The 57,671-nt window shown below is 56.6% G+C and carries 48 protein-coding genes and 1 pseudogene (2 of these 49 cut by a window edge); 26 read left to right on the top strand and 23 right to left on the bottom strand.

Annotated features, from left to right (window positions below; all coding sequences use genetic code 11):
• The 4 genes from dcm to AYM40_RS21640 form a co-directional block, all read left to right on the top strand.
• Window positions 1–110, top strand: partial view of a DNA (cytosine-5-)-methyltransferase gene (gene dcm / locus AYM40_RS21655; RefSeq protein ID WP_063498330.1) — the 3' end only. The gene continues 1,237 nt to the left of window position 1, outside the view; the window shows 110 of its 1,347 coding nt (coding positions 1,238–1,347); its start codon lies beyond the left edge, outside the window; its stop codon occupies window positions 108–110.
• A gap of 42 nt (window positions 111–152) precedes the next feature.
• Window positions 153–1,250: a hypothetical protein gene (locus AYM40_RS21650; protein WP_063498329.1), complete on the top strand. Its 1,098-nt coding sequence runs from the start codon at window positions 153–155 to the stop codon at window positions 1,248–1,250.
• A 42-nt stretch (window positions 1,251–1,292) separates the two neighbouring features.
• The gene (locus tag AYM40_RS21645; protein ID WP_063498328.1) at window positions 1,293–2,321 is read left to right on the top strand and encodes a hypothetical protein; all 1,029 of its coding nucleotides are present in this window, start codon (window positions 1,293–1,295) and stop codon (window positions 2,319–2,321) included.
• A gap of 228 nt (window positions 2,322–2,549) precedes the next feature.
• Window positions 2,550–6,344, top strand: a complete 3,795-nt coding sequence (locus AYM40_RS21640) for a hypothetical protein (RefSeq protein WP_063498327.1) — start codon at window positions 2,550–2,552, stop codon at window positions 6,342–6,344.
• A gap of 361 nt (window positions 6,345–6,705) precedes the next feature.
• On the opposite strand, the gene AYM40_RS21635 is transcribed toward AYM40_RS21640, so the two are convergent.
• The 3 genes from AYM40_RS21635 to AYM40_RS21625 form a co-directional block, all read right to left on the bottom strand.
• On the bottom strand, window positions 6,706–7,245 hold the full coding sequence (locus tag AYM40_RS21635; protein ID WP_063498326.1) for a DUF4339 domain-containing protein: 540 nt from the start codon (window positions 7,243–7,245) through the stop codon (window positions 6,706–6,708).
• Window positions 7,246–8,780: 1,535 nt separating this feature from the next.
• Window positions 8,781–9,521: a 3-ketoacyl-ACP reductase gene (locus tag AYM40_RS21630; protein WP_063498325.1), complete on the bottom strand. Its 741-nt coding sequence runs from the start codon at window positions 9,519–9,521 to the stop codon at window positions 8,781–8,783.
• Window positions 9,522–9,829: 308 nt separating this feature from the next.
• A complete protein-coding gene (locus tag AYM40_RS21625) occupies window positions 9,830–10,102 on the bottom strand; it encodes a helix-turn-helix domain-containing protein (protein ID WP_063498324.1) in 273 nt (90 codons plus the stop codon).
• Between the two features lie 492 nt (window positions 10,103–10,594).
• On the opposite strand from AYM40_RS21625, the gene phaP reads away from it, so the two are divergent.
• Window positions 10,595–11,170, top strand: a complete 576-nt coding sequence (gene phaP / locus AYM40_RS21620; RefSeq protein WP_063498323.1) for a TIGR01841 family phasin — start codon at window positions 10,595–10,597, stop codon at window positions 11,168–11,170.
• Between the two features lie 1,258 nt (window positions 11,171–12,428).
• Here phaP and AYM40_RS21610 read toward each other — a convergent pair.
• Window positions 12,429–13,115 carry a TetR/AcrR family transcriptional regulator gene (locus tag AYM40_RS21610; protein ID WP_063498321.1) on the bottom strand — a complete coding sequence of 229 codons (687 nt, stop codon included), beginning with the start codon at window positions 13,113–13,115 and terminating at the stop codon, window positions 12,429–12,431.
• 83 nt (window positions 13,116–13,198) lie between these two features.
• Between AYM40_RS21610 and AYM40_RS21605 the strand changes: the two are divergent.
• A pseudogene (locus AYM40_RS21605) lies at window positions 13,199–13,584 on the top strand (IS6 family transposase); the annotation flags it as partial.
• 83 nt (window positions 13,585–13,667) lie between these two features.
• Here AYM40_RS21605 and AYM40_RS21600 read toward each other — a convergent pair.
• The 7 genes from AYM40_RS21600 to AYM40_RS21570 all read right to left on the bottom strand — a co-directional run bounded on the left by AYM40_RS21600 (window position 13,668) and on the right by AYM40_RS21570 (window position 23,163).
• Complete coding sequence (locus tag AYM40_RS21600; RefSeq protein WP_063498320.1) at window positions 13,668–14,483, bottom strand: SDR family NAD(P)-dependent oxidoreductase; 816 nt, start codon at window positions 14,481–14,483, stop codon at window positions 13,668–13,670.
• Between the two features lie 113 nt (window positions 14,484–14,596).
• Window positions 14,597–15,637, bottom strand: coding sequence for a VOC family protein (locus tag AYM40_RS21595; protein ID WP_063498319.1), 1,041 nt, complete (start codon window positions 15,635–15,637; stop codon window positions 14,597–14,599).
• Window positions 15,638–15,802: 165 nt separating this feature from the next.
• Window positions 15,803–16,765: an alpha/beta fold hydrolase gene (locus AYM40_RS21590; RefSeq protein WP_063498318.1), complete on the bottom strand. Its 963-nt coding sequence runs from the start codon at window positions 16,763–16,765 to the stop codon at window positions 15,803–15,805.
• Window positions 16,766–16,854: 89 nt separating this feature from the next.
• Window positions 16,855–18,111, bottom strand: coding sequence for a DUF1329 domain-containing protein (locus AYM40_RS21585; RefSeq protein WP_063498317.1), 1,257 nt, complete (start codon window positions 18,109–18,111; stop codon window positions 16,855–16,857).
• 19 nt (window positions 18,112–18,130) lie between these two features.
• Window positions 18,131–19,723 (bottom strand): DUF1302 family protein, encoded by a 1,593-nt coding sequence (locus AYM40_RS21580; protein ID WP_236721054.1) that lies wholly within the window; start codon window positions 19,721–19,723, stop codon window positions 18,131–18,133.
• 26 nt (window positions 19,724–19,749) lie between these two features.
• Complete coding sequence (locus AYM40_RS21575; RefSeq protein WP_063498315.1) at window positions 19,750–22,152, bottom strand: efflux RND transporter permease subunit; 2,403 nt, start codon at window positions 22,150–22,152, stop codon at window positions 19,750–19,752.
• A 51-nt stretch (window positions 22,153–22,203) separates the two neighbouring features.
• Window positions 22,204–23,163 carry a WD40/YVTN/BNR-like repeat-containing protein gene (locus AYM40_RS21570; protein ID WP_063498314.1) on the bottom strand — a complete coding sequence of 320 codons (960 nt, stop codon included), beginning with the start codon at window positions 23,161–23,163 and terminating at the stop codon, window positions 22,204–22,206.
• Window positions 23,164–23,798: 635 nt separating this feature from the next.
• Between AYM40_RS21570 and AYM40_RS21565 the strand changes: the two genes are divergently transcribed.
• From AYM40_RS21565 to AYM40_RS21545, 5 genes are all read left to right on the top strand, one after another.
• Window positions 23,799–24,716 carry a LysR substrate-binding domain-containing protein gene (locus AYM40_RS21565; protein ID WP_063498313.1) on the top strand — a complete coding sequence of 306 codons (918 nt, stop codon included), beginning with the start codon at window positions 23,799–23,801 and terminating at the stop codon, window positions 24,714–24,716.
• 200 nt (window positions 24,717–24,916) lie between these two features.
• Complete coding sequence (gene leuC / locus AYM40_RS21560) at window positions 24,917–26,350, top strand: 3-isopropylmalate dehydratase large subunit (protein ID WP_082855232.1); 1,434 nt, start codon at window positions 24,917–24,919, stop codon at window positions 26,348–26,350.
• Window positions 26,350–26,988 carry a 3-isopropylmalate dehydratase small subunit gene (gene leuD / locus AYM40_RS21555; protein WP_063498312.1) on the top strand — a complete coding sequence of 213 codons (639 nt, stop codon included), beginning with the start codon at window positions 26,350–26,352 and terminating at the stop codon, window positions 26,986–26,988. Before leuC ends, leuD begins: the two co-directional genes overlap by 1 nt.
• An 80-nt stretch (window positions 26,989–27,068) precedes the next feature.
• Window positions 27,069–28,286 (top strand): CaiB/BaiF CoA transferase family protein, encoded by a 1,218-nt coding sequence (locus AYM40_RS21550; RefSeq protein ID WP_063498311.1) that lies wholly within the window; start codon window positions 27,069–27,071, stop codon window positions 28,284–28,286.
• The gene (locus AYM40_RS21545; protein WP_063498310.1) at window positions 28,283–29,278 is read left to right on the top strand and encodes a hydroxymethylglutaryl-CoA lyase; all 996 of its coding nucleotides are present in this window, start codon (window positions 28,283–28,285) and stop codon (window positions 29,276–29,278) included. The genes AYM40_RS21550 and AYM40_RS21545 overlap by 4 nt, the downstream gene beginning before the upstream one ends.
• A 120-nt stretch (window positions 29,279–29,398) precedes the next feature.
• Here AYM40_RS21545 and AYM40_RS41455 read toward each other — a convergent pair whose 3' ends face one another.
• The gene (locus tag AYM40_RS41455; RefSeq protein WP_158515302.1) at window positions 29,399–29,605 is read right to left on the bottom strand and encodes a hypothetical protein; all 207 of its coding nucleotides are present in this window, start codon (window positions 29,603–29,605) and stop codon (window positions 29,399–29,401) included.
• Window positions 29,606–29,956: 351 nt separating this feature from the next.
• Between AYM40_RS41455 and AYM40_RS38805 the strand changes: the two genes are divergently transcribed.
• The gene (locus tag AYM40_RS38805) at window positions 29,957–30,313 is read left to right on the top strand and encodes a transposase (RefSeq protein WP_082855231.1); all 357 of its coding nucleotides are present in this window, start codon (window positions 29,957–29,959) and stop codon (window positions 30,311–30,313) included.
• An 81-nt stretch (window positions 30,314–30,394) separates the two neighbouring features.
• On the opposite strand, the gene AYM40_RS21540 is transcribed toward AYM40_RS38805, so the two are convergent.
• Genes AYM40_RS21540 through gtdA (AYM40_RS21530) form a run of 3 tightly spaced genes read right to left on the bottom strand, consistent with a single transcriptional unit; the run spans window position 30,395 to window position 32,829 of the window.
• Window positions 30,395–30,970, bottom strand: coding sequence for a MarR family winged helix-turn-helix transcriptional regulator (locus tag AYM40_RS21540; protein ID WP_148662271.1), 576 nt, complete (start codon window positions 30,968–30,970; stop codon window positions 30,395–30,397).
• Between the two features lie 48 nt (window positions 30,971–31,018).
• Window positions 31,019–31,717 (bottom strand): fumarylacetoacetate hydrolase family protein, encoded by a 699-nt coding sequence (locus tag AYM40_RS21535; protein WP_063500611.1) that lies wholly within the window; start codon window positions 31,715–31,717, stop codon window positions 31,019–31,021.
• A 56-nt stretch (window positions 31,718–31,773) separates the two neighbouring features.
• Window positions 31,774–32,829: a gentisate 1,2-dioxygenase gene (gtdA, locus tag AYM40_RS21530; RefSeq protein WP_063498308.1), complete on the bottom strand. Its 1,056-nt coding sequence runs from the start codon at window positions 32,827–32,829 to the stop codon at window positions 31,774–31,776.
• Between the two features lie 580 nt (window positions 32,830–33,409).
• Between gtdA (AYM40_RS21530) and AYM40_RS21525 the strand changes: the two genes are divergently transcribed.
• Both AYM40_RS21525 and maiA read left to right on the top strand, forming a co-directional pair.
• Window positions 33,410–34,663: a flavin-dependent oxidoreductase gene (locus AYM40_RS21525; protein WP_063498307.1), complete on the top strand. Its 1,254-nt coding sequence runs from the start codon at window positions 33,410–33,412 to the stop codon at window positions 34,661–34,663.
• A gap of 35 nt (window positions 34,664–34,698) precedes the next feature.
• Window positions 34,699–35,343 (top strand): maleylacetoacetate isomerase, encoded by a 645-nt coding sequence (gene maiA / locus AYM40_RS21520; RefSeq protein ID WP_063498306.1) that lies wholly within the window; start codon window positions 34,699–34,701, stop codon window positions 35,341–35,343.
• A 418-nt stretch (window positions 35,344–35,761) separates the two neighbouring features.
• Here the strand turns inward: maiA and AYM40_RS21515 are convergent, their stop codons facing one another.
• The 4 genes from AYM40_RS21515 to AYM40_RS21500 all read right to left on the bottom strand — a co-directional run bounded on the left by AYM40_RS21515 (window position 35,762) and on the right by AYM40_RS21500 (window position 38,507).
• A complete protein-coding gene (locus tag AYM40_RS21515) occupies window positions 35,762–36,406 on the bottom strand; it encodes a hypothetical protein (protein ID WP_063498305.1) in 645 nt (214 codons plus the stop codon).
• A 326-nt stretch (window positions 36,407–36,732) separates the two neighbouring features.
• Window positions 36,733–37,500, bottom strand: coding sequence for an SDR family NAD(P)-dependent oxidoreductase (locus AYM40_RS21510; RefSeq protein ID WP_063498304.1), 768 nt, complete (start codon window positions 37,498–37,500; stop codon window positions 36,733–36,735).
• 11 nt (window positions 37,501–37,511) lie between these two features.
• Window positions 37,512–37,904 (bottom strand): nuclear transport factor 2 family protein, encoded by a 393-nt coding sequence (locus tag AYM40_RS21505; protein ID WP_063498303.1) that lies wholly within the window; start codon window positions 37,902–37,904, stop codon window positions 37,512–37,514.
• Between the two features lie 57 nt (window positions 37,905–37,961).
• Complete coding sequence (locus AYM40_RS21500) at window positions 37,962–38,507, bottom strand: SRPBCC family protein (RefSeq protein WP_236721053.1); 546 nt, start codon at window positions 38,505–38,507, stop codon at window positions 37,962–37,964.
• 391 nt (window positions 38,508–38,898) lie between these two features.
• Between AYM40_RS21500 and AYM40_RS21495 the strand changes: the two genes are divergently transcribed.
• From AYM40_RS21495 to AYM40_RS21480, 4 genes are all read left to right on the top strand, one after another.
• On the top strand, window positions 38,899–39,657 hold the full coding sequence (locus AYM40_RS21495) for a coniferyl-alcohol dehydrogenase (RefSeq protein WP_063498301.1): 759 nt from the start codon (window positions 38,899–38,901) through the stop codon (window positions 39,655–39,657).
• 390 nt (window positions 39,658–40,047) lie between these two features.
• Window positions 40,048–40,641, top strand: coding sequence for a pyridoxamine 5'-phosphate oxidase family protein (locus AYM40_RS21490; RefSeq protein ID WP_063498300.1), 594 nt, complete (start codon window positions 40,048–40,050; stop codon window positions 40,639–40,641).
• A gap of 358 nt (window positions 40,642–40,999) precedes the next feature.
• Window positions 41,000–42,337 carry an MFS transporter gene (locus AYM40_RS21485; protein ID WP_063498299.1) on the top strand — a complete coding sequence of 446 codons (1,338 nt, stop codon included), beginning with the start codon at window positions 41,000–41,002 and terminating at the stop codon, window positions 42,335–42,337.
• 197 nt (window positions 42,338–42,534) lie between these two features.
• Complete coding sequence (locus tag AYM40_RS21480) at window positions 42,535–44,103, top strand: methyl-accepting chemotaxis protein (RefSeq protein WP_082855229.1); 1,569 nt, start codon at window positions 42,535–42,537, stop codon at window positions 44,101–44,103.
• Between the two features lie 175 nt (window positions 44,104–44,278).
• Here the strand turns inward: AYM40_RS21480 and AYM40_RS21475 are convergent, their stop codons facing one another.
• The 3 genes from AYM40_RS21475 to AYM40_RS21465 all read right to left on the bottom strand — a co-directional run bounded on the left by AYM40_RS21475 (window position 44,279) and on the right by AYM40_RS21465 (window position 48,422).
• Window positions 44,279–44,764: a MarR family winged helix-turn-helix transcriptional regulator gene (locus AYM40_RS21475; RefSeq protein WP_148662270.1), complete on the bottom strand. Its 486-nt coding sequence runs from the start codon at window positions 44,762–44,764 to the stop codon at window positions 44,279–44,281.
• Between the two features lie 922 nt (window positions 44,765–45,686).
• Window positions 45,687–46,883 (bottom strand): porin, encoded by a 1,197-nt coding sequence (locus AYM40_RS21470; RefSeq protein WP_082855228.1) that lies wholly within the window; start codon window positions 46,881–46,883, stop codon window positions 45,687–45,689.
• 636 nt (window positions 46,884–47,519) lie between these two features.
• Window positions 47,520–48,422, bottom strand: a complete 903-nt coding sequence (locus tag AYM40_RS21465; RefSeq protein WP_063500607.1) for a LysR family transcriptional regulator — start codon at window positions 48,420–48,422, stop codon at window positions 47,520–47,522.
• Window positions 48,423–48,700: 278 nt separating this feature from the next.
• Between AYM40_RS21465 and AYM40_RS21460 the strand changes: the two genes are divergently transcribed.
• From AYM40_RS21460 to gtdA (AYM40_RS21440), 5 genes are read left to right on the top strand one after another with little or no spacing between them, the layout of a single operon-like run.
• Window positions 48,701–49,960: a cytochrome P450 gene (locus AYM40_RS21460; protein ID WP_063498298.1), complete on the top strand. Its 1,260-nt coding sequence runs from the start codon at window positions 48,701–48,703 to the stop codon at window positions 49,958–49,960.
• Between the two features lie 4 nt (window positions 49,961–49,964).
• On the top strand, window positions 49,965–51,203 hold the full coding sequence (locus AYM40_RS21455; protein ID WP_063498297.1) for an NAD(P)/FAD-dependent oxidoreductase: 1,239 nt from the start codon (window positions 49,965–49,967) through the stop codon (window positions 51,201–51,203).
• 40 nt (window positions 51,204–51,243) lie between these two features.
• Entirely contained in the window at window positions 51,244–51,564 is a 321-nt protein-coding gene (locus tag AYM40_RS21450; protein WP_063498296.1) for a 2Fe-2S iron-sulfur cluster-binding protein, read from the top strand.
• A 42-nt stretch (window positions 51,565–51,606) separates the two neighbouring features.
• Window positions 51,607–52,524 (top strand): fumarylacetoacetate hydrolase family protein, encoded by a 918-nt coding sequence (locus AYM40_RS21445; RefSeq protein ID WP_063498295.1) that lies wholly within the window; start codon window positions 51,607–51,609, stop codon window positions 52,522–52,524.
• Window positions 52,521–53,576, top strand: a complete 1,056-nt coding sequence (gene gtdA, locus AYM40_RS21440; RefSeq protein ID WP_063498294.1) for a gentisate 1,2-dioxygenase — start codon at window positions 52,521–52,523, stop codon at window positions 53,574–53,576. The genes AYM40_RS21445 and gtdA (AYM40_RS21440) overlap by 4 nt, the downstream gene beginning before the upstream one ends.
• Before the next feature lie 210 nt (window positions 53,577–53,786).
• Here the strand turns inward: gtdA (AYM40_RS21440) and AYM40_RS21435 are convergent, their stop codons facing one another.
• Window positions 53,787–54,581 carry a helix-turn-helix domain-containing protein gene (locus AYM40_RS21435; protein ID WP_063498293.1) on the bottom strand — a complete coding sequence of 265 codons (795 nt, stop codon included), beginning with the start codon at window positions 54,579–54,581 and terminating at the stop codon, window positions 53,787–53,789.
• A 128-nt stretch (window positions 54,582–54,709) separates the two neighbouring features.
• Between AYM40_RS21435 and AYM40_RS21430 the strand changes: the two genes are divergently transcribed.
• From AYM40_RS21430 to AYM40_RS21420, 3 genes are all read left to right on the top strand, one after another.
• Window positions 54,710–55,549, top strand: coding sequence for a carbon-nitrogen hydrolase family protein (locus AYM40_RS21430; protein ID WP_063498292.1), 840 nt, complete (start codon window positions 54,710–54,712; stop codon window positions 55,547–55,549).
• 86 nt (window positions 55,550–55,635) lie between these two features.
• Entirely contained in the window at window positions 55,636–56,976 is a 1,341-nt protein-coding gene (locus AYM40_RS21425) for an APC family permease (RefSeq protein ID WP_063498291.1), read from the top strand.
• Between the two features lie 288 nt (window positions 56,977–57,264).
• Window positions 57,265–57,671, top strand: partial view of an ABC transporter permease subunit gene (locus AYM40_RS21420; protein WP_063500606.1) — the 5' portion only. The gene runs 394 nt beyond the window's last position; only the first 407 of its 801 coding nucleotides appear in the window; it begins with the start codon at window positions 57,265–57,267; the stop codon falls past the right edge of the window.

Genomic DNA, 57,671 nt, shown 5'->3' with positions numbered 1-57,671 from the left:
CCGACGCAACGCGTGCAATGTTGATGGGCAATGCATTGGTCGTGCCGCTCGTGACCCGTATTGGCGAGGCGTTACACAAAGCCCATGTCCAGCATACGAGCGAAAGCTAAAACGCGCAGCTACACCACATACGAGACCAACTGAAGAACATAATGATTATCGACCCGCAACGTTTCCGCGAACCCGCCCACGGCGAAGATTACGAGGAATCGCAACGCTACTATACCGACGACGCAATGGGCGACATTGATGACGCGTGCTCAGACTATCCGTCCCGAGATTTGCAACGCCTTCTCAGCGAGGCTGCGCGCCTGATTGACATCCACGACGACGGGACTTCCGCCTACTACGAATCCCTTGACCCAGACGTTGTAGGCACGTGGGTTCTGGGTACCTCGTGGCATAAGCCTGTGTCGTACGACGCCGAAAATGTAGGTCTGATGCGAGATGTGCTCGAACACTATCGCGACGTGATGCGTCGTGCTTCCGTGTACGCCGACAACACATACGATGATACCTGGCGCTTGCTGAACGATGAGAATTGGCTAGATACCCTCTGTTTCTCGGAGCGCCAGTTTGCAATCAACAGCCTCCGACACCCGGGGCTGCGTAGGGCTGCTCAGGCGCTTATCGAGCGCAGGCGATTTCGTTCGCGTCTATGCAAACACGACAGCGCTCGCCAGGCGCAGCATTCGCGTCTGACTCCCGTCGACTGGCCGGAGCTGTTTGAACCGGTCGAGCCGACAAATGATACCGGCACGTACGGTCGCGTCCTCTACGAAGAGCTACCCGAGCGACTCCAGGATTTGATTGACGAGCAATCTGTTCTCGTCATTCGATGTGACTCGCTGAACGAGTCCGAGCACTCGGCACTCACCCACGCGGCGTCAAAGCTCATTTTCGGCATTGACGTCTCTGGAAAACCAGCCACTTTCGAAGTATTTGCAGGCGGTCTGTTGCGGATTCCGGTTATCGCAAACCGCAATCTGCTAAAAGAGATTCGAAGCAACCTCACGGTTGTATACGTGTTCGCCGACTACGCACTCGTCGTCGAGTATCCGTGGCGGGGCATGACAGGAAAAGCGCGAATCGCCTCCGCAGAGTCTTTAGAAATACAGGCCTTCAAGAATCCGGCTCTCGTGCCTTCTACCGTGACGAATGACCTTCTTCCATGCAGGTTCATAGTCAACCGCGTAGAAGGACTGCCGACGGGTCGTCTGGACCTCTGGGCGGACGACATCCCTTTCTGAGTCACCCGCACGCGTATTTCACACATCACACCACTCGATATCATGTTCAACCACACCAACTCTGCCGCGCCGCACGACGACGTCCTGCGACTTTTCGAGTACGCCAAATCATTGCTCGACCTGCATCAGGACACGGGCGTCGAATTCTGGAGAAACATCGATGAAACCGCTCTCGAAGTTTGGGTCCGCGAGGACCACGCTGACAAATCGAAACTTCTAGGCTCGCGCGACACGCTTACAGACCTGAGAGAACTGTTGTCCAGGCATCTCGCGAAGATGCGATGCGCCGCTGAATGGGTTCATCGCATCATTGAGGTGAGTGGCAACTCTCACCTCAAACCTGACGGCAACTATCGTCCTCCATTCTGGTCCCTTTGCCATGACTATCCTGCCCTCATTCGGGACTGTTATCGGCACGAAGACTTGCCGCACGCAATCTTGACGCTGATGAACAGGTGGTATCTCCCGTCGCCATCAGGCGACGCGGCGGGTGTCACGCAATTTCTGCAACACACGCTCATCAAGACGTCCGACAGCGAACCGCTTGCCCGTTTCCTTGCGGAGCCTTGGCTAGCCGGCAACCGATTTTATGTCGACCGCGACTTGCTCCAACCCATCATCGGGAACGCGACCAACGAACGGAAGGTTTTGATAGTACCCCGGTTGAAAGAGTGGCAAGAGAGTTCACACGCGCTGACATCCGCGAACGCTACGCCTGTGATTGAGAAAGGCACGTCAACAGAGCGACTAACCGAAACATTCTCCGATGGCTTGCTCCGCCTTTCGATACTGGGCAGTAGCGAATACCTTGAGTTGGTTCGGAGTCGCATCGCCGTGCTGTATCTGCTCGATACCGGCGCATTGTTCGTGGAATACCCGTGGCATCGTTTCGGTTCTGGTCAACGTAGGTTAGACCAGCCACACGCCATCGCGTCTGGACAACTTCCAGTTGAGGGAGCGCAATACCCAGTCGAGCGACGTGACGATATGGCAGTAGCCGTAAACTGGATTGGAGAACGCATCACCGAGCTACCGAAATGGCACGTCGATACGGGAAGGTCATCAACTTGACTCAATAACACGCCGCTCAGCATGCGCAGTGCATGAGATGTGCCGTTTAAATGTCTAAACGATAGAGCTGCCGAGTGCGCTTCTATGGCTGGATTGCGACAAATAACGACCGCCCCAGCGGATGTACTCTGACAGAATTACAATTACGCAACGAAATGACGCGCTGACCAAATGATTCGACTGCTCGAATACAAGTAAAATATAGCTCCCTGGCTAACCAGAATCGCAATGTTCGATATCACACCCGATGATATTCTTCGACTTAATGACGTCGACCTGAGAGAACTGATTGGCCGTCTATGCGAGGCCGAACTGGTAAGCGACGGCCTGTCGGCTGCGGCAGTGACATGGGGCGGTAACCAGACGGCGGCGGACGGAGGACTGGATGTCCGCGTAGCATTGCCGCCGGGCGAACTTATCGGCGGCTTCATCCCACGCCCTTCCACCGGTTTCCAGGTGAAGAAGCCGGACATGCCGAGAGCAGACATCCTCGCCGAGATGCGGCCAGCAGGAGCAGTCCGACCTGTCATCCAGGAACTCGCGGCTGAGGCAGGCGCCTACATCATCGTCAGTTCCACAGGGTCGACATCCGACAGCGTACTTCGTAATCGCCGGAATGCGATGCGCGATGTTCTGGACGGCACGGATGGTGCCGATCAGCTCTATACCGACTTCTACGATCGCACGCGTCTGGCGGCGTGGGTGCGGCTCCACCCAGGACTGATTGCGTGGGTTAAGGAAAAGGTTGGCAATGCTGTTGTGGGTTGGCGTCCCTACGGCCCCTGGAGCAGTAGCTCAGAGGGCGCAAATGCTGAGTATCTGTTTGACGACCAACTGAGGCTGCATCTCGGCACGCGCCGGGACGCTCCGCCGCAGTCGGTGGCCGATGCTATCGACAGCCTGCGCGACGAATTGGCCCAATCCGGCAAGATAGTGCGTCTGGTCGGCCTGTCTGGCGTCGGCAAGACTCGGCTCGTCGAAGCCTTGTTTGATGCAAGAATCGGAGCGCGCGCACTGCCGCCCCCGCTTGCCATTTACACGAACCTATCCGACAACCCGGATCCGCAGCCAACTGGCCTCGCTTCGGACTTGATAGCAAACCGCACGCGCGCCATTCTCATAGTCGACAATTGTCCTCCGGATCTGCATCGCAGGCTCTCCGACCTGTGCAGCGGCCCGAAGAGCACAGTTAGCGTTCTCACCGTCGAGTATGACGTGCGCGATGACCACCCCGAAGGGACGCAGGTCGTCCGCCTTGATACGTCCTCACCCGCGCTGATTGAGAAACTGGTCCAACGCCGGTATCCATACCTGTCACAGGTGGACGCGCGCACCATCGCCGAGGTGTCGGGCGGCAACGCGCGAATCGCAATTGCTCTCGCCCATACGGTCGAAAGCGGGGATACGATCGCAGGTCTGTCGAATGATGAACTCTTTCAGCGCCTCTTTCGGCAACGGCAAGAGTCGAATGATGCCTTGTTCGTCGCTGCGCAAGCGTGCTCACTCGTGTACTCTTTCCAGGGAGAGGCGCTGTCAGGAGACGATGCTGAGCTTCCACGCCTGGCCGCGTTTTCAGGGCAAACTGCAACGGAAATCTACCGCCACGTCGGCGAGTTGCACCGGCGTGATCTCGTGCAGCAGCGCGGCGACTGGCGTGCGGTGCTCCCGCATGCCATTGCCAACCGGCTGGCGACACTGGCGCTTGAGGACACCCCTTACGATCTCATAGATCAGCAGCTCGTCAGCGGTGGAACCAGACGTCTGGCGCGATCGTTCTCGCGGCGGTTATCCTTTTTGCATGACAGCCCAAGGGCTGCGGCCATCGTCAAAAGATGGCTTTCTCCCAATGGACTTTTGGGAGACGTAACATCGCTTGACGAGGTGGGCCAAGCGATGTTTGAAAACGTCGCACCGATCCTGCCAGACGCTACTTTGGTGGCGCTGGAGCGCGCCTATGAGCTCGATGCCATTCCCTTGGCGATCGAGTTGCAAAGACACCTCCCCTTACTGCGCTCGATTGCATATGACGCGCCTCTTTTCGAGAGAAGTGCCGAACTCCTGGGCCGGATCGCCACGCATTGCTCACGTGAGGTCGACGCCAAGAAAGCCTCCGACATATTCGTCTCGTTGTTTACCATCCATCTATCCGGAACGCATGCCACCATCGAGCAGCGCCTCAATTTGATCAGGTGGCTCCTTACGTCTGGGGTGGCCAAGGATCGGGAGCTTGGTCTGGGGGCCTTGCACAACGCGCTCGAAGGGCTGCATTTTCACTCGTCCTACCCGTTTAACTTCGGAGCGCGGTCGCGAAACTACGGATATCAGCCAGACAGTCGCGCCGACGTAATACGCTGGTACAGTGCCGCCCTTGAGTTGATTGAATCTCTGGCCCTGATTGCCCCCAGCCTCAAGTCCGAACTGCTTACCCTTCTCGCTCGGCAATTCCGTGGCCTGTGGACAGGTGCACACATCTACGACGAATTGGAGAGGCTTCTGCGCATTCTGGCCGCAGATGGCTTCTGGCGAGAAGGCTGGGCAGCGTGCCGACAGACACTGCATTTTGATCGTACCAGACTCACGCCCGAAGTTCTCTCACGATTGACAGCCCTCGAGAGTGAGCTGAGACCCATCAGTCTTCCGGAACGGGTGTGCGCATTTGTTTTAGGCAATAGCTCTGCCGGCCTTGATATAGAAGATGTGGAAATCGATGGCGACGTGATGAGCGCAACTGAGAGGCTTGAAGCAATAGCGTTTGAACTCGGCGTCTCGGTCGCCGCTGATGAACGCGTCTTCACAGAACTCCTGCCCGAACTCCTCCTTGGCGGAAACAAGGTGTGGTCATTCGGCCGTGGGCTCGCTGACGGTTGCCAGGACCACCACGCCACATGGACACTGCTCACCGAAGGGCTCGAACAAACGGCTCCGGGAAAGCGGAACGTCCAAGTACTCGGAGGCTTTCTTGCGAGGCTACGAGAGCAGAACGAGAGCGTGGCGCAACAAATACTCGACCTGGCGCTTGATCAACCAGTTACGCAGATGTTTCTCCCTGTTCTGCAATCGGCCGTGGGGCTTGATGAACGCGGTGCCGAGCGGCTTCGCACTACGCTTGAAATGCGCACGGCGCCGGTCTGGATGTTCCGAAATCTGGCGTTTGGTCGGACTACTGACAACGTGCCCGGTGGCGCTCTCCGGCACCTCCTGCACCACATCGCCGACCAGTCAGAGGGTTTTGAAGTAGCGCTCGAGATTCTGGCGATGCGCCTATTCTCGGATGTCTCAGCCAAGAGAGAGCACGAGCCTGAGCTTCTTGAGGCAGGCCGCGAGTTGCTCAGGCGCGCTACGTTCCGTAAAGGCACTCAACGTATAGATCATGAGCTCGCTCAAGTAGCGAAAGCCTGCATGACCGCGCCCGATGCCGGCCCCACTGCGGCGGAAATTGCGGCCAAGTTAAGTGATGCCATGGCGAAATACGAGACGTATTGGTCGCTCAATGACGATTTGCTCAAGCAGTTATTTAATCTCCAGCCGACGGCCGTCATGGACGGATTGTTCGGGGGTGAAGGCAAGCCTCGGTGGGCAGATGCCGGCGAGTTCGAGCAATTGCGCGGCTATGGCGCGAACCCAGTGGACGCAGTCACCAGTGAGGCACTCATTGCCTGGTGTAACAGCGACCCCGAACATCGTTTCTCACTTGCAGCCTCAATCATTACCTTCTCGTGCGTGTCCGAAGAGACGGGATCCCGACTCTGGTCAGCTCAGGCGAAGGCGCTGCTCGGCGCAGCACCGAACGCAAGGGCCGTGCTCGCGGTGCTCATTGGACGCTTCCGACCGAGAAGCTGGAGCGGCTCCCGAGCGGCCCTGATGGAAGGAAACCTTCGATTACTGGACAGCATCGGCCCATATATCCCATCAGAACTTATGTCGTTTGTGACAGAGGCTCAGCGCCAACTTGCCAGAGATGTTGCAAGGGAGCGAGAGCAGGAAACGATGCAGGATCGAGCCAGAGATGAGCGTTTTGAATGATGCAGAACCATGCGAATTGCTGCCTTTTACGACACGCCCCGTTATCGGTATTCGCGGCAGTTCTCGTGGACGTTAGGCGTATAACGTAAGACGCCTCTGCGTCGTGACACCGGCCGGGGCCTCTCGACCGAGAACTCGCCTTTTGCACAGAATCAGGACCAGTTGTTTCGGCTGTCCGACCAACATGAGTTCACCGGCTCGCGTGAGGCTGGGAATCGGAACTGGGGACTGGTCATGATCAGAAACACTAGCATTAGTAGCGTCAGGTCCGGGGGCGTGCAGAGCGCGAGCCGTGATTTACGGCTCGCGCTCTGCCTGACCGCAGCATTGAAAGACGACCCGCTGTAAAGCGCTTCTGCGCTTAGCTATCGCCGAACAACGAGAGCACAAACATCGCCACCCAGATCCAAAAATATACCGGTGTTTGTTTGAGAGTCTTTGCGCGCTTCCAAAGATAAACAGGAACAAGCCAGGCCATCTTGCCGAAGTCACTTGTGTCGACACCTGCCTGCCTCAGTTTGTATTCGTCGAGGTAGGACAATCCGATATTCATCAAAATTGGGAAATACCAGGTGCGACGCATAATGACATCAAGATCTGTGTCGCTACCATAGATGATTCCGCCGATAAATCCTTGGAGGAAAGCCGCGATGAGCGGGGTAAATGCAAGGATCCATACGATGACATGGCTGATTTTTTCGGCTGGCAACGCCGGTGGCGTGTTGAGGCTGCGGAGCTTCGACGCCAGGTCGGTTTTCGAAAGTGGAGTCCAATCAGCTTGACCTTGCCTCCAGACCAGTGTGTCGGGACCGATCACACGTGCCGCGATAAGATTGCCAATCTCCTCTTCGGAGACGCTACCCAGACGTTGACCGTTGTGTTCATAGTGCCATGCACTCATGATAGTTTCCGTTCTTAAAGAAGATTACATGCTTGTCCAAGGAGATTTCTGGCCTTGTAAGCCCGAAAAACCGACCCCGTCGTTTTTCTGCGAAGGTTGCGAGGACTAAGCGCACACCGACGCTCACGCGTCAGACTCGGCTCCCTTGCCGAACAATCTAGTTCAGATACCTGGAGCGTCCTTCTTTACGCGGGCTTGTACAAGACTGACTTCCCAGACGCAGCGTATTTCGTTACGCAACGATGAGGCTCAGACCAAATACACAGGGAAGTTGGAATTCCCGCGTCGGCTGACCAGACAGCTTTCCATTGATTGATCGGCGCCCGGCGCTCAGGCGGAAACGGCGGCGGCCTGAGGTGCGACCATGCCAAGTTTCATGCGGGCAAGATCGTTAGCGGCAGACGAATCAGCCAATACGTAGCCTTTGTCGATCAGCATGCGTGTCATGTACTGCTTGTTGTATAGGAATGACACGATGAGCTGCCATAAGCCAAACGTGAAGCAGCTAAAGGCAGGTGTAGAGCTGCAACTCCTAACTCGCCTCGAATCAACGGTACCCACCAACCGAAGAATAGGTATGTCCAGCTATAGCCGTAGTAACCCTTTTTAAGCATTCCGGTCGCCGGATGCTTGAGCATAATTCTCGTGGCCATCTTGGTCTCTCACTATCTTATTTATCGGATTATGGTGCAACCTTCCCGGGTACGGTGCTCACGCGGAGCGAGGGTCACAGCAAGAGTTAACGACTCGCTTGGCTGGAACTTGAGATGTATTTGTAATTTAATTCGACGAACGATCCATTCATTTACTAGGAGGGTAACGGTCTGCCGGCGTGCAATTAGCATGTACCCATGTCTTAGTCACTGCTGTTCCGTGCGTCATATGATGCCCACTTGAAGCCCCAAACACAACTCCACGCTTATGCTCATGGCAACAGGATGAGCCGCTTCCTACGCTCAAAAGACTCATCGCAAATATCAATCAATTCGATGGTATGCCCGCTTGTAATTCAAGCCTTCCGGTCAACATACCGTTATCCGCGCAGTGACTGACGAAAGTCCGATGAGACCCAAGACCCACTGCGGGCAATCGTCGAGCCTTATCGTAACGAATCACACGGAACAAACCATCAATGCAGTTTATAAACTGGAATAAATCATGAGACGGCTATCCGACGCCTTCAAAACTTGGAATGGATCGAATGCGCAGACGTCTTCGGCCCGTTTGACTACGTCGTGGAGTTCCCTGCTTCGACCCTCAACCAGTTCAACGTAAAGACCGGCAACATACAAGCGACGATTGGCAGTACGGCTATTCGTGTGACCTATTTGTACAGTGAACCATTTTATCCCTGATGCCACCTCTGGCGGCTCGCGCCCCTTCCGCCGGACTTCCCTTGGGCTTGCGGCGTCGCGCAGAACTCGCAGGCGCACCGTCCGTCACATCAACAGCCGATTTATGCTGCTCTAGCGCCTCGTCATAGGCACCAGAGCTTTGAGCTCTCAGGCCTCGCCATTCGCACTGCGGGTCGACTCTTAACCCATATGCAAGCCGCCATTCAGCGAGAAGTCTGCGCCAGTAGCGAAACCCGCTTCGTCGCTGGCAAGCCACGAGACAATCGAAGCAATCTCTGTGGCTTCTCCAAGTCGCCGCACGGGAATACTCTGGACGATTGCATCCAGTACTTCAGGGCGTACCGCACGAACCATATCGGTTCCGATATACCCGGGGGAAACCGTATTCACCGTGATGCCCTTCGTTGCAACTTCCTGGGCAAGCGACATCGTGAAGCCATGAATGCCCGCCTTGGCAGTCGAGTAGGTGGTCTGGCCGAACTGCCCTTTTTGTCCGTTCACGGAGGAGATGTTGATTATCCGGCCCCACTCCTTGCTGACCATCCCCTCAATGACCTGTTTGGTCACGTTGAAAAGACTCGTGAGGTTCGTAGCAATGACGTCGTTCCAGTTTTCCCTCGACATTTTTCGAAACACGCCATCCCGCGTAATTCCGGCATTATTCACCAGCACGTCAATCTCACCCACCTCCTTCTTCACCTTCGCGAAAGCGGCCTCCGTCGACTCCCAATCCCCGACATTGCCCTCCGAGGCGATGAAGGAGAAGCCGAGCTCTGCCTGCTCGGCTAACCACCGCTCCCGGCGTGGCGAGTTCGGTCCGCAACCGGCCACGACCGTCAGCCCATCCTTATGGAGCCGCTGACATATCGATGTTCCAATTCCACCCATGCCACCGGTCACGTACACAATGCGCTTTGCCATGTTCTACCCTCAGTTTCAGTTACGGTTTAGGAAAACAATATTCATGTGCGGTCGTGTGATGACACTTTGCCAGCGCGCTGGCCTCAGTGTTCCGGGCGCCGTTATAGTCAGCCTATTTCATCAGTTATACTTACGAATAAACAAGCGAGCCTATTCGAGCGGCTGCACTGCCGCACGGCCTCCACATGCATTGCGGTAACGACCTGCCAGGGTCAGCGGCTCAGCACAGATTTCGCTCGCAGTCGCAGTTGCAATCCGTCGTCTTTTGACGCGGCATCCGGCATTGCATTCTTCCTGGGATAACAGACCTAGGCGAGCTGTGCTTGCCCCGTGCAAAGCCAGTGAATGTCGAGATTGAAGGCAGCGGCGAGACGCGTACAGACGTTTAGCGGTGGGACCGTGATTCCGCGCCGCCAATACTGCACGTCGTCCTCACTTACACCTAACCACTTCGCTGCCTGGGCCGAACTGACCCCGGCCTGTTTGAAGGTCCTGTCAAGGCGTGCGGCGAGAGCTCGCCTGAGGCGGTTGTCCTCGACACTGCGTTCGAGGTGACCGATATGTCTTGTATCTTGATTCATCCTGCTTGACATCTCTCAGTATATGTTTTTATGCAAATCCGGCGCCGATCCATTCGCGGTGCCGGGTGAAGCTACACGTACGTCATTACATCATCGTGACGCCATGTTGTGTCCCCTCATCCCTTCGCAATCGTCCGACATAAGTTGCGCTGGCGTTATCACTATTCCTCTGCCACCACATTGGTGTCAAACGAAAAATAAATTGTGCCTTTGCACAAGCCGGAATAAAGCGGTTCGCCCTGATGCCAGAGGCCGAGCATTTTCACTAGGGTTTTTCCCTAACTCACCCTTATACGTCAATGCCATCAAGACATTCCGCGTTGCTAGTGGACGACGTAAAGTGTCGACAGCGCACGAACAGTTGACATCTGCGCTCCCGCACTTAGAATCAATTCTGCTGCATCGCACCATGTTTCCGCCTCTGTGGCTGTTGTCCGTGATTTCCTTCGCAGATCGCACGGGCATGCGCCACTTCATCACTAAGGAGTTCTTATGAGCAGTCTCGTGCCTGAACAACTGGTAGTCGCGCAGAAAGCCGCCCTGGAGGCAACGTTTGGTTTCCTGACCAAAGGTTTCGAGGGTATTCAAAAGGTGACGGAACTGAGCCTGCAAGCGGTCAAATCAACCGTTGCTGAAAGTCATGACGTCATCGTCAAGACCCTTTCGGGCAAGGACCCACAGGAGCCACATGCGCTGCTGACGCGTCAGGCGCAACTCACCGCAGACAACGCGCAGTCGTATTGGCGACATGTCTACGAAATCCTCTCCGCTATCCAGACCGAATTCGCTGAGGATGCCGAGGCGCAACTCAAAGCGTTCCAGCACAATTCTCAGGCGTTCTTCGACGACCTATCGAAGGACGCTCCGGCAGGATACGGAACTGCTTTGGCAACATGGAAGTCATTCGTCAAAACGGCTAACGAGGCCTCCAGCTCCACCTATGAAGCCGCAAAAGCGGCCTCAAAGCAAGTCGTCGCTATCGCCGAAAGCAATGTGAGCGCTGCGTCTGCAGCGGCGACCAAGCGGGCCCGTCAGGCCGTTGTCGCAGTGGACGCCGTGGAGAAATAGTCGCGTTTTGTCGTTGGACACCGACGCCAGATTCCTCCGGTCAACCGCCGCTCATTCGGGCCTTCCGCTTCGGCTTTTCTCAACGAGTAGCCGTCAGAGACTCGCGGCGTCCAGTACTCCCTGGGCGCCTCGATCGCGCTACGTCGCACGTTGAAAATTCCAGGCGAGGTTGCGTCGGTCGCGACGGCTACTTCGATAGATTGTGCCCGGTCCCAATCAAGCAAAGTAACCAACCAGTTCCCGGTCGAAGTTACATCGCGGGAACGGCAACTGGGCGCTGACGAACCAACGGGAACAAGCGATGAAAGCCGCAGAGAACTCCTTACGTTCGCTGGTTGAAAAGTGGCTGATACCAAATTCGGTGATGCCCGTTCGGGTAACCCGATTCGGTCGCACAGGCGTCAGTAGAAGCCGATACGTTTGCGTGGAGGCACTGCAACCCAAAGGCCCGGTTGCGCTCTTTTTCTTCCGGCACGATGACGGATCCTGGCGCGTGTTCCCGCCCGACTAAGATCTGGAGAAAAGGCCTTCATTCAAAGGCATTGAGACAGCCGGTCAATTAGAAACCCGCCGGCTCAGCGGGAACCATTCGTGCTCGACCCCATGAGCGTCAAGTGCGAGCATTTCCCCAGCCTCGCTGCGGGCAAGGTGTTCATTGCGAACCGAGGTACGGTGTGGCGCACGAGCATCGCAAACTCATGGGTGACACGCAGAACAGCAGTTGACTGAACTCTGACAGCAAATGGTGTTCTGACTGCTGGTGCCACGACGCACTGGTTACAGCCTCATACTGCGTTTAGATCGCTGTTACAACGGCGGCATCCGATATCAGCTCACCCTGACGAACCAGACCTCTCAATGCTCCGACGATGCCGTAGACGTCCACCAAGCCACTGCTTAGTGACCGGTTGACCGCGCCTCTCACATGCCGGCCCGGTATGATTGCCAGAAACCCCGTCAGGTGGCGGAGTTCCACTTGGGCCTTTACCAGCTTCGACTTCGGGTCTTGTGCCCTTTGTTCCTCAGCAAACGGGTGAAAGGCTTTAGGTTGGGGCAATCGAGGCCCGTCCTATGGTCGATCGAGAGGGGCGCGGCATCAGGAACAATTCCGTCACACATGCCGCCAGACGCAGCGCCCCGACTACCGACCACCGACTGCCGACGCCCCGTCAGACGCCGACGTGCAAAATCGCACCGCAGGAGTACGACAGCGCACGATTCGAAAGCAAAGAGTTCCTGATGCTTCGGTCCTGAACTTCTACGTGAACACGACTCGCTCAATCAGCTTCCAATAGCGATTCACCGCCTTGGAATCGTCGACCGAGAAACCCATTGTTTCGCTCATCTCTCCTTTCAAGGAAGAGAGTACAGAAGTCATCCCAATGAGCATGTAATACAGCAGGTTAGGGTCCGCCTTGATCAATGCACCGTCTGCCTGTGCCGCACGAATCTGCGGCAGGATGCGTTCTCTCGTCTTCAGGAGCACGTTTTCCAGCAGCCAGGCGAGTCTCGGGCTACTCACGTGATTCTCCCGCAGCAAGAAATGATGGAAGGCCGTATGTTCGATTGTAAACTGAAGGAAAGTACGAAACTCCTCACGTACCCTGTCTGCAGCGGACATCTGCGAATCAACTGGAATCGCCTTATTCCACTTTACCTCGATTTGCGCGAAAGCATCCTCGGCGACGGCACGCCAGAGAGCATCCTTCGTGCGAAAGTGATAGGTGATGAGCGTGTATTCCAAGCCAGCCCGATCGCCAATATGACGCATGCTAGCCCCGTCAAAACCGCGCTCCGCAAATTCGTTCAACGCGGCGTCCATGATTGACCGACGAGTCTCTATCGCGCGCGTCTGTTCGCGCCGATTCTCATTGCGCCGACGTCCGACTGCTGGTGGCGCCGCCGCGTCCGTAGGCGGCTCTTTAACTTTAGTTGCCTTGATCATGCAAGTTCCAATGACGTCGTGCAGAAGTCTTTCAGGCACTATCAGGTTAATGGGGAGACGGCCACCGCCTCCGTACCGTCGTCATCAGCTGCGCGGTTCGCTGGTATTTGCGGTCCAGCCTGAGCCTGCGCGACGTCGAGAAATTGTTGCTCGAGCGTGGTGTCGTGGTCACGTACGAAACGATCCGCTGCTGGTGCGGCAAATTCGGCGCTGGATTCGCCCATTGCGCCAAAGCGGCGCGGCGCCAACCGGGCAACATATGGCATCTGGACGAGATGTTCATGACGCTACGCGGCGAGCCGTATCTGTTGTGGCGAGCGGTCGACGAGCATGATGCCGAACTCAACGTGCTGGTGCAAAAGCGGCGCGACAAGGCTGCCGCAAAACGCTTCTTCCGGAGGGTGCTGCGTTCAAACCGGTGCCGCGCAGGATCGTTACCGACCAGCTGCGCAGCTATCCGGCGGTGAAGCCTGCGCCCGCAAACTTGACAGAGCCTCTGCGACTAATGGTTGGTCGTCGCAACCTTATGGTCAATGAGACTTTTGCCTCCACTCAATGAGGCGTGAAGCCGCCCTTGGCTGACCAACCGCCATCCACGGTAAGGTTCGCGCCAGTGACGAACGAGGATTCGTCAGAAGCGAGATACAGCCCAGCGAAGGCGACATCGGCCGTGCGACCGGTGCGTGCAAGCATTGGCCAGCCGTTGAAGCAAGAGTTGAACTCCTTGCTGGTTTCCAGCAGCGCTTGCGTAACCGGTGTGACGATGGGCCCCGGAGATATGGAGTTGGCCCGAATCCAATGCGGCGCACCCTCAAGCGCGAGTTGGCGGGTGAAGCCAATGATGCCACTCTTGCCCGTTGCGTGCGCGGCTGCGCCGAGGAACTCCGACCCCCTCATGCCGGAGACCGACGCGATGTTGATGATCGACCCACCGCCCCGCGTAACGAGATGCGACCACACCGCGCGCGTGGGAATGAATACGATGTCGAGCTCGTACCGCATCGTCTCGCGCCACTGTTCGAGCGACATCTCGCCGAAAGGCGCAAAATGCGTATGCCCCGCGTTGTTGTAGAGGATATCGATAGCCCCATGGCGCGCCGCCGCCTCGTCGATCCAAGCCTTGACTTCGGCCTCGTCGGCGGCGTTGACCTGTGCAATCTCCACGTTGAGCGACTGCTCGGACACGATCTTTTTCGTCGCTTCCACGCCCTTAGGGTTGATCTCACAGGCGACAACCGTTGCGCCCGCCTGTGCGAAGAGCAGCGCCGCCGCCTGGCCCTGACCGCCGCCCGCGCCGGTTACTACCGCGACCTTGCCAGCCAGCCGTCCCGCAACCGAAGCGCTGCTGAAGCTCCCATCGTTTTTCATACCATTAACTCCCTTCCACTGTAACTAGATTTACTCTTGAGGTCCGCTTTAGCCTGCAGCAAGACACAACCGCAAGAGACTGGAATCACTCAACCTGATTGTCGGTAGAGCCCTTAAGCGTCCAACCCGAGAAAGGGCTTGGATGCAACGAATCCCCACTCAGCGTCGATCGCTTCGGGTAACGAAATAATCTCCACTGCACGATTTGGTTCTGTCAGATAGGTAACCAGCGACCCATCCCCCTCGAATGGCGGCGTCGTGTGTATGTCGAACGCACGAATTCGCTGCACGAGTGCCTCGATTGTTGCAATGTCCCGGGAGCCGAGTGCAACGTTCATAACGCCCTGATCGCAGATTTGGTGGTCCGCAGGTTTTGGTCGTCCGTTTGGCTCCGCGTAATGCACCACCTCAACTCGGACCTGACCACTTTCGACGACAAATCCATCAACCTTTGCGCCGGCGAGGCCCCAGAGCGCTTCATGCTCTGGTCCGTGCAAGCTGTCCCGAGATGTAAGAGCAAAACCTAGTACCTCCCCATAGAACGTGCGAGCATCTTCAAGGTCGGCCACGGAAAAGCTCGCATAGACCACGGCTGCGTCGGGACTATTACTACGATTCGTGCCAGCCTCATGGGGAAATTCCACGACCTCTACGATTGCCCCGACAAATGGATCACGGAATGCGAGACGACGTGTTCCATTCGCGTCCGTCAATTCTCCGAGGGGTGTAATGCCCCAGAGTGCCAGTCCTGTCCGCACAGAGTCGATATCGGACACTGAAATGCCAAACCGTGTCCAGCCGTGATCACATGGCCGCCAGTTAGCAGGCTGAAGCCTTTGTTCGGGGCGGGTATGCTGAAATATCTCGAGCTGAAAGAATTTCTGCCGCCCGACGAGCCACCACATCATTCCGCGTGCGCTGGAGTCAAGACCCTGTAACTGCATGGGACCGCCCCATATCGGTATTCCCCCTCCGTTCACAAAACCGAATATTTCCGCATAGAAGCGAAGCGAACCCGGTAGGTCAATTGTGTTCAGTGCAATCTGAATCAAGGAAACAGCACTGTCCGATTTCACAGCTTCCATCTGCTCTACCTCGCTTTGAACGTCAGTCGATACCAGGGTTATCTTTACTGTGTTCCAGAGTACGACCATAGCGTCACGAGTGACGGAGGTAATCGAACTCCAGTCCGCATAAATGCCACGCCCAACGGAACGGCGCCGCCCTCCTAATCTTGTCGACCACCTTGCCGCCGCCGCAGGCACGCGGGCGGGTCCTGCCAACGTCATCGTTAATGAATAGCGCCATAGAGACCTTGCCTAGATGTAGCTGTCACCGTAAGGCGCGAAGAAGTCCTGTAGCGATTTGAGAGTAGCTTCTGGCTTCTCTTCGGCAGGGTAATGACCGGCACCGGCAATAATCGCTGACTGCACGTCCTCGGCTACGGTCCTTAGCTCAGCCTCGACGAGGCCGCCGCAGCACAGTTCGCCAGCGAAAGCCAACACCGGCAAGGTAAGCTTGCCCCTCGTGAGCCGCTCGCGATTCTGAGGGATTGATTCGTCGATGGCCCGGTAATAGTCGAAGCTGGCGCGCAATGCTTGCGAGTCGCGCTTGAGTTGCTCAATGTAAAAGGATTGGGCGTAGGCTGGAACCGCATTAGGCGACCCGGCTTTGCTGGCAAATTGATGGCCAAAATAGATTTCCTCACGACCCTCCACCAGACGTTCGTTGACCTCGCGAGCACGGTTGAAATTGAAATGCCAAAGCAAGTCGCTCAGCCAGCGATCGTCCGAAAGCAACGGTGGAGAATCTGATACGCCCGGAATAATTGCTTCGCCCAAAGCGATGCGCTCGATTCGGCCCGGCTGGTCAGCAGCCATCGCGAAGCCTGTCCACATGCCGATATCGTGGCCAGCCATGGCGAAATGCTCATAACCGAGGGTATCCATCAACGCAAACATGTCGGCCGACAGGGTCCTGGAGTCGTAGCCGCTGGTCGGCTTATCCGAAAGACCCACGCCGCGTGGATCGACCGCGATAACGGTGAATGACTGTGCAAGCGGCAACATCATGTACCGCCAGGCGAACCAGTTCTGCGGCCACCCGGCGAGCAGTAAAAGCGGAGCGCCCTTTCCGCCTATGACTGCGTGCAGGTTGAGGCCATTTGCCGGGACGAAATAGCTTTCGAATACGTCAGTGAAGCCGAGTGGCAGCTTAGGTACATCGTGAACAGAACCGTAGCCGACAGCATGCTTCAGGGTGTCAATCCCAAGGCGAGTCATAGCGAACCCTCTTTGTAACGGCCGCACATAAAAGACATATACACATTTCCTCCCGGCGTTTAGCACACGAGCGCCGTAGCGTCAGTGGCTTACTTCGCCAACTGCTCAAGGTTGCTCAGCGACCAGTGGTCTTCCGTTATGCCAACAGGGTCCGAACGGCCCATAATCGGAACAATCGACGCGTGACGCGCCTTGAAGTCGATAACGCCGAAGCCAGTGTAGATCAGCACTTTCTGACCACCATCCGATACACCGGAGCGCATCTGGGACATCGTGAACTTCCAGAACTCGCCTTTCTTGTCGTAATTTTCTGAGTACCACGGCCGGAAGGTGTCTACGTCGACGTACATGACGCGTTTGCTATACGGATGCTCGTCCGGCGGCGTCGCCTCAATGACGTAAACTTCGCGAGGTTGCCACTTTTCGACGGGGTTCCAGTACGGGGCATTTTTCAGATCAACAGTGGGGAATTCGTCAACTGTTCCCGACTTGGACGCGACACGGTTGTCCTTCCTCCCGTCAGACACTGCCAATATCCAGCGCTTGCCAACCACCTTAAAATTCTTGTACCAACTCGGCCGTGCGTTGAATACGTTGTTGTCGTCGCCGAGGATGTCCGAACCACCGATGGGATCCATCCACGCGCCGCCCGACAGCCTGCGCGCGCGCCGTGCAGATTTCAGATACGCCCAGGTATCCTCGAATTTGGCTGAATCTGAACGAACAGTGAATGTCCCGATACCCTTGATGTCTTCCGGGTACTGGGCCAGCAAGAACGTTTTGGCCGCCACCGATCCATCGCCCACGACAGGTTGTTTGTCCAGCAGCCTGTTCTTGAAGTAATACCGCTGATAGATCCATGCTTGCTTGGTCTCCAGGCCGCTGCTGCCGTTGACCCCAAGAATGAACGAATCGTTGTAGACAACGTCGCCTTCGCGTGGCGCGTAGTAGAAGTTCCACATAATCTTGAAGCCCGCGTCCGGATCACTCGCCTGGATGTCAGGGAACGGCACGCCGGCCACATAGCCTGTGACTTCCTTGGTTTTGGAATCGAACTTCACTTGATTCGAATAGGCTTTCGTCGCCTCGACGAGGCGCGGCTCCACCGGAATAGGTTTGGCATGGTCGAGAGTGAGCTTCAGGTTCCAGTTGCGTATCTGCCACTCAACCTTGTCGGTAAGCAGGCTCGCAATAGTATGTCCGTCGAACGTGTCGTTCTTTACCGCATCAATGTTTGATTTATCAACAACGGTACCTGCTGGAACCTCCGCCGCAATCGCCCCGGTCGCTGCAACCAGCAGCGATAGGGAAACGAGTTGACGGGCAACCTTGTGAAACTTATTCATCGTATGTCTCCGTGTCGAGTCAGAACTGATATGTCGCTCGAATCATGAATTGATCGTTGTTGGCAAAGCCGCCAAGCGGAGCTGTCGATTGCTCGATCTGGCCGGGATACTTCTGGTGCCTTGGAAAAAAGATGTCGGCCTCGGCCACGAACCGCCAATGATTACCAACCTTATATTCGACGCTGGGAATGACGAACGCGTCGCCATTGCTTATGTCCAAGCCTGCCGCAAGTCCTGGGTTGAGCCGGCTATTCATGTAGTTCAAGGTAAAAAAGCCGGTTAGAAGCGTAGTGTGCTGCTTCGCCTTCTTCCCAAATCCGGCCTGGTAGACCAGATCGTCCGAATCGTGGAAGTTCTGGATCCACGTATCGAACAACTGGAGCGACGCGAGGGTATCTTCGCTCGTACCCAGTAGCTGCATGAGGCGAAGCTGCTTGTCGATCCGCAGAGACGAAACAACCACGTCCTTCGTTATCACCCCCCCAAATCCGGGCAGCGCCCCATTCAAAAAATTGCTTCCGACGTTGTAGGCAACATTGTTCTGATAGGCCACTTCTGCCGCCACAACCGAGTCAATTGCAGGAATCTCATTGCTGATACTGGCGCCGAACACATTCATCTTCGGAAAGATGAAGTCCCCGAGAGTTCCTTTTGGTTTCTGTCCCCACGGCACGAACGCCGAGTTCACGATCGGGTCCGGGTGATAAGTGTTCAAATAGGAAATCGCGTAATTGGCGGAGCCAAGAATACCCGTCCATCGCACTCCACCACTGACGTCATTTTCATTGGCGTACCGACTGCGATAGTTTGTCGTTAAAGCACCAGGAGCAAGGAAATCAGCGCCTTTGTTCGGTTGCTCCGCCCAACGACCACCAGACAGATCGTATGTGTTACCAATGTCAGTGAGTTGGTCAATACCAGGCCGGATTAACACCTGCAGAGAGCCCTGCAGCGCGGGAATGTCGAAGTTCCCATTTGCCATGATGAGCGGCTTTCTCAGTTCGTCGTTGTCTCGTTCGATGAACGAACGCCACCGAAAGTCGTAGCCGTTAATCAGATCAGTCGGGTGAAAGAAGTCTGTCTCGCCCCAAGCCACCTCCTGCTTACCCAGGCGGAAATGCACACGTGGCCCAACGTCAAAGTCAACATAGTACTCACGAAGCTGGGTTTGGTCGTAGAACCCTAGCATGCTGCTACCGGGGCCGCCTGGAGAATTCGCTCGGACTTGATCCTGCAATTGCTTTTCGTAGGGTGTAAGTACTTCGCGATCTGCTCGGCCGACAACTGTCCATTGAAACGGCCCCGTCTTGGCGTTCGCGTCGAGTTCGACAGATCCGCGCAACATTGACAGCTCACCCTGCCCCCCTCCAGTTTCCGGGTGATTCTGCAGATTCATCGACGCCCAGGTTCGGACGAATCCCCCCATCTTGAAAGAGTATTCATTTGATGAGAGATCGGTGGTTGGGTCAGGCACCGAATCAGCCGAAAATGCATAACCCGAGAAACCTGACGCAGCCAACAGCACCGCGATCCTCGCCGAACTGCGTTTGCTTCCCCTTAATCTCCCCATCATTCCTCCAGTAGTCCTATTTATATTGATAAGATTGAACATGTGTCGAAAAAGCCACCGCAAACTCACTACAAATTCTGCTCCCGTTTCAGACCGTACACCTTGCGCGGAACTACAGGCGCCTGATGGTGTGACGTGCCGACCACGAATTTTGGACGGAAGACATAGACCATCGCTGGCATGATGAATAACGCGCTCGCAGCGGAGATGGCCAGCCAAATTGCCATCAGCGTCGCCATTTCCGCCTGAAATCTGAGCGAAGAGAAGCTCCACAGCACGACGCTCACAATCAAGGTCGAGGCTGTGATGAGTACGCCACGCCCTGCAGTGTTCAGCGAGCGCGTGATGGCTCGCGTCAGATCGTTGTGGCCGTGATGGTGGAGGTCTTCCTTGATTCCGTCGACGATATAGAATGCATAGTCAACGCCAAGCCCTATCCCAAGCGCAGCCACAGGGACTGTGTTGATGTTCATGCCGATGCCTTTGGCCGCCATGATGCTGAACGTCAGCGTATTGGCAAGCACTACCGGCACCATAAAGAATATGCCGGCTATCATCGAACGATAAGCCAGAGCACAGCAGGCCACTAGCACCAGAAGGGCGAAGGCAATACTTTCCACTTGTCCGGACAACAGTACCTCATTGACCGCAGCAAGTACGCCAACCATTCCGCCAGCAAGTTTGTATTCACCCTGGTCAATCTGGTGCGCCTGTGAAAATTCCTTGATGCGAGCAATTGCAGTACGAATTGTCTGCCCCTGATGATCGCGGAAGAACAGTATCACCGACCCGTTCTGGTATTGAGGGTCGACGAAGCGGTCCATATCACCCGGTTCGGAACCGCTTTGCAGCATGTATGCCAACTCACCGTTCTCCTCCTTGTTCTTTCCGAAGGCCAAATAGCGTGGATTTCCCTCGTGCAATGTCTTGTTGACAACGGGGATGACATCGGCAATGGACAGACTGGCTCCCACTTCTGCCTGCGCACCCATGAACTTCTGGAACTCATTGATGTTGTTCAATACAACAGGATCTTTCAGCGCTCCGGCCTGCGTGCCGGCAAACACCACGAACATCCGGTCGGCTCCCGGGAACCTCCGATTGATCGCCTCGGCATCCTTGTTATAGGCGGATTCCTGCCACAGAATCGGCGATCCCGGATTTGCATCTCCAACCGTTAGGTTGAACGCGTAGACGCCCGAGATAACGAAGATTGCAGCGGCTCCAATCAGGACGGTATAGCGCCAACGCGTAGTTACGATGCGGATGCAGATGTTGAGAATCCGCTGCAAGATCGGTGAAACATCAAGAGGATGTGCATATCGCTTCGGATGCTTGATCCACGACAGTAGAACCGGCGTCAGGACGACTGCGCTCAATGCAATCGTCAAAACCCAAACAGTCCCGATAATTGCAACCTTCTGCATCAGCGCGATAGGCGTCAGCAACACCACGATCATGCAGCCAGCGTCGGCAATGACGCCAAGCATCCCCGGCTTCAACAGTGCCAACATGCTTGCCTTCGCAGCCGCTCTGGCACTCTCTTCGCCCGATGCGATTTCGTCGTCGAACCGTGTTACCAGTTGTACCGAGTGCGAGATCGAGCGGGCCGTAATCAGGAATGCAACTACGATGACCAGCGGATCGACGTTGAAGTGCGCTAACCGCGCCGTGCCGAGTGCCCATATTGCGCTGACGACACCGGCTAACAGCGGGAGCACCGTGCCACGCCAGGTGCGGGCGCTGACAAACAGCAGCACAATCAGGAAGCCAACCGTCAGGAGGAAGATCAGCAGTGTTTCCGGCAGGTAGTGATTAACCCATCCGAACAGTATCGGCGCACCGGTGAGATGCACCTCAACGCCATCACCCTTGACGCTGTTTGCAATTGCGCTGACCTGGCGAAAGGCAGTTTCATAGTTGACAGAACTGTCGTAAAAATCGACCGTAATCAAGGCGGCCTTCAGATCGCGGGAAACATACGACCCGTAGACCAGAGGGCTGTTCATCACAGCATTACGTAGACTCGCTATGTCTTGCTCCGATTGCGGGACGTCAGGCCACATCAACGGTACAAACTCGATGCCGTCTGTCGAACCACGGATGTCCTTGATTTTCTTGGATGCGAGCGAAACAATCTGATACTGGTTGACCCCGTTGACGTGCTGTAACTCACGCGTCACCTTCTGAATTTTTTCCAGTGTCGTCTTATTAAAGATATCGCCCTGCTTCACCTCCAGCATGATGCTAACTATGTTGGAGCCGCCAAAGCTCTGCTTGAAGCGCTCGTGTATCGCAATGTATGGATGCGTGCGGGGCATCAGGTCGTCCAGCTCAGTCTTCATCGAGACCTGAAATGCGAATACGCTCATAAGCGCCGTCACACAGCCGAGAATCGCGACCACCCAAATGCGACGTCGAATACAGAACTCGACGAAGCTCTCCAATGCATTGAAAATCGTGTCCTTCACACTCGTCTCCTGTTCACCGCTCAAAGGCAAAAATCAGCGCTTAGCGAATTCTTATCGTGCGTCAACAACGTCCAGCGAACCGCCTGACGCAAGGTATTGCTGCCCTTCACGGATGATCTTGGTGTGCCATTGACGATTGTCGGGCGATACCCGCGACACCCGCCAGTTCGCGGCCGTCGCATCGCCAATCAGCAGAACACCCCTCTCTCCAACCGCGAGCCATTGCTTTCCATCCCAAGCAAGATCGAACAGGTGAGCGGTAGACGTCGGACGTACAGCTGTCCACGTGTCGCCACCGTCATTAGTTGTGACAACCACGCCATCAACACCGACTGCGACACCGTGCTGCTCGTCGCGGAATGCGATCGCCATGAGGCTGCTCTTCACCGGACTGGCCATGTTGGCCCAACTGTGGCCTGCATCCTTCGACTCGCTGATCCGCCCGAACTCGCCCACCAGCCAGACTCTTTCCCCACCGACAAAGACGTCGTTCCACGCTTTATCTTCTTCGGGCGTCATGCGATTCCATGTCGCGCCGCGATCAGTCGACCGGAGCGCCGCTCCCATTTCACCCACAGTCCATGCGCTGCCATCATCAAAGATTCGCACCCGAACCAGCTTGTTCGCGATTGAAGACAAATTCACTTTGACCGGCGTCCAGGATTGACCGGAATTCCTCGTTACAATGACCGTTCCGGCATCGCCCACCGCCACAGCTTCGCCGCTGCTCCATGCCGCGATGTCCTGCAAATTCGCTGTAGTCGGTGATTGCGTAACTGTCATCGATTGACCGAGGTCAACGGTACGCCAGATCTTTCCTCCGCTTCCCGCGCCCAAGACGACGCCGGATGGCGACGACGCGATGCCGTAGATCAATTCGCCGCGCTGAACCGCAGGAGGCTGGACGCGGCTCGCGCCGACCGTCGGCTTTACAAAAAATGCTGCGTACAGCAAGCCTCCGATAATCACCAGCGGGAGGATTGAGAGCACGGTTCTTGCAAATCGTTGCATGATTTCTACTTGGGTTGGTTGGTAGTCCCGAGTTCAACTGGTCGGGGCAATAGCAAACAGGCGTTCACCCATGACATCACGGCCTTCTCAAGGGACGATATGCGAACCCGCATACATGAAGCACGCCCGGCAACCCTCCTGATAAAGGAGGCTTGGACGAAGTATCCACAGACATTCCACGATCGGGCTAATTTGCGAAGTCTGTGGTCATTCTTGCGCGTTGATGTACTCGTGTCGATGGATGCGCCGTTGTTCCAAGATATAAATGAGCGTTATCAAATAAGGGTTTTCTGGGATCCCATGAGTTCGGGTTAACGCTTGCTTCAAGAGATTTTTTCTTAGGTTCGCAAGACGCTGCAGCGTCGCAATTAGATCAAATCTTGCCCCGTCAAAGACACCTTCCTGTGACGCGGTAGACGTACCAAGCGGACCCGTCTTTAAGCGTCGGTTTTCAAGATTGGCACTTGCCTCAACGGAAATTTTTCCATCAATCTTCAAAGGACTAAGGAGACCAAATCTGACAACTAATCGATTCCCTTCGAAATCAAATTCTCATCGTTCTCTGTGGCTTTCAAAAAACTCTCTCTGCAAACAGCAGTCATAATTGGTGCGTTGCCAACGCCAGAGCATTGAACATGAATCTGCATCGGTTGGACCTGGTTTCATTGTCGCTTTTCACGTTAATCGTGAGGAGCGGGAGCATAAGTAAGGGCGCACACCTCGCACACCTCGCCGTTGCCGCAGCTAGCAAACGCGTCGCCGATCTCGAGGCAGCGGTAGGAACCGAGCTTTTCGAGCGCCACTCGCGTGGCATCACGCTCACTGCTGCAGGCGACGCACTGCATCGCCACGCACAACGTATCCTCGGTGACGTTGATCTGCTCGCAGCGGATCTGTCTGACTACGCCGCCGGTGTCTTTGGTGTTGTCAAATTGTGGGCAAACACCTCTGCCATCACCCAGTTCCTGCCGACCGAAATAGCCGCCTTCACAGCTGCAAACCCCGACATTCGCATAGAACTGGAGGAACAGAATAGCGAGCTGGTCACCATGGCCGTGGCCAATGGCCGTGCGGATTTCGGCATATTCGCTGATGGGATACCGACACTTGGGCTACAGACCATTCCTTATCGGAAGGACAGGCTGGCACTTGTCGTCCCTTATGAGCATCCGCTTGCGGCTAAGAAGTCAATCTCCTTCGACGAAGCGCTTGATTTCGACTTTGTCAGCCTCGCGCGTGAGACTTCACTTGCAGAGCGACTTGAGCTTGCGACGAAATCCGCCGGCAAGCGGCTAAAGCTCCGAATTCAGGTGCGCAGTTTCGACGCCATGTGCCTCATGGTGGCGGCAGGTCTCGGAGTTGCCGTGCTGCCTGAAGCTGCGGTACGCCCTCACCTACGTTCTATGGGCTTACGAAAGATCAAACTGACAGAGCCTTGGGCAGAGCGCCAGTTGATGATCGGCGCGCGCGATCTCACCGCACTGCAAAAACCCGCGCGACTGCTCATAGGACATCTGGTTGGCGACGCGCCTGGCGCGATAAGTCCAGATTAGAGCCTAGGTATTTTCCCCATCCGGCTTTCGTATTTCGCGAAGGCTCGTTCTGAAATAACCGGATTCCTGCGGCGCGTCTTGACGCGGACAATTGCCTGACCCGTCCCCGGTCCGGTGCACCGTTAATACCGCGTCCGGTCTGCTGATACGGCGAGATGCATGCGGCCAAAAGGGCACCTCAGATTATCCGGAGATACAGAATGGAACACATGAATCCGCCCCGCACGCTTTTTGACAAGCTGTGGCAACGGCATGTCGTTACCGAGACCGTCGGTGGCCCCTCACTGCTCTATGTCGACCGTCACCTCGTCTATGAAGTGACCAGCCCCCAAGCCTTCGAGGCACTTCGAATATCGGGCCGAAAGGCCTGGCGCCCGGAGACTGTATTGGCGGCGGCCGACCACAATGTGCCTACTATCGCGTCTGAACGGGTGAGCGTCGATTCGATTGCAGACCCGATGTCACGAATCCAGGTCAGACAACTCGACATCAATTGCAACGAGTTCGGCATCACCGCCTACGGCCTGACCAACCCAAACCAGGGAATCATTCACGTCGTGGGCCCTGAGCAGGGCGCGACACTGCCAGGCATGACAGTTGTGGCAGGTGATTCCCACACGAGCACCCACGGCGCTTTCGCAGCGCTGGCGTTTGGGGTTGGCACTTCTGAGGTAGAGCATGTGCTGGCGACCCAATGTCTATCGGTCGCGAAGATGAAATCAATGCTCGTGCGCGTCGACGGTCAGCTGCCCGACGGCGTCACTGCAAAAGATCTGGTCCTCTCGTTGATTGGACAGATCGGTACCGCCGGCGGCACCGGCTATGCAATCGAATTTTCAGGCGCAGCCATTCAGGCGTTGTCGATGGAAGGACGGATGACGTTGTGCAACATGGCGATAGAGGCAGGTGCCCGTGTCGGCCTGATAGCTGTTGACGATACAACCATAGACTACATAAATGGACGCAGATTTGCCCCGCGCGAGGAAAACTGGGACGCGGCCGTCGCCTACTGGCGCACGCTGGTCAGTGACGAAGGTGCGCACTTCGACAAGGTTGTGGAGATTGATGCCGGGAAAGTGCAACCGATGGTGACCTGGGGGACGTCCCCCGAGATGGTCACTACCGTCGACGGTCACGTTCCCTATCCGTCGGATGAACAGGACCCTGTCAAGCGAGCGGACATGCTGCGAGCCCTTGCCTACATGCACCTTGAGCCTGGCACTCCGGTCCAGACCATTGCGCTCGACAAGGTATTCATTGGCTCGTGCACGAACGGCCGCATAGAAGACCTACGTGCAGCTGCCGCAGTTGCGAAGGGCAAGCGAGTCGCGTCTAACGTCCACCTCGCACTTGTCGTCCCGGGATCGGGACTCGTTAAGGCTCAGGCAGAGGCCGAGGGGCTTGACGTCGTGTTCAAGGAAGCCGGTTTCGAATGGCGTGAGCCCGGCTGCTCAATGTGCCTGGGAATGAATGACGACCGCCTTGGTCCGGGCGAGCGTTGTGCTTCCACGTCGAATAGAAATTTCGAGGGTCGACAGGGACCCGGGGGGCGCAGCCATCTCGTGAGTCCGGCGATGGCGGCTGCCGCCGCTATTGCCGGGCACTTCGTCGACGTTCGCAAGAGAGGTTCGTAATGCAGCCGTTTACCCAAGTTAATTCGCCAATGGCACCGCTCGACCGAGCGAACGTTGACACAGACGCGATCCTGCCGAAGCAGTTCATGAAATCAATTCGTCGCAGCGGGTTTGGAATTAACCTGTTCGACGAGTGGCGCTATCTGGATCATGGCGAACCAGGGCAGGATGCGTCAACCCGGCAGATCAATCCCGAGTTCGTGCTGAACCTCGCACGCTACCAAGGCGCCCAGGTGCTACTGACGCGTGACAACTTCGGCTGCGGCTCCAGTCGCGAGCACGCCCCGTGGGCCTTGTCGGATTTCGGCATTCGTGCATTGATAGCACCGAGCTTCGCCGATATCTTCTATGGCAACTGTTTCAAGAACGGCATTTTGCCAATCGTGCTGGAAGCTGCGACGGTACAGCATCTGTTCGACCTGGCGGAGAACCATCCTGGGCTTCGGATAACGGTGGATCTCGCATCTCAGCAAGTCGTTCCAGAAGGCTCAGATGCCATTGCGTTCGAAATAGATGCCGAACGCAAGCACCGACTGCTTCATGGCCTGGACGACGTCACATTGACGCTCCAGCAGGCAGATCGGATACGGGCATACGAACAGGCGCGCCGTATCGATGAGCCGTGGCTTTTCGGTTGAACTCCGGAAGCGCAAGCGTCCGTCAAGCATATGTTTCGCGCGCATCACGAACCACAGAAACGTCGAGGAAATTCCCGAACATGAGTGCCCAACTTCCCCTCCCAACCTCCCCAGCCGCGCTCCAAGGAGTTCGCGTGATTGAAATGGGTCAGCTTATTGCCGGCCCGTTTGCCGCCAAAACCCTTGGCGAATTCGGCGCGGATGTGATCAAGATTGAGTCTCCCGGGGCAGGTGACCCACTGCGCAACTGGAGAATGATGAAGGATGGCACGTCTGTCTGGTGGCAAGTCCAATCGAGGAACAAGCGCTCGATTGCACTCGACCTGCGCACGGAGGAAGGGCAGGAGATCGCTCGCAAGTTGATAGCGGACGCCGATGTGCTGATTGAAAACTTCCGCCCTGGAACGCTCGAAGGCTGGGGTTTGGGGTACGAACAGCTTTCGGCAATCAACCCTCGGCTGATCATGCTGCGCGTCTCCGGGTACGGGCAGACCGGCCCGTACCGTGACCTACCCGGTTTCGGTGTTATCGGCGAAGCAATGGGTGGCCTGCGTCATCTTACTGGTGAGCCAGGGCGCGTCCCCGTTCGCTGCGGCATTTCGATAGGCGACACGCTCGCGGCGCTGCACGGGACGATCGGCGTTCTGACGGCGCTGTATCACCGTGATGTCAACGGCGGCAAGGGACAGGTTATCGACGTCGCGCTGCACGAAGCGGTATTCAATGTGATGGAAAGTCTCATTCCTGAACACAGCGCGTTCGGCGCCGTCCGCGATGCGGCGGGCAGCGCATTGCCCGGCATTGCACCGTCGAATGCGTATAGATGCGTAGACGGCTTTGTTCTGATTGCCGGAAACGGTGACAGCATCTTCAGACGGTTGATGGTGGCTATCGGCCGCGAAGACCTCGGATCAGAGTCAGATCTCGCGAACAATGCGGGGCGCGTTGCGCGCGTGGCTGAGCTGGACCTGGCTATCGAGACGTGGACTGTCAAACGTACAGTCGCAACTGCCCTCAAGGTACTCACGGCAGCAGGCGTCCCGGCCGGCAAGGTCTATACGGCCAAGGACATCGCGGAAGACCCACACTATCGGGCGCGCGACATGATATTGCGTCAAGTGACACGGGACGGCGACGCAATCGACGTTCCGGGAATCGTTCCGAAATTGACCGGCACGCCAGGCTCCATCCGGTCCTCAGCGCCTAAGCTTGGCGACGACACGAACGAGGTGCTGCGCCAAATCGGGCTATCGGATCAGGAGATATCCGATCTCCGCGCAAAAGGAGCCGTAGCATGAGCAGCTGGAACGGTAACCATCAACGAATTTACATGAATGAAGTCGGCCCTCGAGACGGCCTTCAGGCCGAAGCAGCCTTCGTTCCGACCGCAGAGAAGATTAGCCTCGTTAATGCTCTGTCCCGAACCGGTCTGAACAAAATCGAGGTTACTGCGTTCGTTTCCGCGCAGGCCATCCCTGCCCTGCGCGACGCCGAAATCGTCATGCGCGAAATTGAACGAGCACCCGGCGTCAAATACGCGGCGCTTGTACCAAACGCGCGAGGCGCAGAGCGGGCCATTGACGGACACGCGGACGAACTGAATCTGGTGATGTCCGCCAGTGAAAGTCACAATCTTTCTAATCTCCGCATGACCAGAGAGCAGTCATATCGTAGTCTTCAGCAGGTTTCCCGCCTTGCAGACGCTGTGAAGATTCCGGTCAACATCTCGCTATCTTGCGCGTTCGGCTGTCCGATGGAAGGCGATGTTTCCGAGGAAACGGTGCTTGAATGGTCGAGCCGTTTCATCGAAGAAACAGGCGCGCACGGCGTAACGCTTTGCGATACAACGGGTATGGCTTATCCAGGTCAGGTAGCGCGGCTGACGGAGCTGTTTGCACGGCGCTGGCCTGGCATCGAGCTAACACTGCACTTTCACAACACGCGTGGAATGGGTCTCGCGAACGTTCTCGCGGCAATCGACTCTGGTGCGAGCCGCTTCGATGCCTCGGTCGGCGGAATTGGCGGATGCCCTTATGCGCCGGGGGCCAGCGGGAATGTCTGCAGCGAGGAGATCGTGCATGCGCTTGAACTGATGGGCTACGACACCGGCGTGAATCTCGAAGCGTTGACTCTGGCGTCGACCCGCCTGCCCTCGCTGCTGGGTCACGACATTCCGAGCCAGATTGTCAAAGCAGGGAGACGACTTGATTTGCACCCTGCCCCGCCGGACCTTCCCGCCATACGGGAACGCGCGGTGAACCGCGAACGGCTGCCCGAGACACGCCGTTAATTGCTTACCCTTCGTCAGCGCGCCGCCACGACTCACGACGACCGAGCGGCGCGCGAGCCAAACGGACCACATTAACCCGGCACAAAGAACGACGCCGATTGTCTCGCCGCAGCAGCCGACTCAGCCTTGATAATCAGAGAAACTGTGCCAATCCATCCAGTCGTATCGGCCACGATCCTGCCCCCACGCCCTGATAGGGGAGGCCGGCCGCGACGAAAATCCGTGTCGGCTCTCCATGCGGACATCCGCATCTGAATCGGCGTCCGGATTCGCCGGGTAATCCAGAGCACTTGGTTCACCTTGATTGATAACTGTATTGGAAGACATCGTGTCATTCTCCTGCTAGCGATCGGTCCGCCGAAAAGAGCGCCGTCCGGGCACCTCAATCGCGCGACAAATTCATCATTCAGATTGCGTACTTTCACTGAGGACTTCATGCCCGGCCAACTCACGTAGTGCGTCGGCAAACGGCGGAACGCCTGCTCCGATCCGTGAACACTTCTGTACTCTTCCTTTCCGACGCGGCCGTCCAGCACGACTAGCATGCCCGCGTCTTTCGCCACTCACAGCGCGACGCGGCTAGGCGCTTCCGCAGCGTCACACACGGCACGGTGCGTCTCAATGAACGCAGCGCCAGCAGTCTTCGATTTATGAATTGTGTGTATTCATGAGCAGGCATTGCCTGATATTTCCTCGACCGGTAGCTTCGCATCACAGCCTTATGACGGCGAGGTGCCATATGTCGCTGCGGAGCGGCCGGAGATTTCAATGCTCGATTTTCATCTTTCCGATCCCGAATGGGAGCGCATCAAACATCTGTTTCCGAGATCTGAGCCGTTGCGCGGACGCCCTCCTCGCGACAATCGAGCCATACTGAACGCAATCCTCTGGGTACAAAAGACAGGCGAAAAATGGCATAGACTGCCCTCCTGTTTTCCGCCACAGCAAACAGTCTATGGAAAGTACTTAACGTGGCGGCAAACAGGCGTGCTTCAACAGGTATTTGAACTACTGCAAGTGAAACCTGCCGAGTGAGTCGGGCAAACGACCCCGCACCGGAAACCAATCCGCGACCTTGCGTCGGGTATCCGGCACATCGTGAAATTATTGGCCTCTTCAGGTTTCGCTGGCCAACGTCACTTCACTTGCGCCATTCGAGATACTCACACGAGTGGTATCGTTGAAGTGCGCTACAAATTTGCTCAGCAGCGACACAAACTGTGCGGCCTCGTCTTTCGAGAAAGCCGCCATCAGTGCCTCCTTGGAGCGGTCAGCCAGAACATCGGCGCGCCGCAATACTCGCCGACCTTCCGCGCTCAACATGATCTCCGTCTTGCGCGCGTCGGTCTCGCTTTGGGCTTTCGTCAGATAACCTCGTTCCGTCAAATTTTTCACAACGAGCGCGGTGGTGGAACGATCGAGTCCGAGCAAACGCGCGATGCCGATCTGGCTCGAAGGGCCGGAGTGTCTCAGCACAAACATTACGCCGTACTGGCTTGGCGTGATATCAAGAGCGCGAGATGCTTCGATGAAAATATCGATCGAAATCTGGTGCGCGCGACGGATCATGAACCCAGGACGGGAATAAAGCTGCTCGAGCGCATCGCCCGAATTGTCTGGTTCTGCTCGTTGTGCTTTCATGAGATGGAAACCGGCATTTTGAATCAGCCGCTCAAATCGGGTTGTGGGCAAGAGGCCGACTCTGGCCAGGTAAACCCGGCCAGAATCGCCGTCGGAGCGTTAGACGACCTTGACCGACAGATCGTCGAATCCCGACAAGCCGGCAACCATCGTGTCACCGGCAACGACCGGACCGACTCCCTCGGGCGTACCAGTATAAATGAGGTCGCCCGGGACCAACTCGAAGTAGCGCGACAGGTATGCGACTGTCTCCGCCACGGACCAAATCAGTTGGCCAATCTGAGCCTTCTGCTTGCGTTCGCCGTTTACATCCAGCGTGAGTGTCGCCTCAGCGAGGTCGCCAACCTTGTCTGCAGGCACAATCGGACCAATCGGCGCCGAGAAATCGAACGCCTTGCCAATATCCCAAGGACGTCCCATTTTGCGCATCTCCATCTGCAAATCACGCCGTGTCATGTCGAGGCCGAGCGCATAGCCATAGACATGCGAAAGAGCAGATTCCACAGAAATGTTTTTCCCACCGGTGCCGATTGCCGCCACGAGTTCAACCTCGTAGTGACAATTCTCGGTCTCTGACGGATAGGGAAAGGAGCCTGTTTCCCCCGCTGCCACGTACACGACCGCGTCGGCTGGCTTGCAAAAGAAGAACGGCGGTTCACGGTCAGGATCAAAGCCCATCTCCCGAGCATGCGCGGCATAGTTACGACCGACACAATAGACACGTCGAACGGGGAATTGTTGATCGCCGCCGAGAACAGGAATGCCAACGGTCGGGGATGGGGAAAACAGATAGCTCATTGTTTGCTCGCTTGAAAAAATTCTGAAGTCATCGAAGTTCGGCGCGCCGCCGGCGCTCAAGGCTCAAGGCGTTCCTCACGCAGGATGTCCAGGGCGACCTGTACCGGACGATCCGAGAAGCTGAACAAGACCAACTCCTCGTCTGCCTCGAAACTGTACGTATGCCAGGAGGGGATCACAAAATGGTCCTTGGGGCCGAACTCAAAGACCTTTTCGCCGACCTTGACGCGACCTTTCCCTTCGACCACGGAAAATACTGCTCCATCTGTCGAGCGGAATGGCTTGGTTCTGAACCCCCTCGGGATCAACTGCATGAATGTCCCAATGGTGGGCATGGGCCAGCCGCCAGTTGCCGGATTGACGTATCGCAACTTGACCCCGTGCCACAAATCGATCTCAAGCTGGCGGTACAACGTGTCAAGCGCCTCTCGCGTACGCTCATACGGGTAGCTAAAGATCGGCGATGTTGCACTGGACACGCGATGGTTCACCGGCGCCATGTTGTAACCGAACTTCGCAAACGAGTTTCCTTCGGCTCGCGTAACCGTTTGCGAACGTTCGTCGCTACTCTCCTGGAATCCAGCGTCGAAGAATCGGACCATCGGTATATCCAACCCGTCAAGCCACACTACAGGTTGAATGTCGCCGTCAATACCCTCGTTCCCGTGGTCGTGCCAGGTCCAGCTCGGTGTAATGATGAAGTCCCCTGGCGACATCGTGGTCCGCTCGCCGTCTACCGCTGTATAAGCGCCTTTGCCATCCACAATGAATCGCAACGCGCTCTGTACGTGCCGATGTGGCGGAGCGGTTTCGCCCGGGAGAATCAGTTGCAGCCCCGCATACAAGGAATTCGTCACACTGTACTGGCCCGGTAATGCCGGATTCTCCAGCACCAAAACCCGGCGGACAGCCTCTTCCGCCGTGATGAGCCGCCCAGCGCGTTCAATGTGAGGCGCTACATCGGCCCATTTCCACAGTTCCGGCACGCACTGCCCATTCGGCTTCGACGGAACGAGGTTATGCAGAGCCTCCCACAGCGGACTCAGATTGATGTCCCGGATTTCGTCGTAGAACGCTTTCCGGGATATGCCGACTTCTGTCGAAATATTCATGTTTAAAAGTCTCTATTTGTAAGCCCGACCTACCCATCGCCGATGTGTGTACGGCAGTGGCTAGCCCACGTAGAACTGAATCTCACCACACCAGAGACACCCCGGGTTTGGCGTCATCACGCGTACTGAGCGCAAATGCCCAAGCATCGGTTCAGCAGCAACCCCTTGGTCCGTCTAGGCACATCGGCCTGCACAGTCGAAACCCAGGTCATACCCTAATCATTCACAGTGATGAAGCTGCAACGCAGAACATGCACGCACTGGCATGCATCGCGAAGACGCAAAGACGCGTCGGAAACCCGCCTTTGAGACAGTCACCTGGGCGCCGTGCCTAGCTCCTTGACCGCGCCAGATACCGACAGTTTCAAGCAACGCCTATCGCTATGATAGTCAATTGCGCAGACGTCTGCCATTTATTTTTCGACCGCTGCGAAGATGTTCTTGTATGACGCAAGGCCAAGTCCGCTGGGAGCTGCAGCGATCATCCTTGACATTCTCAGGACACGAAAACTAGAATATACGCAGACGTCTGCCTATTTTTATACGGCGTCGTACCCACCCCTGGATACCTGGAAGAAACATGAAAAATGATTGTGACGTCCTGATCATCGGCGCCGGCGTTGGCGGTCTCACCTTGGCGCTTGCGCTGCACGAAGCAGGCATTCAATGCCGAATCTACGAAGCCGCTCCCGAGATCAAACCACTTGGCGTAGGCATCAACGTGCTGCCCCATGCGACGCGCGTACTTGGTCGACTCGGTGTCAATGACCGCCTGGCGGCGAAGAGTGTGCTAACTCAGGAAGCGTCGTTTTTCAATCAATATGGTCAACTGATTCATTCCGAGGCCGTCGGCACAGCCGCTGGATACGACACGCCGCAATTTTCGATTCATCGAGGAGATCTCCAGCTGACGTTGATGGAAGTCGTCCTTGAGCGACTTGGAGCTGATGCAATCGTCTGCGACCGCAAGTGTGTCGGGGCGGAGTCCGATGCGGCCGGCGCACAGTGCAACTTCGTCGACGCGGCTGGCAATGCAAGCTCCGTTCGAAGTTCCGTGGTAGTCGCGTGTGACGGCCTGCACTCGGCGATTCGAAAGCAGTTCTACCCTGATGAAGGTGCTCCGCGATATTCCGGTATCAACATGTGGCGGGGTGCCGTGAAATGGAAGCCGTTCCTCAGCGGCGCGACGATGGTACGGGCCGGCGCACTCGTTCCGGGTGTGGGCAAGATGGTCATCTATCCGATTCGCAACAACGTCGACGAAGCCGGCAATCAGCTTGTCAACTGGGTGGCGGAACTGAATGCTCCGCAGCCCGCGAAGCGGGACTGGAACGGGCAAGGCCGCCTCGAGGAGTTTTATCCGGCATTCGAGAAATGGAACTTCGACTGGCTTGATGTTGCCGGGATGATCAAGGCAACCACCAATGTGCTCGAGTTCCCAATGGTTGACCAGGACCCATTGCCGCGCTGGACATTCGGTCGAGTGACTCTTTTGGGCGATGCAGCACACCCGATGGTTCCACGCGGCTCCAACGGCGCCGGCCAGGCAATCATTGACGCTGACGTGTTGACCGCCAAATTCCAGAAATTTGGCGTCAATCAAGTAGCGCTGGATTCATACGACGACGAGCGTCGCCAGGCGACCAACGCTGTCGTGCTTACGAACCGCAAAGCTCCGCCCGACAAAATCCTCCAAGTAGTCCATGAAAGGACTGGCGGTCAGCCGTTCGAGTCAATCGGTGAGGTGATTTCACCGCAGGAATTGACCGACATCACGAGCCAGTACAAAGCCGTCGCAGGCTACACGCTTGATGCACTGAAGACGGCCGGCTGAAGCGCGCGGGCTCGCTATAAAAGGACAAACACGTAATGAAGCTATACAACTATTTCCGCAGCTCGTCCTCGTATCGGGTTCGCATTGCCTGCAACCTGAAGGGACTCCAGTATGAGTATCTGCCAATCCATCTGAATCGAAATGGCGGTGAACAATTTTCGGAAGAGTTCCTCTCGCTGAATCCTCAAGCCCTTGTACCGGTGCTTGACGATGGCGAGAGCCGTGTCTCGCAATCGCTTGCGATCCTCGAGTATCTGGAGGAAACGCACCCTCAAACGCCGCTGTTGCCGTACGCATCGAAAGACCGGGCAGCTGTGCGCGAGTTGTCGCAATATATCGCGTGCGAGATGCATCCCCTGAACAATCTACGTGTGCTCAAGTTTCTGACAGGTACGCTTGGACTCGACGAAACGCAGAAGCAAACGTGGATCACCCATTGGCTTCGCACGGGGTTGACGGCCCTCGAGCGGCAGTTGAGCACCTCGCCGACGCGTGGCGCCTTCTGTTTCAGCGATAGGCCGACCATTGCGGATTGCTGTTTTGTGCCGCAAGCTTTCAACGCTCGTCGGTTTGGTGTCGATATTGCTGAGTATCCGACGTTGGCGACGATTGAACGGAACTGCGAAGCCCTCGACGCATTTCGGGACGCTCATCCGTCTCGACAGCCAGATACGGAATGACGTGAGCAGAGTGGCGGCGAATGGCCAGCCATTTCTGCGCACCGGAAGGAGGATGGTGCTGCGGCTCCAACGTCTCATCATCCGACGCCTCTATTGCGACTGTCTCTTCTCCTATTGCTCGACCCTCCGGGAAGAGATCACCTTACATGTAGCCGGCGCATAACTCTCTCGCTCGAACAGCCCCACCAGCCATGCGGTGCCGCCGACCACCAAGCGCCCGTCGTGGTCGCCGGCACCTCATCTAAGGATGGGTGAGTTCGCAAGGCCTCCGCGCATATCGGTTGTCTCGACGCCTACCGTCAGCGCTTCCGAATACACCTGAAGAGAGACAAGCTAGAGCAGACTGAATTCAATAGCGCTGTCTATCCGTTCACCATCGACGAGCCACAGCTGATCATCCCAGCGGCATCATATACGCTCAAACCCGCACAACTCTCACCCTTGCGCAAACCACTGCATCCGGCGGGAACTTCTGTATTCCGGGGAACAGAAAGTCGTGGTTCTTGCGAGCGTTGAGAAACGCCTCGAAGCCAGTTTTCCAGGTGTCGAAGAGCAGGGCCGCGTCTGGGCCAACGAGCACTGCTTCGAGGATGCGACCGTCACCCGCGTCGCCCCCGACATAGCACTTGTCCGCTGTCCAGTGTTCTCCGTCCGGGTCAATGTCAGCAACCTGTACTGGATAGTAGGTATCAGGCCTGGTTTCCCAGCGCCTCACCAACTGGAGGCGGTATCCGGGCGGGAGTGGCTTTTTCACAGTACCTAAAACGCGGACGACGGCCTGCACTGATACTCCGGGCTTCGGATCGAGAATCTTGATGTCATAGTCCGCCGCAACTGGCTTGGCCACACCCCTGTCGCCGTTTGGTTTTTCCCATATATAGACGCTGACTGAGACAATCAGACAGACAGCCGCCCCGATATACATCGCTAAACGGTTCTCAGGCGTGAAGATCGTCCCTTTGACATTCAGCGAGCTCGCAGCACCGCCTACAAGGAGCAAAAAACCAAGAATCAGAAGCATGCCCCAGAACGACCTGATCAAAGCAAGTAAGGCGTCTTTCATGGCGTCGCTTATTCCATATGCGTTTAGTGGGAAAGGCCGACAGGCGAAGAAATACTTCGGACCGTTGATTTAACACGAAAGGTGCGATACGTGGCCCTTGGCATACATGCTCTTTCAGCCATTCGCTGGTGCTCCGAAAACGGAAGCGGCGCGCTGACTTCCCGAGTAGGTGTCTCGCTCAAGCCGAGCGGACGAGAGCTCGCTTGGGTCGCGTGAATGGACCCAAATCCCGAAGCGCGATCGCGGGCAGAAGTGCAACGTCCCGAAAACCTCAAGCGGGTGAGGTTTCGGGACGTATTGACTACAGAGAGTAACCGTCGACGCGTCTAGATCGCCAGATACCCTCCATCCACGGCGATCTCACCTCCAGTAACGAACGACGACCGGCCCGAAAGCAGCCAGACCACCACGTCCGCGACTTCACTCGGCTGACCCAGTCGACCGATTGGATGACGGGCTTCGAGAGCGGGCAGCAAGTCCGCGAATTGAGGTTGACTGACAAGCGAGTCGATCATTGGCGTGCGGATTACCCCAGGGAGAATAGAGTTCACGCGAATATTCTTTGCCCCGTATTCAATCGCCGCGCTCTTCGTAAGACCGAGCACCCCTGCTTTCGACGCGCAGTATTCCGACGCGCCCGGAATCGCCACCCGCCCCAATCCCGAGGACGTATTTACAATCGCTCCGCCGCCGGTCTTCAGCATGGCCGCAATCTCGTGCTTGAGGCAAAAGAAGACGCCCTTCAGATTAATGTCGATAACGATGTTCCATTGCGCTTCCGACAATTCGTGGAGCGGCGTATTTCTTTGCTCGACGCCAGCGTTGTTGAATGCACCGTCGAGGCGCCCGAACTCTCCAACGGTACGCTCCACGAGTGCCGCGACATCCTGCTCCTGAGCGACATTCGTCTTGACAACGATAGTCTTCACGCCCAGATGCTGCGCATGCTCCGCCGTCTCCCGCGCACCATCCTCGTCCAGATCAGCAAGAGCCAGCGACGCACCTGCGTCGGCAAGCGCGTACGCAGCCGCGCGACCGATCCCGCGTCCCGCCCCCGTGACGATTACTACCTTCCCGTCGAGTAGCTTGTCCATGTGCGCCCCCGTTAGTGAGTTGCAGCGGCCGGCTTATCACGGAGTTGCGGTGCGAACACAGGTGCAAGGTCGATGTAGATTCGGTAGTCGTCGATCAGCGTGTCCTCGGCGTGATGCAGGATGACCGCGCACGGAACCTCGACCTCAATGCGGTCATGACGCGTGTAATAAGTCATGAAGCGCACGATCGTGATGTCGTCGGCTTCCCACTTTCCCGTCATCTCATGACGCAGTGCTGCGATACTGGAAAAGAAGGCCACCACCCCTTCTCTCACTGCGGCCCGTCCGACGAGCGCAGGCGCGTTGCCAAACTGGAAAGTAACGTTTTCTGCAAGGTTCGACAAAAAGCCTTCGACGTCCATCGCATCGATTTTCGAAAACATGGGTTCAACGTTTCGTGACATGCGAGTCTCCAATTCTTCAGATGTATAGCTGATTACCCTACTTCCGGCTCGCCAATATCACGCCTGTGCGACGGCTTCGTCGCGGATACGGCGCAGCGTCGTTCGTACAGCGTCCAGATAGGCCGCCTCCATGCCCGCAGCAAACTCCTTCTCTTTCTCACTGCCGGGTTCCACGCCTTCAAGCACCATGTCGAAGGTGAAGCGCAAGTGCAGCGTTCCATCTGGGTCTTCTTCGATGATATTCTTGATCAATCCCTTTGCCTGACCTGACAGGCGCACGAATTCGACGCGCTCTTCCGGGAAGAACAAGATGAGTTCTTGCAGAGTCTCGCCGTGCAGGACAACTTCGCGAATCAGCCGCTCAGGCTGCTGCTGCACCACTACGCAACTGGTGATCGCCTCTACGTACGGCACTGCGTTTTCCGCCTTGCGTACCAATCCGACCCAAACCTGTTGACGATTCAACTTGATGCCCGCTGAACCATCGGCGGGATTGACTTCCAGCTTGCGACTCACGCTAATCATTGCTGTCTCCGGTTTAAACAAATAGTCAATTCGTCGACCTACATCGTCGACGATGCCATTGGATTCTAGAGTCCCCATCGAACTGAAACCATTGTTTCGCCTTATTCCAGACAATAAGTCCCATCTATATGTTTCGGTGGCTTGAAACGCCTCCCAAGCGTCCCCGCCCCCCCGACCACCCACCAATCCCATAAATACCGTCGAAAGTTTCCTATCAATGAAAGTGTGTGGATTTGTGCGATTGCTTGAGCGAACAATCCGGTTCACCAGTAAGGTTCTGAGCGGTGCCGCGCGCGACCCGCATTGACTGCTGCTCTACATATAACCCCCAAAACTAACGTTCAACCCGGAGACGACGTATCTCGTTCGGAGGCGCAGGTCCAGCTACCTGTCGACCGACTCCTGATTTGTCGACCCGATTACGCCTTACTCAGAGGAAAATATGGCAACTCCATCATCCGCAGCGACAATGACTGTCGCTATTACAGGAGCCGCATCCGGCATCGGCGCTGAAACGGCACGTCTGCTAAGCTCGCGTGGCGCAAGCGTTATCGCGCTGGACAGAAACAAGCCGGACTTTCCTGTTGCCCAGTTCGTTCAGATTGACCTGGCTGACCCGGATTCAATCAATGCTGCGGCCCAACAACTGCCCGACACGCTGACCGGGTTGTGCAACGTAGCCGGCGTCCCGGGGACCGTTGGATCCGACCGGGTCGCGCGAATCAACTACCTCGGGCTGAGGCAGCTAACTGAAGCCGTGATTCCGAAGATGGTGAAGGGAGGCTCTATTGTCAACGTCGCGTCCACGGCTGGGCAAAACTGGCGAGAAAGGCAAAAGATTCACGTCGACCTCGGAAGCACCGCGAGCTTCACGGACGGCTTGCGCTGGCTCGAGAGCAACCCGGTTTCAGACGCGCAAGCCTATCCGTACTTTAAGGAAGCGCTCATCGTCTGGACGATGGGCCGTGCAGTCACGCTGCGCCGCGCGACGGGAATCCGGATGAACTGTGTAAGCCCGGGTCCGACTGACACGCCGATCCTTAATGATTTCCGCACGACCCTCGGCTCAGCAAATGTAGAGGACGCCATCCACCGCGCGGGTGGCGTTGGGCGCCCAGAAGACATTGCCCCGGTTATCGCGTTCCTGTTGACAACGGATAGCGCATGGGTCGTCGGCGCCAACGTGCTGGCTGACGGTGGCCTTCTCGCATCGAGGATTCTCGATTAGTAACCGAACATCGGTTACTCGAGCGTTCCGTAAGAGCCCGAGACGGAACGCGGAGGAGACGATCTCCCCCGTCAATCGCAGACCGAGATGTCTGTACTAACAAAAACAGGGCCGGCGTTCGGCAATGGCTCGAGCGCTGGCGCATGGCGGGCCGGGGTGCATCTCTGTCGTCCGTGAACGCTTCCGGATGCGTTTGCATCTTGGCGCAAGCGGCATGTAGGATCTGCGCACGGACGGAAGTGACCGAGGCGCGGTCGCTCCGGCCCGGGAAGAGCGGGATCATTCGAAAACTGCACGCAGGCTACCTGAGCCGCCCCACCTGGCATGAGGCCGGATCGATCGAAGCAGTCGTCCGGCACATTTCTACCTTCTCGCATGATGGATTAGACAATGGACGACGCACTGGATTTTCTGTTGGACAAGTACCAGCAAGGCTTGCCCCTTGAAGACGCCCGCGTGCGGTTTGCTGCATTGGTTACCCTGGACGCGGAAAACCTCCCGATGACGAGGTTCGTGACAATACGCTCATTCACCCGCGCAGGCATCTCTATCTCCGTCAGTGGCGACAGTCCCAAAATCACGCATCTGATGTCGAACGGCAAATGGGAGCTCGCCGGATTTTGGCCGGTTCAACTGTTTCAGTATCGTATCCGTGGCACGTACGAAATTCGCTGTGGCGAGGACGAACGCGCCACCTGGCACATGAAGCCCGAAGCGAGCAGGGTGCTAGACGTCTACCACGAGAACGTTCGCCCTCAAAGCACACCACTGGCCTCCCGCGAGCAACTTCTCGAAGAAGTCGCGACGCTGCGACGCAATATAGACGCCGGATTGACACCGTTCGAGGCGAAAAAAGTGAGTTCCCTATGGCTGAGTCCGACATTCATTGAGACGTGGGAAGGTTCCGACGACGACCGACTGCATGATCGCAGTATTTGGAAACTTAGCGAATCGAAATGGGTACGGACTCGACTGGTTCCCTGATGCTACGAATACCACTCGTGACGGCATCGTCCGGTTCTGCACTCTGCGTCTGCCGTTCTTCGTGCAGGCACCATCTGCTTTCCATGACTTCGAGCTGCTTCCGAGGTGATAGTCATGTTGACCAAGGCGCCACGACGGATTCGACGTTGGCCTACAACGCGCGTAATTCCCATCTATAAATTCGGCTGCATTGACTGCGTTTTCTTTCAAACGTAATTTTCGCTCGACGGCACCTTATCGGTGATACGTCATCGCCCGGGCTGGCCGGAGTGCATGGAACTTCGTACTCCCTGGTCATGACGCAGTGCTCCTCGCACAGCATCATCACGGGTTCCAAAAAATGCGTTAGGAGACAGCAGTGCAACCCAATTCAACGGCAGTAGATGTCCGTGCGTGGCTCGACGCCCAACGATTTTCTCCCTTCCAGTGGCTCGTCGTCTTTCTCTGCTTCTGTGTTGTTGCGGTCGATGGCTTCGACACAGCTTGCATCGGGTTCATTGCGCCCGCACTGCGGCATGAGTGGGCGGTAGGCCCATCAACGCTAGGAACCCTATTCGGCGCCGGCCTGGCTGGCCTGATGGTCGGCGCATTTTCATTTGGACCAATGGCAGACAAGGTCGGGCGAAAGAAAACCTTGATCGTGTGCGTGGCGTTCTTCGGAATTTCCAGCATCGTGGCAGCCTACGCGCCGACAATCGGAGCGCTGATCGCGCTGCGTTTCGTCACTGGAATTGGGCTTGGTGGCGCAATGCCAAATGCTATTGCGCTTACCTCCGAATACTGCCCAGAAAAGCGAAAATCGTTTTTGACCACCGTGATGTTCTGCGGCTTCACGCTGGGCTCCGGCTGCGGCGGTCTTGTTGCAGCGGAACTGGTGCCCGCTTACGGATGGCGCAGTGTCCTCCTGTTCGGGGGCATCCTCCCGTTAACCCTGGTGCCTGTCCTGATCGCCTTAATGCCGGAGTCAGTACGCTATCTCGTCGCAAACAAGACGTCGCGCGTCAGGGTCGCTGCTCTGCTCCGACGAATCAGTCCGATTGAACTCGGTCCATACACTGAGTTCACACTAAATGAAATTAAATCGTCCGGCTCTCCGGTACGTCAGCTTTTCGCAAAGGGGTTCCGCAACGGTACGCTCCTCCTCTGGTGCGTATTTTTCATGAGTCTGCTGATCGTGTACCTCATGACCAGTTGGCTCCCGACGCTTATCCATAACGCCGGCATGACCTTGACGGACGCCTCCCGTGTGGCAGCGCTCTATCAAATCGGCGGTACAGTCGGCGCGCTGACGCTTGGCCGCTTAATGGACAGATTTCGGCCACCGGTCGTGCTCGGCATCTCATATGCAGCGGCTGCGCCGTTCATCATCAGCCTCGGACAGGTTCACGGTCTCTGGCTCGCCGCATCTGTCGCAGGTGTAGGTTTCTTTATTAACGGATCACAGATTGGCGCCAACGCGTTTTCCGCTCAGTTTTATCCGACGGAAAGTCGAGTCACAGGAATAAGCTGGGCCTTGGGTGTGGGTCGGCTCGGCTCGATCTTCGGAGCGATGATGGGCGGTGTGCTTCTTGCGGCCAACATGCCGCTAAGCACACTATTCATCCTGTTTTCAATCCCAGCGGTACTCGCTTCCTTGGCAGCCTTTGGATGCGGGTTTGGCCCAAGCCAACCTGCCGCAGTTCCGGCAACGCCGTAATGTCCACTGCGCGACGTCGCGTCAGACAGCAATGAGCGGTGCCTTTTCGACAGCGTCGGCCCCCCATTTATGAAACGCGCGGTGATATTGCCTACCTGCCATGCGTCGAAGTCTTCGTCCGGAAGAACGCGAGCACACGAAGGATTAGTGGACGTCGTCGTCCTGTTTTCCCACAACGCCGAATTTAGCTTAGAAAAATGAATATAACCGTAAGCAGGCGCCTACTCGCCGCCATGATTCTCCCTGTTGTCAGCATCCTGTCTGCCGGTACATATGGAATGTTGGCTCTCCGCGCCGACCAGCAACATCTCTCCTTTGCCCAGACGACATTGCTATCCCGGGTATCGGACCTTGACTCGATGCAAGAAACCCTGCATGCGCTTCAATCTCTTTCCTACCAACACCTTCTTGCGGAGACGGTCGGCGAGAAAGCGCAAGTGGAAACTGTCATGGCAAGTAAGCTGGCGACGCTTGACGATGCCGTAGCTAAATACCGGCACGAAGATGATCAAAGTGACTCGACAGGGAAGACAATGATTGAATCTGGCGCCGCCAGCGAGATGGCCTATCGAACCGCGCTGTCGAGCTTTCTCGAGAAGTCTCGAGGCGGTCACATCAACGACGCCCGCAGCAGCCTGCTGCCCGGTGGCGAGTTGAACAGCGCTGCCGTTGCGGTGGACGCCCAGTTGAAGAGGTACGCGAGATACAACAGCGCGCAAGTGGACGAATATGGGATCGACGCTCGTCGCCGGTACGCACGGTCCTTGCTGGTGTCCTGCCTCGTCATGGGATTCGGAATTGTCACAACCGTATGGACTGGCTTTCGACTGCACACCGTCGTTTGCGGCGGCTTGCGCCGTATGAGAAACAAAATGATGGAGATTGCCGAATCGCTGGATCTTTCCAAGAGAACTGCAAGCCCTCGAAAGGATGAGTTTGGACTCGCGGCTAGAGCGTTCGACCAGTTGATGAGCCGTGTCGAAGATACGGTCGTCAGTGTGCGCCGTTCTGCCGATTCGGTTTCAATGTCGACGAAAGAAATCGCCGCTGGGAACATCGACCTGTCATCCCGAACGGAAGAGCACGCGGCATCGCTGGAAGAGACGGCTGCGACGATAAGAATACTGTCGGAAACTGTGAGGCAGAACGCCGACAATGCGCGCCAGGCCAATGAGCTGACAGTAAATACTTCGAGAATTGCTGACGAGGGTGCCGAAGCCGTTCAAGAGATGCTCAAGACGATGCACTTAATGAACGACAGCTCGAGCAAGATTTCCGAAATTATCGGCCTTATCGAGGGGATTGCGTTCCAGACCAACATCCTCGCATTGAACGCGGCCGTTGAAGCCGCTCGCGCCGGCGAGCAAGGGCGCGGTTTTGCCGTGGTCGCCAGCGAAGTCCGAAGCCTGGCGCAACGCTCGTCGGCGGCGGCCGGGGAGATCAAGGAATTGATCACGTCATCTGTCGAAATGGTCCGTGACGGCTCGCTCCGTGCAGTCGGAGTCAGTGAGCGGGTCGACGAGATGAAGCAGGCGATACAGCACGTCTCAGGGATTGTTGGCGAGATTGCAACCGCCTCTGAAGAGCAAAGCCTTGGCATTCAGCAGATAAATGTTGCGATAGACCAGATGGATGAGGTTACGCTTCAAAACGCAGCATTGGTGGAGCAATCGGCCGCTGCTGCGCAATCGCTCGAACACCAGGCCAGCAATCTCACCGAAGCTGTTTCCGCGTTCAAGGTCACTGGGACGTTTGCCGCTGCCTGAAGCCGCGAGTCACTGCGACTTCATGTTCGAACGGAAAAGCGGCGGTTCTCCGCAAATAACCGGCCTTGCCCGCGAATTTCATCTCTTTTCAGGTAAGCTCAAGGAGTCCGGTGGGGCCTCATATAAGGCTTACGTAACGGTGTCGGCACGTCCCCGGTCCGTAACATCGCCTACTTCAAAATTTCCCTGCCACATCTTGCGAACGTAGAATGATTCGACGGAGGAGGTCCTTCAGGAAACCAACCTCCTCTTCGCTAAAAACGGTCAGGACAGAATCGAAAACCTCCGCGAATATTGTGGGGATCTGTAGAGCAAGTACGCGCCCCTCTTCGGTCAAAGCTACGTGGCTAATGCGCCTGTCCTTTTCGCTTCGTACTCGCTTAAGTAGTCCACGTCTTTCCAGTCGATCGATCAGACGAGTCACTGCGCTGGCGCTAATCGCGAACTCCCGCGCAAGATCGGTACCGGTCAGGCACCGCCCACTGTTGACCATGACGAGCGTTGTGGCCTGCATACTTGTCACGCCGGCTTCTGCCAGGGTCTGCTGTGTGACCATGTTCCACATGGTCGCACGCGTCCGGCTTATTAGATATGCAACGTTGTCGCACAGTTGAAAATCGTCAAGATTTGACTCTGGAGGGCGGGGCCACATTTCGTTCATTGCTATCTCGTTCAAATCCCAACTTACTGGCTGCAATCCAGCCCTTCGATGTCCACACAGCGTGAACGGCTTATCAAGTCACGTAGCACATGGAAGGTCTCGGTTCGAGGCGATGACTCGACTTAAACTGTCCACAAAGGAACACCGGATGCCTGCGCCTGTCTTCAGCTCCCCCATCTCGGGAGTTACCGCTATCCGTGCGCGGACCTTCAAGATCGCGGCCCTTGGTGCAGACATGAACCAGGAGCGATTCCATTGAGGGTTCGGACGATTAAACGGGAGCGTGCAGTTGTCGCAGATGTCAATGCGCCAGTCGCTCAAGCTCGAAGCCGGCAGTTTCGGCTGCAATGCGCAAAGCGGCCGCGCCAACCAGCGCTACCACGCCATCTGCCACATCCATTAACCTTCAGCCGGACTGGAGCTATCGCTCGCGTTCAAAGAGAATTTCCACCTGTCGCGCCTCTTTGAGAGGCGGTATGTACTTGCGATGGGTAGTTCAAGCTCCGCAGCCCCAGCACAGTTGAGGGAGAAGTCCGTCGAGCGCCCTCAGTTTGTGCTACTGGAATACGAAGCCGATGACAGATTGGTCTCTGAGAGCGAACTGATTGACATCAGTGCGCGGGAGGACGCGTCAGAGCGCGCCCTGATCAATTGATTCCGGCAGCGCGTATATGTCCCGCTCCGGCCCGAGTGGGCCGCGCCAAAAGCGTCGCGCGAAAGCGTCGACGGGCATCACCTGCATATTCTTAGCCGATAACCACGTCCTATCGAGTACAGCCTATCGGCACCTACCGGCACGGCCGTCTCGAAAGGGAAAGGACAACCTGAATGCCTCGTCCTGCAATTTCATCTCTTGGACTGTTCATCCCCACCTGGCTCAAGGTACATGCCCACGTCTTGAGCCAGGTAAGCGGGGAACCCGTCAGAAAGCGTGTCGCATGCCCATCATCACGCCGGTTTGCGCGCCGCCGGGCGGAGGAGTGCTTCCCGGGCCGCCGCCGCTGATTGACAATGCAAGAGAACCACCATTGTAGATTCGACCGCCCATTGCGTAGACAGTCGTACGCTTCGAAAGGACGTAGGTGGCTCTCACGACGCCCATCGTCGCCTTGTTATCGCTGTTCTTGAACGTAATCCTGAAGGCTTCACCATCAACAATCCAACTTGGCGTCAATGTATAGGCGGCACCGAGGTACCACAAATCGCTTTTTGGCGTCGCAGCACTACCTTCGTTGTTCCGATGAAGAAGGCCACCGCCGACCTTTAACCGTCCGACGTTGAAGTACCCGTTTGCGGACAAACGAGTATCGCTCAAGGAGCTGCTCGTAAGTCCACCGAACGCGCCCGGACCACCGCGAATCTGGTCAGCCGCCAGTGCCACCCCGAAGGATGATGCGTCATATTTCAGCAGCGCGGACCATTCGCGACAAGCGCGCGAATCACCTGCGGTCTGGCCTGCGCAGTTCGTTCCCGCAGGACTCGGTCCGCCATTCGCACCATCGCGGCCAAAGCTGTACATTGCGCCAACGGTCACGCCGCTAAACGTTCCGCGATAGGCGATTGAGTTGTCCGCACGCGCATTTGCAAGGTAGCTGTCCAATGATGCAGAAGCAAAAACAGCCGGGCCCAGCAAATCCGCGTCAACCAATCCCCACGCGAGCATGGTGTATTGCCGGCCGAGTGTGAGCGTGCCCCAGCCTCCCGACAGCCCTACAAAGGCCTGCCGCCCAAACAGTCGGCCGCCCTGCCCGAGGGTTCCGTTGTTTGGTGCAAAGCCCGACTCCAGGACGAAGATCGCAAGCAGCCCATCCCCGAGGTTCTCTTGCCCTCGCACACCCCAGCGCGACGGAAGACCTGCGGTGTTCGTGGGCATACGCGCCAAGCTCTTTCCGCCTGCCCCAACGTTTGTCACGTACTCCACGCCGGTATCAACGATCCCATACAACGTGATGGTCGATGGCAGGGCGACTCCCTGTCGTGCGTCTTTCTCTGCCTCGACACGCCGATCCGCCTGCTGGATACCGGGATGCTCCTGATCCTGCCCCTGCGCCACCACTTGCGCATGCGCCGAGCCAATGCACCACGCCATCGCTGCTGCGATTATGTATTTATGCTTCATCGCCTGTCAGTCTCCACTTTTTTAGTTTGCTGATTGAACCGCCCTTGCCTACCGCGAACTATTTTTCCCGACTTTCATCACCCGATTTCCCACAAGGCAATCGTTCGACTCATCACGCACAAATCGCGTGATTTCCAGTGGCCTATCAAGATTTCGAGAAACTGGAGGTCTGGTCGAGGTTCCAAATTGATTTCAGAAGCTAGCGGTAAAAAAATTTATAAATTTAATAGCAATACTTATTATTTTAATAAAGAGACTTTGGATTTTTTCACGTTGAGCCTACGGTCTTCGTCAAGGAAGCAATTTTGACCCCGTAGAACGCGGGCAACAGATGGATCCTCTCCTAAGTTCCTATAAGGCGATTGTGTCTTGTCAGTGAAATTCTATCCATAGCATTTCAGTTATTGCTAAGTATCACCGGCGCTTGTGCAAAGCAGCGCGTGGAACACGCTAGAAATCGCGCGAGGGGTGGCCTCGCGGAGCAGGAGAGATCGCGGCAAACGTTTTCGTGACATGGACGGAGCGTCTAAGGCTACGAAGCTACGAGTGCGCGGTAGTCTTGAAGGACGGCGTTTCCCGGTCGCTAACGCGACGTCTTTAGACCGGAAAGCCAGATGAGATCAGAAATCGCGCCTGTCAGGAGGAAAACTCCTCAAATACCGTTTGCCGCAGCCACTGATTGCCTGGTTCCCGGTGATGTCTGCCATGCCAAAGCATGTTGATTACTATCTGTGGGATTTTCACAGGGCATACAGCAGTCTCCAAATCGAACGGCTCCAACGTTCGCTTCGCGTACGCTTCTGGCACGACAGCGATCAGGTCGGTTGTCTGCAGAATGTGCCCGACGGCGACAAAGTGCGGTACTTGCAGCCGCACTTTTCTCGTAATCCCTGCGCGCTGGATAGACTCGTCAACCATGCCGTGCCCGGTTCCTGCGGCAACAATCGCCACGTGTTCTGCGGCACAGAAGGACTTCAGGGTTATCCCCTGCTCAGCAAGCGGATGCCCTTTTCGAAAGAGGCATACATAACGCTGACTGAACAGCCGCCGCTGAAAGAAGCCAGTCTGCAGGTCCGGTAAAAAACCAATCGCGAGGTCGGTCCTTGCGTTTTCCATCTCCTCGCGAAGGTTCACCGCAGTGTTTCGTACCGTGCTCAAGGTGACCCCGGGTGCTACCTCAGATAGCCTCTTCATCAACGCCGGAAGAAACGATATTTCACCGATATCGGTCATCGCGACTGTGAAGTTGCGCGCACTCGTCGCCGGGTCAAACTCCGCCTTCGAATTCAGTGTGTCATGGATTGTCCCGAGCGCGAACGCTATCGGCTCTGCGAGCCTCTCCGATAGAGGCGTAGGCACCATGCCTTTTGATGTGTTAAGGAATACGTCGTCCCCAAGCAACTTCCGCAGACGGCTCAGGGCGTTACTAACTGCGGGCTGAGACATTCCTAGCGTGCGCGCCGCCGCCGATACACGCCCCTGGTGAAGCAATTCATTGAACACGACAAGTAAATTCAAGTCGATGTCTCGAAGTTCCATCTGCATACCTTTATCAGGTTGGTCTATAGATCCTATTCACCACCTTCTATTTCTAAATACTCTCGTGTGCATCACCATACAACCAATGATCACGGGATGCACTCTGCCGCTATCTGTCGAAGGTAGGCCGCAACCGATCGCGGTAGCTTAGCCGCATTTCTTTCGATGCGTATCGGGTCCTGCTGAAAGAGAGGACCTACGTGTCGACCCCGTGACTTTGCGGCTCAGTTGCGGTCCGCATGTGCGATGTGTGCAGAAAATACATAGGAGACGGATTCATGGCGATCCAACAGACTCACTCCGCGCCTGCGGAAAAGCAGGTCCATTCGGCCACCGAGGATTTTGACCTCTTTCAGCTCCCGAAAACGTACTACGACAATCCTTACCCCTTCTTTAAACACCTGCGGGACAACGAGCCCGCGCACGTCAACTCAGACGGGTCAGTTCTGCTCACTCGCTACGATGACGTCAAGGCTGTCTGGCGAGACCTTTCCGGCGTGGTAAATCGGGAGGCGGCATACCGCGAAAAATTCGGCGAAGGTCCGCTGCTGGAACAGCACACCACCAGCATGCTCTTTCGCGACCCGCCGGATCACGACCGCCTCCGTGAGGTGGTGAATCCTTTCTTCACCCAGTTCGGCATTGAGCGACTGCGGGTCAGCGTGCACGAGATTGTGGCGAAACTCCTCGACGAACTTGAGGACAACAAGGACATCGATTACGTCGCCGACTTTGCTTCTCGCATCCCAATTCAGGTCATTTGCGACATTTTTGGCGTTCCGCGCGCGGACGGCCCGCGCATACGCGATCTTGGTGCCCAGGTTCTTTTTCCGCTGAACCCAGCCGTGTCTGCTGAGGCAATCGCCGCCGGGCACAAGGCAACAGCGGAATTCAAGGCCTATCTGCTTGACTACGTCAACTTTTGGCGCTCCCAGCCGGTTGAAGAGACGCCCAGCAACATCATCAGTGCGCTCGTGAAAGCGGAAAAAAGCGGTCAACAGATCAGCGAGAACGAGATGTTGCACATGTGCATCCTCGTGCTTAACGGCGGTCACGAGACAACCACCAATCTCATCGGTCTTTCAACGCTCGCGCTAATCCAGAACCGTGACCAGTTTGAGCGCATGGCCATGGCCACCGATGCCTCCGTCGTGGCTGTGGGCATCGAGGAATGCCTCCGCTACGCTAGCCCTCTGCAACTCCAGGGCCGCCGGACCACGCGTGAGGTGGCGATTCCTAGCGGCGGAACAATTGCGCCCAACACGGAGGTCATCGTCGCTCAAGCGTCCGCCAATCGCGACGAGCGGATATTCGACTCCCCGGAAAAATTCGATTTGGATCGCCGTCCCAATCCCCACCTTGCGTTCGGGGCCGGCATTCACGTGTGTCTCGGTCGACCCTTGGCGCGATTGGAAGCCAGCATCGCTCTGCCAGCCATCACCAAACGCTTTCCGAAGCTCGACCTGCGCGAAGGCTTGAGCTTTAACCCGAACGCCCGCTTCCGTGGCATTCGTACCATGCCAGTCACGCTGGGGTAATGCCATGACAGCCGAACGCGGGATTCTTGTCATAGGCGGCGGTCAGGCAGCGTGTCAATTCGTTGCCTCAGTCCGGCAGATGGGCTACGACGGTACGCTCACCATCGTCAGCGATGAACTTACCCCACCTTACCAGCGTCCTCCTCTTAGCAAGGGCTATCTGAAAGGTGCGAGCACTGCCGAGTCACTTCATCTTCGGCCAGCATCCTTCTACGAGACATTGCGCTGTGAGTTGCGTCTCGGTGAACGGGTCGAGTGGGTCAACCGCTCAGCCCGCGAAGTGGTGCTGAGTAGCGGCGCACGCATATCCTATGTCAGCCTGGTCTTCGCTACCGGCGCGCGTGCACGCATCTTCCCAGGACTGCCTGAGCGTGACCCCAGAATTCACTATCTGCGCTCGCTCGCACAAGCGCAGGCGTTAAAGACGGCGCTTTCCGGTTATCGACGTATTGGAATCGTGGGCGCTGGTTATGTTGGTATGGAGGTGGCCGCCTCAGCGCGACAACTCGGGATAGACGTAACCGTGCTTGAGGCAGCCCCTCGAGTCATGCAACGCTCCGTTGGCGAGGCGACATCGGCAGCCGTACACGCGTTTCACATCAGCAACGGGGTCGATATCCGCCTCGGGTCCTCAATCTCAGCCGTGGAAGCAGCCCCTGGTGGACTGACAATCCACACAAAAGCAGCGCCGCTGGCAGTCGATGCACTCGTAGTTGGGATCGGCGCAACACCTAATATCGAACTTGCTGCAGCAGCCGATATCGCCTGTGCAAGCGCAATTCTCGTAGATGCGAATGCGCGAACCAACGACCCGCACGTCTTTGCGATCGGCGATTGCACTGAGCAAACGCATGAGATTTATGGGCCCGGACTTCGGCTGGAGTCGGTACAAAACGCCGTAGATCAGGCCAAAAACGCGGCGGCCATACTTGCCGGCAAGAAGACTCCGCCTGCGAGCGTGCCCTGGTTTTGGTCAGACCAGTATTCGCATCGAATCCAGGTGGCTGGCATAGCTCACGGCCATGACGAGATCATCGTGCGCAAACCGGCCGAACAAGATTCTGGCAAAGCAACGCAGTCGGTCTGGTATCTCCGGCAGGGCCGATTGCTGGCTGTTGAGGCTTTAGACGCAGCGGCCGATTTCATGGCAGGCAAAGGGTTTATCCAGACGTCCACCCCGCTGGACACAACCCGCCTGGCGGACGCATCGCTGCCGCTGCACCCACAACCCTTCCCGACATAATCGGCAGCCCCAATAACCTGCCAGAACTTGAGAGATATTCATGACACACATCCACTTTCGCACGGCCGACGGAGCAGAGCTTGTCTATCAGGGTCCTGATGGCATGTCAGTTATGGAAGTTGCCGTAGCCAATAACGTTCCCGGCATCGACGCGGACTGCGGCGGCGCCTGCGCTTGTGCAACCTGCCACGTATACGTCGACGAGGCATGGGCCGATCGCTTGCCTGAAAAGACCGAGCACGAGCAGAAGATGCTGGCTTTCGCCGTCGGTGTCGAGGCGAACAGTCGGCTCAGCTGTCAGCTCTCTGTCGGGCCGACGCTTGATGGCCTCGTGCTCAACGTACCGGCTTCGCAGTTTTAAGCGGCAACGCAGCTTCACAACCAATAACGGAGATAGATCCCCATGAAAATTTGCCGATTCGATGACGACCGGCTTGGTGTCGTCGAAGGAGACTCGGTACGCGACGTGACAGCCGCACTCGACGTGTTGCCACTCCATCGCTATCCGCTACCTACAGTTGATCCGCTAATTGCAAATCTGGCGCAGGTGGCAGATGAAATCAGGCGCATCGCACCATCCGCCCCATTGCGCCCGCTCGCCGACGTCCGCTTACTCAGCCCGGTAGCCAATCCCGGCAAGGTGGTCGCCGCGCCAGTCAATTACAAAAAGCACCTTGAAGAGGCACGAGCGCAGGTCGAGGTTCACCACAACAACCAGGTCGCCGAGATTCAGAAAATTGGCCTGTTCCTGAAGGCAACCAGCTCGATCGTGAGTCCTGCGGCAGGCGTCGAGCTACAACACCTGGACCGCCGAAACGACCACGAGGCCGAGCTCGCAGTCATCATCGGCAAGACCGGGCGCAACATCACACAGGCACAGGCGTTCGATTACGTTGCCGGTTACGCCGTCGGTCTCGATATGACCGCGAGAGGGCCCGAAGAGCGCAGTCTCCGCAAATCCATCGACAGCTTTACGGTTCTTGGCCCATGGATGGTGACGGCAGATGAAGTCGCGGATCCTTCAAATATCGATTTTTGGCTGACAGTGAATGGCCAGCCTCGTCAGAAGGCAAATACCAAGGACCTGATTCTCGGCATTGCCGAGCTCATCGAATTTGCATCAAGCTTCTACACGCTGCACCCTGGTGACATTCTGCTAACTGGCACGCCCGAGGGCGTTGGTCCGGTGCTGCCCGGCGACACTATCGATTGCGCTTTCGATGGAGTTGGGCAAATCCGCGTCGCGGTTCGGGCAGCCGACGGCGCCACGGGTGTAGCTGCTACCACACCCGAGACCGCCGGAAAGAAGGAGACAGCATGAACGACAACCGTGTTTCTCACGTCGGGAATATTGTTGAGACGCAGCAGGCTCGAAAAGCGTTCTACGAGAAAATTGATGGTTCGAACTGCGCGCCGCTGTGGGAGGTACTGCATGCTGTCGTGACAGCAACTCCCAATACACCATGCGTTCCGTATTTGTGGAAGTGGGATACGGTATGGCCGTGGCTGCAGGAGAGCGGGCGAATCATTACCGCAAAAGAGGCCGAACGTCGTGTGCTGGTGCTCGAGAATCCCGGCCTTCGTGGGCGCACCCGTATTACGCACAGCCTTTATGCAGGCCTGCAGTTGATCCTTCCTGGGGAGGTCGCCCCCGCTCACCGTCACTCGCAATCCGCCCTGCGCTTCATCATGAACGGTGACGGTGCGTATACGGCCGTGGATGGCGAACGCGTAACGATGCACGTGGGGGACTTCGTCATTACCCCATCGTGGACCTTCCACGACCACGGCAATACGTCTGCTGAGCCAATGGTCTGGCTGGATGGTCTCGACATTCCTATCGTGGAACTGCTCGACGCCCAATTCCGTGAAGATGGTCTTAGCGAGAGTCAGCAAACGGATCGGAGCGCGGGCAGCAATCTTGCCCGCTTCGGCAACACCATGAAGCCCGTGGAATATAAGTCACGGTCGCGCACTTCTCCGCTTTTCTGGTATCCCTACGACCGCACACGCGAGGCACTCCATACACTGGCGCAGGAAGAGCCGCATGTCGTCTGGGGCCACAAACTGCAATATACCAACCCGGTCACCGGCGACTGGGCGATGCCCACGATCGGTACTTTCATGCAGTTGCTGCCTGCAGGCTTTCGCGGGGCATCCTATCGCGCGACGGACTCCACTGTGTATGCCGTTGTCGAAGGAAATGGACGCTGCATTGTAGGAGATCAGGTGTTGGCGTTCGGTCCGAAAGACGTGTTCGTCTGCCCCTCCTGGATGCCATATCGCCTGGAGGCGGACAGCGATGCAGTGCTGTTCAGCTATTCCGACCGCCCCGTGCAGCAGGCACTTGATCTGTGGCGCGAGATTTTCTAACTGATTGACACGAGGCTATTCGAATCGCGATAGTCGACAGCCCCGGGACCAACAGGTCCTGAGGGCACTCGCGGCGGTTGAGGCAGCGTAGCCCACAGGCCTAACAGCGGATTTGGCCGAGCGAGGCGCCACACGACTTTAGGCCGGGGCTGGCCGGCGAGTTGACGCGGGTTAGCGCTAGGAAGCCTGGTCGCTACCGGCACGACCGGATTAGTAGAACATTGCAAATAGCTCTGACTGAGAGCTAACGTCCAACTTCACGTAGATGTGTTTCTTGTGTGCGCGTACAGTCTCGAAGGATATCGAAAGCTTCTCGGCAATCGCCCGCGAAGAAAATCCGCTAAGCGTCAACATTGCCACCTCAATCTCTCTGGCGGTTAGCGCACCCCGTCCTTTTTTCTCTGCCAGCAGACCAAAACGGTCCGTCAAATCGGAATCGCCGTCTCCGACAGAGTCCGAGCCGTCCTGCCTGGTGCCAAAATTTTCGTGTCGCAGCCGCTGTTGCATTAACGCCAAAACCCACGGCGAAAACAGTGTCAGCAACGTTATTTCCCGTTCGTCGTATCGCTTCATACTCCCGAGAGAAAGCCCCATCGTGTAATTGGCGTCTATCACGACGTTAAAGTGAACCTCATCGCCGACGATGTTCTTCTTGAAGTAGCGCTGGTAGTACTCCGTCATCCGAAAATTGTCGGGTGCGACATCTGCAAGTGAATAGAACCCTGAAACAGGCTGTTCAAACGCAGCGAGATAGAAAGGGTCAAGTTGATAAACCGCCGCGAGATAGTCTCGAAACATCAGATCTATTTTTCCATCGGGGAGCGCCTGTTCGGCGCAAACCAACGGTGGTGCATCACGACAGAATCGCAGCGCAACCCAGCTATCAAAGCCGATGTGCCGTTCCAGAACGCGGGTCAGACGAGCCCAGAAATGCGGACTGTCGATGGCATCGATGACCGAGCCTATCTCCCGATGAAATGCGAGGTCCCGCCATTCGAACTCCATATTTTTCTCCGCTGAGGGTACCCCGGATGGGTGATTTCTGGACAAAAACAATACCCCGATAATGACCTGGACCAAAAAGAAGCAGTGCTATATATGGCCGGCGAAAGGCATTTGAAAAAGGCGAAAAAATGCAGGTAGAACTCGCGCAAATCTCGCTGTTAGATGGCGATGTCGCACACAACACGCGCAAGGTCGTCGACATGATCGGCCGCGCCGACGTTTCTGGCGGCACGAAGCTTATCGTATTTCCCGAGGCCACGTTGTCTGGCTTCCCAACCCGGACGAACGTCGCCGCTATTGCGCAGGCACTTGGAGGCCCAGCCTTAAGCGCTGTGCGTGACGCCGCCAGCCGGGCAGGCGTATCTGTAGCGGTAGGTCTCGCAGAACGCGACGGAGCGCTCTTCTACAACACGACCGTACTGATCGACGGGAGCGGTGAAATTGCGCTGCACTATCGAAAGACGCACCTCTGGTCATCAGACGTCGGCGTGTTCAGCGCCGGCAATCGGTTTGAGACGTGCATATGGAACGGCATCACAGTCGGCCTGTTGATCTGCTACGACATCGAGTTTCCGGAATCAGGGCGCGCCGTTGCTGCTCTTGACGCCGATCTGCTGATTGTCACCAACGGCAACATGGACCCTTTCGGACCGGTTCATCGACGAGCTATCCAGGCACGCGCAATGGAAAACCAGATGTTCGCGCTGATGGTAAATCGGTGTGGTTCTGGCGACGACAACCTGACGTTTCCTGGTGAATCGGCACTCGTCGACCCGTTCGGCGAAATATTTGCTGCGGCCGGATCAGAAGAAACGGTACTCAAAACTCAAATCGACTTCTCCCGGCTCGAAACGAGCCGGGAGCATTACCGCTATCTGCATGATGCGCGCGTGGCACTCGACCTTAAGAGAGTCGACAACGAGGACGGATCGCGCGCCCTCGTAGTTGGAGACCGCCGCATCGGCTGACGTTTTTTCACCTAGTTGTACTTCACCGGTTCGGGGCGTCTGCTCTGGACGATTCCAACCCGCTTGCCCAGAGTTCAGGAGAAGTCATGCAAGAGCCGCACGTCGAAGAACAGTCACACCTAAAGCGTACTTTAGGCCTACCATCAGTCTTACTGTTTGGCTTGGCTTACATGGCGCCGCTAATCGTTTACGGCACCTACGGTGTGCTTGCTCAGGCGAGCAAAGACACTGCCGCCCTTGCTTATCTGCTCGCGCTAGTCGCGATCGCATTTACAGCGCTCAGTTACGGCAAACTCGCGAGCCTCTTTCCGGTCGCGGGCTCCGCTTACACCTACACACGCAAGACCTTCAACGGGCATCTCGGCTTCATGGTCGGCTGGGCAACGCTGCTTGACTATTTCTTCCTCCCTATGGTCATCTGGCTTATCGGTGCCGCCTACCTGAACACCGCGTTCCCGAGCGTACCGACCTGGATCTGGATTGTTTCTTTCATTGTACTAACAAGTGCGTTGAACATCGTCGGCATTGAACTGGCGGCACGCTTCAACATCGTATTGATGGTTGTACAAATGGCCATCGTCGCGTTGTTCGTCGCTTTGTGCTGGCACTATGCCGCTGCGGCAGCAGGTCCTCGCGGCATCGCTATGGCGGAGCCGTTCTTCAAGCCGCACGTGCCGTTCGCAGCAACGATGGCCGGCGCCGCCATCGCTGCATATTCCTATCTCGGCTTCGACGCGGTTTCGACGCTCACAGAAGAAACCATCGACCCGAAGAAAACCATGCCGCGCGCCATCCTGTGGATCGCGTTGATAGGTGGTGCAATCTTCGTGCTGGCCGCCTACACGACGCAACTGGCACATCCGGGCGTCGAATTCAAGGACGCCGACTCTGCCGCCTTCGAAGTGGCAAAGATGATTGGCGGCGATATGTTCGTCACCGTTTTCCTGGCCGGCCTTATCCTTGCGCAGTTCGCGTCGGGCATCGCAGCGCAGGCAAGCGTCGGACGTCTGCTTTACGCCATGGGCCGCGACGAAGTTCTTCCGAAACGCATCTTCGGCTTCATCCACCCCAAGTTCAAGACCCCGGCAATCAACATCGCCATTGCGGGTGTCGTTGGTTTGATCGCTTTGAAACTCGATGTCGCGACGTCCACCTCCTTCATCAACTTCGGCGCGTTCCTCGCGTTCACCGCCGTCAACCTGTGCGTGGTACGCATCTACCTAACCGGCAATCACGGCGATAAGAAGATTGGCGTCGTGGGTGGACTGATTTTCCCGCTGATTGGTGCGGTCGCAGATATCTGGCTGCTGGCAAGCCTCGACAAGACCGCGCTTGTGCTAGGCGTGATCTGGTTCGTAATCGGTTTGGCTTACCTGTGCTGGATCACACGCCTCTTCCGCCAACCCCCGCCCGAAGTCGCAATCTAAAGGCTCTACGGGAGTGCAGCCGTCTAAGGTGGAAATACCGAGCGCGGAGTGACCACCGGGACGGCTGTCAGCAAAATAAACATGCACTGTTCAAATATTAAATATGCCTAAACATAGAATAATTTCATAATTCTCAAGGCCGGCCCGCGTCGATATGCTGCACGTATATTGTTGCTTAAATGGGGCCATCCAGTGGTCGGTTCTGAAGGTGTTGAGGGGCGAACGGGTGCATTGCCTCTGCCGGGCACGCGCCGGGGCGTGATTGCGCCACGCGCAACGCGAGCTGCCATCGGGCTACGGTCCGACTCTTCCGGAATTTCGCCGCGCCGGTTGAACATCATATCGTGGTCAGTTCCACTCGTGCTCCTGTTGATTTGGGAATTTTTCGCGAGGATCGGCCTGCTTTCGCCGCAAGTACTGCCGGCGCCCACGAAGATTTTCCACACCGCGATCACTCTGATTGCGCACGGGCGTCTCCTTAGCGACATGGCAGTCAGTCTGTTGCGCGCCGGGGCTGGATTTGCGATCGGCGGGACGTTGGGTTTCGCGCTCGGGACGGCTGTCGGATTTTCTCGTATTGCCGAGGCGCTGCTCGACCGCAACATCCAGATGCTGCGTACGATTCCGTTTCTGGCGGCGTTGCCGCTGGTGATCGTGTGGTTCGGCGTCGGCGAGGTAGGCAAGATCTTTCTGGT

This window comes from Paraburkholderia phytofirmans OLGA172, assembly GCF_001634365.1.
Lineage (GTDB): Bacteria > Pseudomonadota > Gammaproteobacteria > Burkholderiales > Burkholderiaceae > Paraburkholderia.
Note: the sequence above shows the minus strand (reverse complement) of the source record. Positions and strands in the feature narration are given on the sequence as shown.

What these genes read in the sequence shown, in the direction of transcription:
- AYM40_RS21630 (WP_063498325.1), bottom strand. Translation starts at nt 9,521, where the DNA reads ATGGCAAAGCGCATTGTGTACGTGACCGGTGGCATGGGTGGAATTGGA.
- gtdA (WP_063498308.1), bottom strand. Translation starts at nt 32,829, where the DNA reads ATGAATATTTCGACAGAAGTCGGCATATCCCGGAAAGCGTTCTACGAC.
- AYM40_RS21590 (WP_063498318.1), bottom strand. Translation starts at nt 16,765, where the DNA reads ATGACTCGCCTTGGGATTGACACCCTGAAGCATGCTGTCGGCTACGGT.
- AYM40_RS21465 (WP_063500607.1), bottom strand. Translation starts at nt 48,422, where the DNA reads ATGGAACTTCGAGACATCGACTTGAATTTACTTGTCGTGTTCAATGAA.
- AYM40_RS21455 (WP_063498297.1), top strand. Translation starts at nt 49,965, where the DNA reads ATGACAGCCGAACGCGGGATTCTTGTCATAGGCGGCGGTCAGGCAGCG.
- AYM40_RS21490 (WP_063498300.1), top strand. Translation starts at nt 40,048, where the DNA reads ATGGACGACGCACTGGATTTTCTGTTGGACAAGTACCAGCAAGGCTTG.
- AYM40_RS21430 (WP_063498292.1), top strand. Translation starts at nt 54,710, where the DNA reads ATGCAGGTAGAACTCGCGCAAATCTCGCTGTTAGATGGCGATGTCGCA.
- AYM40_RS21600 (WP_063498320.1), bottom strand. Translation starts at nt 14,483, where the DNA reads ATGAAAAACGATGGGAGCTTCAGCAGCGCTTCGGTTGCGGGACGGCTG.
- AYM40_RS41455 (WP_158515302.1), bottom strand. Translation starts at nt 29,605, where the DNA reads ATGTCTTCCAATACAGTTATCAATCAAGGTGAACCAAGTGCTCTGGAT.
- AYM40_RS21500 (WP_236721053.1), bottom strand. Translation starts at nt 38,507, where the DNA reads ATGGGGACTCTAGAATCCAATGGCATCGTCGACGATGTAGGTCGACGA.
- AYM40_RS21635 (WP_063498326.1), bottom strand. Translation starts at nt 7,245, where the DNA reads ATGAGTGCATGGCACTATGAACACAACGGTCAACGTCTGGGTAGCGTC.
- AYM40_RS21505 (WP_063498303.1), bottom strand. Translation starts at nt 37,904, where the DNA reads ATGTCACGAAACGTTGAACCCATGTTTTCGAAAATCGATGCGATGGAC.
- AYM40_RS21640 (WP_063498327.1), top strand. Translation starts at nt 2,550, where the DNA reads ATGTTCGATATCACACCCGATGATATTCTTCGACTTAATGACGTCGAC.
- AYM40_RS21535 (WP_063500611.1), bottom strand. Translation starts at nt 31,717, where the DNA reads ATGAGCTATCTGTTTTCCCCATCCCCGACCGTTGGCATTCCTGTTCTC.
- maiA (WP_063498306.1), top strand. Translation starts at nt 34,699, where the DNA reads ATGAAGCTATACAACTATTTCCGCAGCTCGTCCTCGTATCGGGTTCGC.
- leuC (WP_082855232.1), top strand. Translation starts at nt 24,917, where the DNA reads ATGGAACACATGAATCCGCCCCGCACGCTTTTTGACAAGCTGTGGCAA.
- AYM40_RS21585 (WP_063498317.1), bottom strand. Translation starts at nt 18,111, where the DNA reads ATGAATAAGTTTCACAAGGTTGCCCGTCAACTCGTTTCCCTATCGCTG.
- AYM40_RS21475 (WP_148662270.1), bottom strand. Translation starts at nt 44,764, where the DNA reads ATGAACGAAATGTGGCCCCGCCCTCCAGAGTCAAATCTTGACGATTTT.
- AYM40_RS21525 (WP_063498307.1), top strand. Translation starts at nt 33,410, where the DNA reads ATGAAAAATGATTGTGACGTCCTGATCATCGGCGCCGGCGTTGGCGGT.
- AYM40_RS21580 (WP_236721054.1), bottom strand. Translation starts at nt 19,723, where the DNA reads ATGTTCAATCTTATCAATATAAATAGGACTACTGGAGGAATGATGGGG.
- AYM40_RS21515 (WP_063498305.1), bottom strand. Translation starts at nt 36,406, where the DNA reads ATGAAAGACGCCTTACTTGCTTTGATCAGGTCGTTCTGGGGCATGCTT.
- phaP (WP_063498323.1), top strand. Translation starts at nt 10,595, where the DNA reads ATGAGCAGTCTCGTGCCTGAACAACTGGTAGTCGCGCAGAAAGCCGCC.
- AYM40_RS21460 (WP_063498298.1), top strand. Translation starts at nt 48,701, where the DNA reads ATGGCGATCCAACAGACTCACTCCGCGCCTGCGGAAAAGCAGGTCCAT.
- AYM40_RS21470 (WP_082855228.1), bottom strand. Translation starts at nt 46,883, where the DNA reads ATGAAGCATAAATACATAATCGCAGCAGCGATGGCGTGGTGCATTGGC.
- AYM40_RS21570 (WP_063498314.1), bottom strand. Translation starts at nt 23,163, where the DNA reads ATGCAACGATTTGCAAGAACCGTGCTCTCAATCCTCCCGCTGGTGATT.
- AYM40_RS21495 (WP_063498301.1), top strand. Translation starts at nt 38,899, where the DNA reads ATGACTGTCGCTATTACAGGAGCCGCATCCGGCATCGGCGCTGAAACG.
- AYM40_RS21650 (WP_063498329.1), top strand. Translation starts at nt 153, where the DNA reads ATGATTATCGACCCGCAACGTTTCCGCGAACCCGCCCACGGCGAAGAT.
- AYM40_RS21610 (WP_063498321.1), bottom strand. Translation starts at nt 13,115, where the DNA reads ATGATCAAGGCAACTAAAGTTAAAGAGCCGCCTACGGACGCGGCGGCG.
- AYM40_RS21480 (WP_082855229.1), top strand. Translation starts at nt 42,535, where the DNA reads ATGAATATAACCGTAAGCAGGCGCCTACTCGCCGCCATGATTCTCCCT.
- AYM40_RS21545 (WP_063498310.1), top strand. Translation starts at nt 28,283, where the DNA reads ATGAGCAGCTGGAACGGTAACCATCAACGAATTTACATGAATGAAGTC.
- AYM40_RS21645 (WP_063498328.1), top strand. Translation starts at nt 1,293, where the DNA reads ATGTTCAACCACACCAACTCTGCCGCGCCGCACGACGACGTCCTGCGA.
- AYM40_RS21450 (WP_063498296.1), top strand. Translation starts at nt 51,244, where the DNA reads ATGACACACATCCACTTTCGCACGGCCGACGGAGCAGAGCTTGTCTAT.
- AYM40_RS21550 (WP_063498311.1), top strand. Translation starts at nt 27,069, where the DNA reads ATGAGTGCCCAACTTCCCCTCCCAACCTCCCCAGCCGCGCTCCAAGGA.
- leuD (WP_063498312.1), top strand. Translation starts at nt 26,350, where the DNA reads ATGCAGCCGTTTACCCAAGTTAATTCGCCAATGGCACCGCTCGACCGA.
- AYM40_RS21625 (WP_063498324.1), bottom strand. Translation starts at nt 10,102, where the DNA reads ATGAATCAAGATACAAGACATATCGGTCACCTCGAACGCAGTGTCGAG.
- AYM40_RS21595 (WP_063498319.1), bottom strand. Translation starts at nt 15,637, where the DNA reads ATGGTCGTACTCTGGAACACAGTAAAGATAACCCTGGTATCGACTGAC.
- AYM40_RS21565 (WP_063498313.1), top strand. Translation starts at nt 23,799, where the DNA reads ATGAATCTGCATCGGTTGGACCTGGTTTCATTGTCGCTTTTCACGTTA.
- AYM40_RS21445 (WP_063498295.1), top strand. Translation starts at nt 51,607, where the DNA reads ATGAAAATTTGCCGATTCGATGACGACCGGCTTGGTGTCGTCGAAGGA.
- AYM40_RS21510 (WP_063498304.1), bottom strand. Translation starts at nt 37,500, where the DNA reads ATGGACAAGCTACTCGACGGGAAGGTAGTAATCGTCACGGGGGCGGGA.
- AYM40_RS21435 (WP_063498293.1), bottom strand. Translation starts at nt 54,581, where the DNA reads ATGGAGTTCGAATGGCGGGACCTCGCATTTCATCGGGAGATAGGCTCG.
- gtdA (WP_063498294.1), top strand. Translation starts at nt 52,521, where the DNA reads ATGAACGACAACCGTGTTTCTCACGTCGGGAATATTGTTGAGACGCAG.
- AYM40_RS21425 (WP_063498291.1), top strand. Translation starts at nt 55,636, where the DNA reads ATGCAAGAGCCGCACGTCGAAGAACAGTCACACCTAAAGCGTACTTTA.